The organism is Kitasatospora sp. NBC_00374 (genome assembly GCF_041434935.1).
Classification (GTDB): domain Bacteria; phylum Actinomycetota; class Actinomycetes; order Streptomycetales; family Streptomycetaceae; genus Kitasatospora.
In genome coordinates this window covers 1-57,671 of record NZ_CP107964.1, presented here as the reverse complement: position 1 = coordinate 57,671, position 57,671 = coordinate 1, and the positions used below count along the sequence as shown (strand labels likewise).

38 protein-coding genes and 4 pseudogenes are annotated in these 57,671 nt (G+C 71.6%); 18 read left to right on the top strand and 24 right to left on the bottom strand.

The annotated features are described in order from the left end of the window. Positions 1 to 494 precede the first annotated feature (494 nt). The gene (locus OG871_RS00210; protein ID WP_371493440.1) at positions 495 to 1,796 is read left to right on the top strand and encodes a hypothetical protein; all 1,302 of its coding nucleotides are present in this window, start codon (positions 495 to 497) and stop codon (positions 1,794 to 1,796) included. 792 nt (positions 1,797 to 2,588) lie between these two features. Here the strand turns inward: OG871_RS00210 and OG871_RS00205 are convergent. Next, positions 2,589 to 2,714 (bottom strand): hypothetical protein, encoded by a 126-nt coding sequence (locus OG871_RS00205; protein WP_371493439.1) that lies wholly within the window; start codon positions 2,712 to 2,714, stop codon positions 2,589 to 2,591. Positions 2,715 to 2,851: 137 nt separating this feature from the next. Here OG871_RS00205 and OG871_RS00200 point away from each other — a divergent pair, with 137 nt between their 5' ends. After that, positions 2,852 to 3,637 carry an MATE family efflux transporter gene (locus OG871_RS00200; protein ID WP_371493437.1) on the top strand — a complete coding sequence of 262 codons (786 nt, stop codon included), beginning with the start codon at positions 2,852 to 2,854 and terminating at the stop codon, positions 3,635 to 3,637. Positions 3,638 to 3,766: 129 nt separating this feature from the next. Then, a pseudogene (locus tag OG871_RS00195) lies at positions 3,767 to 4,035 on the top strand (type II toxin-antitoxin system RelE/ParE family toxin). A gap of 396 nt (positions 4,036 to 4,431) precedes the next feature. On the opposite strand, the gene OG871_RS00190 reads toward OG871_RS00195, so the two are convergent. From OG871_RS00190 to OG871_RS00175, 4 genes are all read right to left on the bottom strand, one after another. After that, on the bottom strand, positions 4,432 to 7,545 hold the full coding sequence (locus tag OG871_RS00190; protein ID WP_371493436.1) for a lantibiotic dehydratase: 3,114 nt from the start codon (positions 7,543 to 7,545) through the stop codon (positions 4,432 to 4,434). Continuing rightward, positions 7,542 to 8,954 carry a lanthionine synthetase C family protein gene (locus OG871_RS00185; protein WP_371493435.1) on the bottom strand — a complete coding sequence of 471 codons (1,413 nt, stop codon included), beginning with the start codon at positions 8,952 to 8,954 and terminating at the stop codon, positions 7,542 to 7,544. Before OG871_RS00185 ends, OG871_RS00190 begins: the two co-directional genes overlap by 4 nt. A gap of 76 nt (positions 8,955 to 9,030) precedes the next feature. After that, positions 9,031 to 9,792, bottom strand: a complete 762-nt coding sequence (locus OG871_RS00180) for a hypothetical protein (protein ID WP_371493434.1) — start codon at positions 9,790 to 9,792, stop codon at positions 9,031 to 9,033. Between the two features lie 1,032 nt (positions 9,793 to 10,824). Further along, positions 10,825 to 12,951 carry an NACHT domain-containing NTPase gene (locus OG871_RS00175; protein ID WP_371493433.1) on the bottom strand — a complete coding sequence of 709 codons (2,127 nt, stop codon included), beginning with the start codon at positions 12,949 to 12,951 and terminating at the stop codon, positions 10,825 to 10,827. A gap of 390 nt (positions 12,952 to 13,341) precedes the next feature. Here OG871_RS00175 and OG871_RS00170 point away from each other — a divergent pair, with 390 nt between their 5' ends. Continuing rightward, on the top strand, positions 13,342 to 14,703 hold the full coding sequence (locus OG871_RS00170) for a hypothetical protein (protein WP_371493431.1): 1,362 nt from the start codon (positions 13,342 to 13,344) through the stop codon (positions 14,701 to 14,703). Between the two features lie 181 nt (positions 14,704 to 14,884). Here the strand turns inward: OG871_RS00170 and OG871_RS00165 are convergent, their stop codons facing one another. After that, positions 14,885 to 15,040 (bottom strand): hypothetical protein, encoded by a 156-nt coding sequence (locus tag OG871_RS00165; protein WP_371493430.1) that lies wholly within the window; start codon positions 15,038 to 15,040, stop codon positions 14,885 to 14,887. After that, positions 15,037 to 15,291, bottom strand: a complete 255-nt coding sequence (locus OG871_RS00160) for a hypothetical protein (protein WP_371493429.1) — start codon at positions 15,289 to 15,291, stop codon at positions 15,037 to 15,039. The genes OG871_RS00165 and OG871_RS00160 overlap by 4 nt, the downstream gene beginning before the upstream one ends. 198 nt (positions 15,292 to 15,489) lie before the next feature. Here OG871_RS00160 and OG871_RS00155 point away from each other — a divergent pair, with 198 nt between their 5' ends. Together OG871_RS00155 and OG871_RS00150 are read left to right on the top strand one after the other, a co-directional pair. Continuing rightward, positions 15,490 to 15,852 (top strand): CU044_2847 family protein, encoded by a 363-nt coding sequence (locus OG871_RS00155; protein WP_371493427.1) that lies wholly within the window; start codon positions 15,490 to 15,492, stop codon positions 15,850 to 15,852. An 85-nt stretch (positions 15,853 to 15,937) separates the two neighbouring features. Continuing rightward, complete coding sequence (locus OG871_RS00150) at positions 15,938 to 19,981, top strand: trypsin-like peptidase domain-containing protein (protein ID WP_371493426.1); 4,044 nt, start codon at positions 15,938 to 15,940, stop codon at positions 19,979 to 19,981. A 145-nt stretch (positions 19,982 to 20,126) separates the two neighbouring features. Here OG871_RS00150 and OG871_RS00145 read toward each other — a convergent pair whose 3' ends face one another. Then, positions 20,127 to 20,870, bottom strand: coding sequence for a helicase associated domain-containing protein (locus tag OG871_RS00145; RefSeq protein WP_371493425.1), 744 nt, complete (start codon positions 20,868 to 20,870; stop codon positions 20,127 to 20,129). A 552-nt stretch (positions 20,871 to 21,422) separates the two neighbouring features. Between OG871_RS00145 and OG871_RS00140 the strand changes: the two genes are divergently transcribed. Next, positions 21,423 to 21,824 (top strand): hypothetical protein, encoded by a 402-nt coding sequence (locus OG871_RS00140; protein WP_371503526.1) that lies wholly within the window; start codon positions 21,423 to 21,425, stop codon positions 21,822 to 21,824. Between the two features lie 608 nt (positions 21,825 to 22,432). Here OG871_RS00140 and OG871_RS00135 read toward each other — a convergent pair. After that, a pseudogene (locus tag OG871_RS00135) lies at positions 22,433 to 22,774 on the bottom strand (competence protein CoiA family protein); the annotation flags it as partial. A 385-nt stretch (positions 22,775 to 23,159) separates the two neighbouring features. Further along, on the bottom strand, positions 23,160 to 23,375 hold the full coding sequence (locus OG871_RS00130) for a hypothetical protein (protein ID WP_371493424.1): 216 nt from the start codon (positions 23,373 to 23,375) through the stop codon (positions 23,160 to 23,162). 1,130 nt (positions 23,376 to 24,505) lie between these two features. Here OG871_RS00130 and OG871_RS00125 point away from each other — a divergent pair. Continuing rightward, positions 24,506 to 24,787 (top strand): MerR family transcriptional regulator, encoded by a 282-nt coding sequence (locus OG871_RS00125; RefSeq protein WP_371503183.1) that lies wholly within the window; start codon positions 24,506 to 24,508, stop codon positions 24,785 to 24,787. A 786-nt stretch (positions 24,788 to 25,573) separates the two neighbouring features. Here OG871_RS00125 and OG871_RS00120 read toward each other — a convergent pair. After that, positions 25,574 to 27,082: a carbohydrate binding domain-containing protein gene (locus tag OG871_RS00120; RefSeq protein WP_371493423.1), complete on the bottom strand. Its 1,509-nt coding sequence runs from the start codon at positions 27,080 to 27,082 to the stop codon at positions 25,574 to 25,576. Between the two features lie 960 nt (positions 27,083 to 28,042). On the opposite strand from OG871_RS00120, the gene OG871_RS00115 reads away from it, so the two are divergent. Further along, a complete protein-coding gene (locus tag OG871_RS00115; protein WP_371503182.1) occupies positions 28,043 to 29,368 on the top strand; it encodes an MFS transporter in 1,326 nt (441 codons plus the stop codon). Here the strand turns inward: OG871_RS00115 and OG871_RS00110 are convergent. From OG871_RS00110 to OG871_RS00090, 5 genes are all read right to left on the bottom strand, one after another. Continuing rightward, positions 29,281 to 30,663, bottom strand: a complete 1,383-nt coding sequence (locus tag OG871_RS00110; RefSeq protein WP_371493421.1) for a TfuA-like protein — start codon at positions 30,661 to 30,663, stop codon at positions 29,281 to 29,283. The genes OG871_RS00115 and OG871_RS00110 overlap by 88 nt on opposite strands. Continuing rightward, entirely contained in the window at positions 30,660 to 31,553 is an 894-nt protein-coding gene (locus OG871_RS00105; RefSeq protein ID WP_371493420.1) for a YcaO-like family protein, read from the bottom strand. Before OG871_RS00105 ends, OG871_RS00110 begins: the two co-directional genes overlap by 4 nt. A gap of 385 nt (positions 31,554 to 31,938) precedes the next feature. Continuing rightward, entirely contained in the window at positions 31,939 to 32,097 is a 159-nt protein-coding gene (locus OG871_RS00100; protein ID WP_371493419.1) for a hypothetical protein, read from the bottom strand. Between the two features lie 28 nt (positions 32,098 to 32,125). Then, a complete protein-coding gene (locus tag OG871_RS00095) occupies positions 32,126 to 32,743 on the bottom strand; it encodes a hypothetical protein (RefSeq protein ID WP_371493418.1) in 618 nt (205 codons plus the stop codon). Continuing rightward, complete coding sequence (locus OG871_RS00090) at positions 32,743 to 33,381, bottom strand: hypothetical protein (RefSeq protein WP_371493416.1); 639 nt, start codon at positions 33,379 to 33,381, stop codon at positions 32,743 to 32,745. The genes OG871_RS00095 and OG871_RS00090 overlap by 1 nt, the downstream gene beginning before the upstream one ends. A 159-nt stretch (positions 33,382 to 33,540) precedes the next feature. On the opposite strand from OG871_RS00090, the gene OG871_RS00085 reads away from it, so the two are divergent. Beyond that, on the top strand, positions 33,541 to 34,884 hold the full coding sequence (locus tag OG871_RS00085) for a tetratricopeptide repeat protein (RefSeq protein WP_371493415.1): 1,344 nt from the start codon (positions 33,541 to 33,543) through the stop codon (positions 34,882 to 34,884). Positions 34,885 to 35,441: 557 nt separating this feature from the next. After that, positions 35,442 to 35,684 (top strand): hypothetical protein, encoded by a 243-nt coding sequence (locus tag OG871_RS00080; protein WP_371493414.1) that lies wholly within the window; start codon positions 35,442 to 35,444, stop codon positions 35,682 to 35,684. Positions 35,685 to 36,294: 610 nt separating this feature from the next. On the opposite strand, the gene OG871_RS00075 is transcribed toward OG871_RS00080, so the two are convergent. Beyond that, positions 36,295 to 36,864, bottom strand: coding sequence for a hypothetical protein (locus OG871_RS00075; RefSeq protein WP_371493413.1), 570 nt, complete (start codon positions 36,862 to 36,864; stop codon positions 36,295 to 36,297). Positions 36,865 to 37,303: 439 nt separating this feature from the next. After that, a complete protein-coding gene (locus tag OG871_RS00070; RefSeq protein WP_371493411.1) occupies positions 37,304 to 39,529 on the bottom strand; it encodes a trypsin-like serine protease in 2,226 nt (741 codons plus the stop codon). A gap of 948 nt (positions 39,530 to 40,477) precedes the next feature. Here OG871_RS00070 and OG871_RS00065 point away from each other — a divergent pair. Continuing rightward, positions 40,478 to 40,755: pseudogene (locus OG871_RS00065) on the top strand (WhiB family transcriptional regulator); the annotation flags it as partial. Between the two features lie 749 nt (positions 40,756 to 41,504). Here OG871_RS00065 and OG871_RS00060 read toward each other — a convergent pair. Continuing rightward, positions 41,505 to 41,708 (bottom strand): hypothetical protein, encoded by a 204-nt coding sequence (locus tag OG871_RS00060; RefSeq protein ID WP_371493410.1) that lies wholly within the window; start codon positions 41,706 to 41,708, stop codon positions 41,505 to 41,507. A gap of 291 nt (positions 41,709 to 41,999) precedes the next feature. Between OG871_RS00060 and OG871_RS00055 the strand changes: the two genes are divergently transcribed. Then, the gene (locus OG871_RS00055) at positions 42,000 to 44,675 is read left to right on the top strand and encodes a tetratricopeptide repeat protein (RefSeq protein WP_371493408.1); all 2,676 of its coding nucleotides are present in this window, start codon (positions 42,000 to 42,002) and stop codon (positions 44,673 to 44,675) included. 1,006 nt (positions 44,676 to 45,681) lie between these two features. On the opposite strand, the gene OG871_RS00050 is transcribed toward OG871_RS00055, so the two are convergent. Then, entirely contained in the window at positions 45,682 to 46,392 is a 711-nt protein-coding gene (locus tag OG871_RS00050) for a hypothetical protein (RefSeq protein ID WP_371493407.1), read from the bottom strand. Between the two features lie 843 nt (positions 46,393 to 47,235). Between OG871_RS00050 and OG871_RS00045 the strand changes: the two genes are divergently transcribed. The 4 genes from OG871_RS00045 to OG871_RS00030 all read left to right on the top strand — a co-directional run bounded on the left by OG871_RS00045 (position 47,236) and on the right by OG871_RS00030 (position 50,449). Next, complete coding sequence (locus OG871_RS00045; RefSeq protein ID WP_371493406.1) at positions 47,236 to 49,185, top strand: hypothetical protein; 1,950 nt, start codon at positions 47,236 to 47,238, stop codon at positions 49,183 to 49,185. Beyond that, positions 49,185 to 49,775 carry a transcriptional regulator gene (locus tag OG871_RS00040; protein ID WP_371493405.1) on the top strand — a complete coding sequence of 197 codons (591 nt, stop codon included), beginning with the start codon at positions 49,185 to 49,187 and terminating at the stop codon, positions 49,773 to 49,775. Before OG871_RS00045 ends, OG871_RS00040 begins: the two co-directional genes overlap by 1 nt. A gap of 138 nt (positions 49,776 to 49,913) precedes the next feature. Then, the gene (locus OG871_RS00035) at positions 49,914 to 50,183 is read left to right on the top strand and encodes a type II toxin-antitoxin system Phd/YefM family antitoxin (RefSeq protein ID WP_371493404.1); all 270 of its coding nucleotides are present in this window, start codon (positions 49,914 to 49,916) and stop codon (positions 50,181 to 50,183) included. Further along, on the top strand, positions 50,180 to 50,449 hold the full coding sequence (locus OG871_RS00030) for a type II toxin-antitoxin system RelE/ParE family toxin (RefSeq protein ID WP_371493403.1): 270 nt from the start codon (positions 50,180 to 50,182) through the stop codon (positions 50,447 to 50,449). Before OG871_RS00035 ends, OG871_RS00030 begins: the two co-directional genes overlap by 4 nt. 132 nt (positions 50,450 to 50,581) lie before the next feature. On the opposite strand, the gene OG871_RS00025 is transcribed toward OG871_RS00030, so the two are convergent. From OG871_RS00025 to OG871_RS00015, 3 genes and pseudogenes are all read right to left on the bottom strand, one after another. Then, positions 50,582 to 50,923, bottom strand: a complete 342-nt coding sequence (locus OG871_RS00025) for a WD40 repeat domain-containing protein (RefSeq protein WP_371493402.1) — start codon at positions 50,921 to 50,923, stop codon at positions 50,582 to 50,584. Positions 50,924 to 51,209: 286 nt separating this feature from the next. Next, a pseudogene (locus tag OG871_RS00020) lies at positions 51,210 to 51,860 on the bottom strand (serine/threonine-protein kinase); the annotation flags it as partial. A 613-nt stretch (positions 51,861 to 52,473) separates the two neighbouring features. Further along, positions 52,474 to 55,260 carry a tetratricopeptide repeat protein gene (locus OG871_RS00015; protein ID WP_371493400.1) on the bottom strand — a complete coding sequence of 929 codons (2,787 nt, stop codon included), beginning with the start codon at positions 55,258 to 55,260 and terminating at the stop codon, positions 52,474 to 52,476. Between the two features lie 318 nt (positions 55,261 to 55,578). Between OG871_RS00015 and OG871_RS00010 the strand changes: the two genes are divergently transcribed. Beyond that, the gene (locus OG871_RS00010; protein WP_371493399.1) at positions 55,579 to 55,776 is read left to right on the top strand and encodes a hypothetical protein; all 198 of its coding nucleotides are present in this window, start codon (positions 55,579 to 55,581) and stop codon (positions 55,774 to 55,776) included. A gap of 590 nt (positions 55,777 to 56,366) precedes the next feature. On the opposite strand, the gene OG871_RS00005 is transcribed toward OG871_RS00010, so the two are convergent. Next, a complete protein-coding gene (locus tag OG871_RS00005) occupies positions 56,367 to 56,669 on the bottom strand; it encodes a hypothetical protein (RefSeq protein ID WP_371493397.1) in 303 nt (100 codons plus the stop codon). Between the last annotated feature and the right edge of the window lie 1,002 nt (positions 56,670 to 57,671).

The window sequence follows — 57,671 nt, the reverse complement described above, 5'->3', positions numbered from 1 at the left end:
GCCCAGATGGCCCGCTGCGCCTGCACCCAGCGCCCTGGCTGCTCACCTTCGAACACGGTGTCCACCGGCAGCGCGGGCCAGTCGACCAGCCCGTCGGACTCTGCCTGGCTATCGCTATCTCGTCCCGCTTTCGGCAGAAGCGGTGCGGACGTCGGCGGGGAGGTCCTGACCACTGTCCTGGTGGCGCGCCAGCACGTCCGGCCAGGGCCCCGACACGCTGAACGGGCATCACCTCGCGCAAGACAGCTGTCCAATATGGAGCACTTGGTACGTTTTGAGTCATGTTGAGGATGGTGGGTATGGCGGCGAGGCTCGCCGCCGGATTCGTCGGCATGGCCCGGGCGGGCGATGGTCGACGTGTCGGCGGCGGTCAGGGGCCGGGCGATGCGCCGGTGTGCCGCTCTGCGCCCCGAGACCCGGGTCCCGGCCGTCCGGTCACGGGCGGACACGTCCGCAACCGGGGGCGGTGCCGCCTGCCACGCGCGGTCTGCGCCATGGTCCTTGCCCTCACCTGCGCGCTGGCCTGGGTCGTGACCGGTCCGTCCGGCACCGCCCGGGCCGCGACCGCGTGTACGGCGAGCCTGTGCGTCCTCAACCCGAGCGCCGCGAACGCCCTGTACGCCCACCCCGGCAGCATGCACGTCACCGGCGGCATCCTGGTCAACTCGACGAACAGTCAGGCCGCGCTCGTCAGCGGCACCACGGTCACCGCGACCGGCGGCACCATCGGCGGCCCGGCCGCGCCGGCCGGCTTCGCCACGGCGAGCGGCGGCTCGTACAGCCCGGCCCCCACCAACCAGAGCGCCGTCACCGACCCGTACGCCGCCCTCGCTCAGTGCCCGGCCGCCTCGGCCTGCCCCACGACACCCGCCGCGCCGTACCCGAGTGTCAACCACATCTCCGGGAACCAGACGATCAGCCCCGGCGTGTACACCAGCATCGCGAACTTGGCCGGCACACTGACGCTCAATCCCGGCACCTATGTCGTCACCACCGGCATGACGATCTCCGGCGGGAAGCTGAACGGCACCGGCGTGACGATCTACCTCGCCTGCCCGACCTACCCGGTGGCCTGCCCGGTGGCCACCGTCGGCGCGTTCTTCCTCGACCAGACCGGGGGCAAGACCACCCTCAGCGCACCGACCACGGGGGCCTTCTCCGGTTTCTCGTTCATCGCCGACCGCAACAACACCGCGGCGGTCACGGTCTCGGGAAACGGCACGCAGATCACCGGCGGCGGCGCGATCTACACCGCCTCGGGGAAGCTGGCGGCCGCATCCGGAGGCAAGGCCAGCTTCACCCGCGCGGTCGTGGACACCGTCGAGACCAGCGGCAGCAACAGCACCCAGATCAGCGTCATCCCAACCACGGGCACGCCGTCGATCAGCCTGCCGTCCACCGCGGCCCTCGGCAGCGCGGCACCCGGCGGCACCGTCAGCGCGGCCGTCGGCTCGGTGACCGTCTCGGACGGGCGAGGACTGGCCACCAGCACGTGGACGGCGACGGTGTCCGCCACGAGTTTCACCACCGGCGGTGGCACCGCCGCCGAGACGATCACCACCTCGAACGTCTCCTACTGGTCCGGGCCGGCGACCAGCACGAACGGCACTGTGACGGCCTCGCCGGGTCAGAGCGACGCCTCGGCCAGACAGACGCTCGGCAGTTCGAGATCCGCCTTCGCCTCCACCGGCAACGGGAACAGCTCCACGAGCTGGAGCCCCACGGTGGTGATCACGATCCCCGCGGCCGCGGTGGCCGGCACCTACACGGGCACCGTGACCCACTCCGTCGCCTGATCCAGACAGCCGGGCCTGCACCGTGCTTGCACGGCCGGCGGCGCAGAGGCCGTCGGGGCGGCCCCGGAGGAACTCACCCCGCTCCACCGGCGCGTGGGGGCCGCCGTTTCGGCGGTGGGGAGATCTGCTTGGGCGTGGGTTCCGTCCCGATGCGTGTCTTCCTGGCACGGTTTGTCCATGTTTCCGCTCTGCACTCTGCCGCTCCCGGTCTTTGCCCTGGCGCTGTGTGGGAGGTGCGGGTACCGCCATCAGGGCGCCAGGGCGGAACCGGGCGGCACGGTGCGCTGCTCTGGTTCTCGAGCGATGCGGCGGGTGCCGACCGCTCGCCCTCCCGACGGGTCCGACGACGGGGTGGCGGTTGCGGTGCTCGGCCGGCGCCGCCCGCGGGCCGCATGCGCCGCCGCTGCCCCGGAGTTGATCGCGGCGCCGGGACGCGAGCGGGCCTCCCCAGCACGGTCCCGAGTGGAAGCGGGGAGGTCCGCGTGAGGGAGGGCGCGCCTCTCGTTCGGTTGCGGGAGCGGATGCGGCCGGCCAGCGGGCCCGGGCCGGGTCCCGGCGTGCTGCTGCGCAACGGGCGGATCCTGGCGGCCAGCTCGGTGGTGGCCGCCGCTCTCGGCGCCTGTACTGGCTCCTGGCGGCCAGGTGGTTCAGTACCGAAGCCGTCGGCCGCAGCTACGCCCTGCTGTCGGTGGCCACGCTGCTGGCCACGCTCGGCTCGCTCAACCTCGGCGACGTCCTGATCCGTTTCCTGCCCACCGCCGGGCCCCGCGGGGGACGCCTCGTCATCCGCTGCTACATCGTCGCCGCCGCCTCCAGCGCAGCGGTGGCCGCCGGCTTCGTCCTGCTGGCCTCCCACATCACACCCGGGCTGACCGAACTGCGCAGCCCGCTGCCGGCGCTGCTCTTCGTCCTCGCCACCGCGGCATATGCGATCTTCGTCCTGCAGGACGGTGCGCTGACCGGTCTGCGCAGCCCGGGCTGGGTCCTGGCCGAAAACCTGATCTTCTTTCGCCCTGGCCGTCTGCGCGGCCCTGGCCATCGCCGCCGGCATCCTGGTGGCCTGGGCGGTAGGCCTCGTACTCGCCGTCACCGTGGCGAACACGGCGCTGTTCGTCCGGGCCCTGCCCGCCGCCCGGCACACCACCCACCCCCACGGCGTACCGCGCCGGCACATGGCGGCCTACGCCGCAGCCGACTACATCGGCCAACTCGGCCAAGTCGCCGTCTCCAAATCCCTGCCCCTGCTCATCCTCGCCCACCTCGGAGCCGAACAGACCGCCTACTACTCCCTCGCCTACCTCATCACCGACACCCTCTACCAAGCCGCCTACAGCATGGGCCAGTCCCTCACCGTCGAAGGCGCCGCCGAACCCGACAAACTCGCCGAACACGCCCGCCACATGCTCCGCCACACCACCATCCTCATCGCCCCCGCCACCGCCGTCACCGTCGCCGCCGCACCCTGGATCCTCCAACTGTTCGGCACCGACTACGCCGAACACGGCACCACCGTCATGCGCCTCATGGCACTGTCCGCCCTGCCCAACATCCTCTTCGGCACCGCCGTCCACGTCGCCCGCGTCCGCCGCTCCCTGCTGCTCCTGGCCGGGCTGCAGCTCGCCTTCGCCGGCCTGCTCCTGGTCCTCGTCCTCGTGCTCATGCCCGGTACGGGCTCACCGGCGTCGGCGCGGCCTGGCTCGCCACCAGCTGCACCATCGCGCTCGGTCTGGCCGCCACCTTCCACCGCTGGCTGCCCACAAGTCCGCCGCGGCGCTGAGCCCGGCCAAGAGCCGACCGGGACCACCGTGCCGCAGGCGGGCACGCGGAGGAGAAGCAACTGACCGTGGCGGGCCGGGGCTGCCCCGTTCGGCGGGGCGGGCTCGGCCGGGCAGGGCGGAGGGGGTTCCGACTTCAACCAGGCACCGCCGCCGCCTTCAGGACGTGATGACCGAGACGCTGACCAGACCCGAGTGAGCGACCGCAAATACGCGACGCGGTTCACCGAGTCCGCCTGCGGCGAGCTTCGCAAGCTCCCCGAGCCACCGCCATCACCATCCTGCGCAAGCTCTCCGACCTCGAACGGGACCCCTACGGCTGCAGCACGACCGCCCTCGTCGGATCCCCCGAGACCCGCTGGCTGCGCGTGGGCGACTACCGGGTCATCTACACCGTCGACGGCGGCCAACTGCTCGTCCTGGTCGTCCACGTCGGCCACCGCTCCACCATCTACCGCGACTGACCCACGCGCCGACGCCCCCACCAGGCGCCCAGCACCGTATCGGTGCCCCGACCTTCGACAGGGCGTCGGGTGATACCGGCTGCGCCCCCAAGTACGGGGAGATCCGCCTGACCCACGCGGACAGGGCGACATACCGGCCAGCAGGTAGCGACTGCGACGGACATATCAGCCTGGCGCCGCGCGAGATCGCCGAGCACCTGAGTGCCTACCAGTTCGGCGAGGGCTTCGATCTCGGCGTGGGCCACGCGCCGTGCTTTCTCCAGCACCTTCACCGCTTCGTCTTCGGCACCGGCCCTGCGGTACGCCGCGGCCGACGCCTCACGCGCGGCCCGCACCTGGCGCAGGCTGCGCGACGCGGCACGCACCGGGAACTGACCCACGGCGACCGCCCGGCCGTCAAGTGACGGGTGCTTTGGCCAGGCCCTCGCGGGTGCGGCGCAGCAGTTCGAGGACCAGCCCTTCGCCGTCGCCCGCCGGGCCCAGGCCGAGCCGGTTGAGGTGCATGTGGACGTAGCTGCGGCACAGCGCGCCGTGGCTGCGCCGGAGCCTGCCGTCCTGGCGCAGTGCGGCGAGCAGGGCGGCCGCAGGGGCGAGGGCGGTGCGGCGCTGGGCCAGCAGCAGGCGCAGGACCTCGGTGTCGGGCCGGTCCGGACCGGCGAGGGCCAGGCGCAGGTCGTTGCCGCGGCGGCGGTACTCGTCGCCGCCCTCGCGTGTGGTCTCGGCGGCGCCGCGCAGGAACGCCAGCCGTTCCGGCTCGGACAGGCCCAGGGTGTCGAGCAGGTCGTCGACGCTGCTCACCGCCAACGCCGTGCGGTCGAGCGGGATTTCCTCCTCCTCGCCCGCCTGGAGCAGCCAGGCGACCGAGGTGCTGTCCGCGCCGAAGACCTCCTCGGCCGCCCGTACCCCGTCGTTGCCGCCGTAGCGTTCGACCTCCCGCTCGTAGGTGTCGAAGGCGAGCCTGGTGGCGGCCCCGGTCGCCAGCAGGTCTTCCGCCCAGCGGCAGGCCTGGTCCATCAGCGGGCCGAGCAGGGCGGACCGCTCGCCGTGGAAGCGGATCCGCAGGTGGCTGTCCGTGTCCGAGTAGCGGATGAAGAACCAGTTGTCGGCCAGTCCGGCGGCGGTGGCGAACTCGGCGAAGGTGCGCAGCGGTCCCGCGATCAGCTCGTCCTGCTGCCAGGGGCTGCCGTAGAGCTTGAGGTACAGCCAGTCACTTCCGGGCGGCCGGAACCGGGTGCCCGCCGCCACGGTGTCGGCGGCCGCGTGCGCGTGACCGGCCGGGTGCCCGTCGAGCCCTGCCGGGTCCACGGCCGCGGCCCGCGCGCGCACCAGCGGAACGACGAGCTCGCAGACGTGGCGGCCGTCCGGCCCGGGCAGCCAGGCGTCCTGCGGCTGCGGCAACGCCTCCTGGAGCTGCAGCGCCTGCGTGCCGCGCAGGGCCCGCAGTTCCTCGCGCGCCACCTCGACCTGGTCGGGGTCGGCGAGGTCGAGCAGCAGGCGGTTGTCGCCGACGCACAGGTAGACCAGATGCGGGACGGCCCACCGCTGCCGCCAGGCCGACAGCGCGGCCGCGAACTCCTCGCCCGCGCCGGTGGGCAGGTCGGCCGCGTCGAGCCGCCACTGCGCGAGGGCGAGCACGGTGCGGCCGTACTGGACCCGGGGCAGGAACGGGAAGCCGTTCGCCGGGCCCCAGGAGAACAGCGAGGGCTGGCAGCGCCCGTCGGCGGCGGCGTCCAGCAGGAAGCGGACCGGGGCGGGTGCGCCCATGCTGTTGAGCATGTGGCCCTGCACCCCGGTGATCCGGGCGTCGGCGGCGGGCCACTCGACGCTGAACCGGCCCTCGTGCAGGCCCACGACCAGCTCGCGCAGCGGGATGGCGTCCCGGTGCGGCACCCCGGGCCCGGTGCCGAGCACGATCTCGTGGGTCCGGACCGCCGGCCGGATCGCGACGTTGGCGGAGCGCGCCCGGTGCGGCAGGTAGACGACCTCGGCGAACAGCGTGTCGGGGCTGGCCTCCTGCTCGGCCCGGGCGATCTCGTCGAGGGCGGTACGGGCCTCCGGGCCGAGCAGGTCGGCGAACCGGCCGAGGTGACGGCCGGCGGCCGGGGCGCCGAGGTTGGGGCCGACGACCAGCCGGAACTCACCCGCGTCCAGGGCGGCGGGCGAAGCGGCGGTGAGGAACAGCGCGAGCTCCAGTGAGAGCGGGCAGGCGGCCGGATCGGGCCGGGACACGGTGAGTGCCTCGATCTGCTCGTCGGTCAGGTCGACGCTCTGGCGGTGCTCCCGGTTGGCGGCGAGGGCGAGGCCGAGCAGCAGCCGGTTGCGCTGCGGCGGCTGCGGGGTCGAGCGCTGGTGGGCCGACGAGTCGGTCGGGGGTCCGAGCCCCACGTCCGGGTCTAGCAGGTCCAACAGGGGAACCCGGCGCTCCGCCCCGTAACGGCTCAGGAACGCCCGCCGGTAGGACTCCAGGCGGGGCGGGCCGGCCGGGAGGGGACTCAGCCGGAGCAGCAGCTCGGCGGCGCGGGCCGCCTCCGCCGCCACCTCGGCGTGCAGGCCCCGGCCGGCCAGGGGAAGGGCCAGGTCGGTCTGGAGGACGGGGTCTCCGGGCGCCGCCGGGTGCAGCCCGTCGGCGCGTTCCAGCAGGTCAGCCCAGGGTCGGACCCGTGCGTCGAGCGGGAGGGCGTCCCACCGGGCGAGGTCCCGGGACAGGTGGTCGAGCCCGGCGGCCAGCTCCCGCGCACCGGGGACGGCGGCCAGCCGCTCGCGGACGTGGGTGGCGGGGTCGCCGTTGGTGAGGGGCGGTCGGAGATCGGTCTGGAGGAAGCCCTGGGCCCGCAGCCGTTCGACCAGCCTGGCCGCCTTGTCGGGGGTCGCGCCCGCCAGCCCGGCGAGCCCGGCCGCCAGGTCGTCCGCCGCGACCGGGTGTCGCGCCGTCTCCAGCACCTGCCGTACGGCCGGGGTCAGCCGGACCGAGACGGTGTCCGCCGCGCCGTCGGCTTCGGCGTCGCGGAGCAGGGCGTGCTCGCCGCGCAGGACGACCGCCGCGTTGGTGACCAGCCGCAGGCCGGCGCGGATCTCCGGCTCCTCCTCCAGACGGTGGATGAGCCCGAGCAGCCACGCCATGTCCGGCCGGGTGCGGGTGCGCGGCGGGTACGGCCCGAGCGCCAGATCAGTGTGGTCGCTCCAGCGGGCCAGGCCGACGCCGGCGAAGACACCGAAGGGCGTCGGCCGGGTGCACATGCGGATCAGGTAGCGCGTCAGTTTGCGGCGCACCCGCCGAGCTTCCGGGTCGTCGGGGCGGGTGCGGTGCAGGGCTGCGGCGAGGTCACGGCTGGCCACCTCGACGGCGAGGCGGACCTGCGGCGCGTCGGGCATCAGGGTGTCGCCGCCGGTGGCCGCGCCGGCGGTGGCGAGCGCGTCCACCGGGAGCAGCGGTGCCCGCACCACCGCCCAGCCCAGCGGCCGGTAGATCGGCTGCGCGCGGCGGCGGTGCTCAGGGTCGTTGACCGTCATGACAGCAGGAAGAACCGGTCCCAGGTGGGCTCGGTGTCGGTTGCGGCGGCCAGCAGGACCATGACGACGCCGGGGGCTCCGTCGAGCAGGCCGGGCGAGTCCACCCGGTTGCCGGCCGGTTCCACCGCGGCGTACCCGAGCGGACGGTCGGGATCGAAGTGATCGAGCAGCTGGTCGACCAACTGCTCGGCCCCGGCGGTGAACTGTGGCAGGCCGGTGTCGTGGGCGAAGCGCAGTACCACCTGGAGCAGTCCGGCGACGCCGTGGCAGAACGTGGGCGAGGCGAGCTGGCGGGCGGCGTCGGGCCGCTGCAGCACGCGGGTGACGGCCTCGACGGCGAAGTCGCGCAGCTGTCCGTCGTCCAGGGCCTCGCCGGCGTGCCAGAGTGCCCGCGCGATCCCGGGGCTGCCGTAGCACCAGGAGCTGCGCGCCGGGCCGGGGTCCGGCGGCGGGGGTCGTCCGGGCGCCGCTGGCAGCGGGATGGCCGACGGCCAGTTGACGCCCCACGCGTCGTCGAGGCGGTGCGCGGTCAGCCAGTCGGCCAGGTAGCGGACCGCCGCCGCCTGGCCGGGTGCCTCACGGCCGGCCCGCAGGGCGAGGGCGAGGATCGCCAGGGGCCCGGGAATCCCGTGCGCCAGCCCGCAGTTGAGGTTGCCGTACGGGTAGATGGGCCGCGTCGCGGGGTCACCGAGCTGGTCCTCCGGCGTGGCCCAGTGCGGCGTCGCGCCGTTCGGCGAGGCCAGGTGGACCAGCGCGCCGAGCAGGTCTGCGAGCGAGCCGTGCGGATCGCGCGGCAGCAGGCCGGCGGCCAGTCCGCTCGCCCCGGAGACCAGGTCGAAGTCGCTCACCGGCCGACCGTGGCGGCCCTCGGCGAGCCGCGCGGCCATGAGCTGTGCGCGGGGCACCAGTTCGTCGTCGAGGGCGCCGAGCGCACGGCGGTAGCGCGTGCCGTCGCGGCTGAGCGCGGCGACGGCGAACGCCGTGCCGCCGAGCCCGCTGTAGAGGCCGGAGCCGATCCGCGCGGCATTCTGCCCGATGCCTTCGAGCCCGGTGACGAGGAAGTGGTGGCCGGTCTCGTCCCACCCCTGTCCGGGCCGACACTGGTCGATGTACGCGCAGAGCAGCGCGATTCCGGCGTCTCCCCTGGCCACCCCGGGGGAGAGCCAGTCGATCGTCCGGGGGAGGCGGGTCTGACGGGCGGCACCGGCCAGCGCCTCGCAGATGCGGGCGCGATCCACGCAGCGCTCGGCGGCGGTATCGGCGGCGGCGAGCGCGGCCGCCCGCCGGTCGCCGTCGAGCACGCTGCGCCACGGGCGCGGCTCCGGGTCTCGCCCGTCGGCCGTCGGCGACCCGAAACTGCTTCTCGCGCCGAAAGTGCTTGTCGCGTCGGCGAGTTCGCGTCGCGTCATGTGGTCTCCCTCGGAGCAGCGGACCGGCTACGAACGGCAAGGCGGCCGGCGTGGTGACACGCCGGGCGGGCGACCGTCAGCCGCAGGCCACGCCGGTCAGAATTTCACAGCACACGGTGCACCTGGTTTCCCCGCAGGTGTTGCAGGTGAAGCAGGTCTCGCACGTGGGAGCGCACGTGGGAGCGCAGGTGAACTGGCAGGTGTCGTCACAGGTGCCGTTGCAGGACTGCGGACAGGTCTGGTCGCAGGTCCCGTCGCACGAGACGCAGGTGTCGTCGCACGAAGCGCAGGAGACGAACTCGATTGTCTGCTGGCCACAGGGGGCGCCGCACGTGCAGCCCTCCTGCGGAGCGAAGCGGCCGGCCGCACGACGCGCCAGGGCGGCTGGTGACCCCCGTGGTGTTAGCCCTCGGCCGCGCTGCGGGCCCCTCGGGCCCGCCCGGCTCACCCGGCGGACGTCGAGGTCGAAGTCGTCCGACGGGCGGACCGGGGCGCTGTGGGTGTAGCTGACATGGGCTCCCTCCTTCAGCGTGACCTCGGTTGCCTCCGTTCCGACGAAAGGAGGCCGGTCCGGCGGAATACCGGCGCTGTCTAGGACGTCGTCGGTGGCGAATTCGACGTAGTAGTCGAGGTTCTTCGTCAGGTACAGCCGCCGGTGTCCTTCGCGGTCGCTGTCGCCGAGGAAGCCTTTGAGGGTGAGTCCTCGGACGGGCGCGTGGGCCGGGTCCGGGCGGAATCTGTCGACCAGCGGATCCTGCGGACCGTGGATGTCCTTGGTCCGGTCCGGCTTGTCGCTTGGGCCGTTGTCGGATCCGCCGCTGTTCGTTGGGGTGGTCATCGTGGACCTCCCTCGATGGAAGAGGGGCCTTCTCATGCTTTCACCCGGGTCGCAACCTGACAACTCGACGGGTTTCCATGACACAGGGTGACCTCCGGCCGAGCGGTGGGCGGTTGCGGCGGGGTGGCCTCCGACCGTTGCGGCGGGCGAACCCCGTCCGGGGTTCGAATGCCATTCCTGTGGCAGCGCCCTGCACCCAGGGTCACGATGGAAGCCCGGCCACCGCCGGTCCCGGCCCGATCGGAGTGCGATGAGCGAGCAGCACAACGCCGTCCTGCTGACATTCCCCGACACCGCCGCTCGGGCGACAGCGAGCCCGGCTCGCCCGCCGGCACCTGGGCCGCGGCCCGCAGCTCCGAGAGCCACGTCCGATCGCGTATCCGCCGACCGAGGCCCGCGCCGCGCCAGCGCCGCCAACGAACCGCCGTGGCCCTTCTCGCCGTCGACGCGAGGTGCGGCCCCCAGGCCACGCTGGAGGACACCCCGCTGGTCGGGCACAAGTGCCTTCTGAGCTGGAGCAGTGGCTGCTCGACCGCGGCACACGGGAGGGCGGCGTGCTCTACACGCATGCGGCCGATCCGGGCTCGCAGAAGCTGGGGCTCGTGCTGCGCGCGCAGCGGCTCGGCGACGCCGTCCTGACCCGACCCTTGTTCATGCGGCACGACTGGGTGTCGAACCCGAGCACCGGGTCCCCCCAGCCTCCCCCTGCCTCCGGTGCTGATTCTGGTGGGCTGTGGAAGCGGGGATCGACGAGGCCGGCCCTGTGCTGGTGGCGCTCGCCCTCTTCCAGCACGCCGCCCCGCGGGAGCCTTGGCATCTGGTCCTCCCCGGACAGCAACCGGACCGGGCGCTCCGGGACGCGCTCATGGACCTACGCGACACGGGGAGGGTACGCCAGGACGGCCAAGCGCACGGCCGCAAGCTGTGGTGTCTCACCAGGAACGACCACCGTGATGGCGGAGCTCGTGCTGGACCACCCGTGGGTGCTGGTCGTACGTCTCCTGTGGTGCGCTGGTGTACCAGGGCGGGTGGTCAAGTCACCGCAGGCGCATGTCGCGACGTCCTGACTCTGCCGGCCAGGTGGTCCTGCAGCTCTCGATGTCGGAACTGATATGCCGTCCCGGACACCCGGACAAGGCCGGCACCGTATGCCCAGTCGAGGAAACGGCCGAGCTGCCATGGCAGGCGGCCTCGTGTGCACAGCAGCGTCGCCACGTACCGGCGCCACGCGCCGGCCCAGATCAGCAGGCCTGCGAGACACACGAATGCCAGGGTTACGACAAGAACGTCGATACCCCCGAATGCGTTCTGCAGCGAAAGGCCCCCGTCCGTCAACCCGGCCTGGGCCAGCTGCGCGAGCTCTGCCGCAAGCCCGGCGCCGAGCCCGACCGTGAGCCCTGCCCGGGCGTCGGCACGGACCAGGTCCCTCGGGCCATCAACTGCGCCGCGCGGCGCACTTGTCTCCAGATTGGTTCTGAGTCCGAACGCAAGCCCGCCGATGAGCCCCATCGGGAGAGCCACAGTGAGCACGTTCGCCAGCGCATCCATCAGCGGGTAGCCAGGCAGCGGGTAGTCCGCAGGGTAAGCCGCGAGAAGGGCCAATGCCAGCGAGCATACGAGCGCTACCGAGAGTGCGACCGCGAGAGGAACGGTGGTTGCACGACGCCCGGCACGAGTGCGCAGCCTCCGTAGATCGATGCCCTTCGGGGTGGGCCAGGTGATCCTGCTGGCCACGACGATCCAGGACCCTACGAGCAGCGCCAGGACGGTGCCTGCGACGATCTCCGTCGTCTCGAAGGTGGCGGCGCCGAGCCAGACCAGGAGCACGAGCCCGGTTGCCGCGCACATGACCGTGTCCAGAGTTCTGACTCGGCCAGCCGTGATCGGCCAGAGCCGATGCAGTACCAAGTCGGCGGCGGAGAGCCGTTGTCCGCCCACGGTGCGGCCGGTGCGGGCGTTGTCGTTCAGGTAGTCGGCCAGGACGGTCAGCCAGCGTTCGACGTCCCCGGGTTCGTAGGCGGTGTTCCCCGCGCGCACGTGCAGGTCAGTCGCGGCCGGTACGAATCGGTCGAGCAGGTACTGCCGAATGTCATGCGGCTCAGCCAGGTCGAGTAACCCGGCGGGGTCGCCGTCAGCCTCGTACACGATGATGGCCAGCGTCAGCACCCACGGGGTGGAGAGCGTCTGGGCCACCGCGCCGTTGGGATCACGGTCGAGGGTGTCCAGCACTGGGCCCCACAGCTGTGGATCCCACACTCGGGTTGCCAGGAAGGCATGAGCCTGCCGGGGAGTGACGGTTTCGACCTCCACGCGGGCCGAGTCCAGCAGCCGGGCCCTCCCGGCCAGCGCCTCGTACTGCGCCGTGCGGCAGGTCAACACCATCGGCGCCTTGCTGCGACCGGCCTGGTACGCGTTCAGGGCCGCCAGCGCCGCAGCTGCTCGCGAGGATCCGCGAGGGGCGCCGACGGCGTCCATCTCGTCCAGACCGTCCAGAACCGGCAGCACCCGCCGCTGCTCGACCAGCGCCCGAGCGGTTCCACGGCTGAGCCGGTAGATGTCGACCAGTTCGCCGGTCAGCCACTCCTCCAGCGTCACAGTGGTATCCCAACTGGCCAGGGCAAGGCGCACCGGCACCGGGTCATGGGGCCCGCGGCCCTCGAGCAGACCAAGCATCAGCTCGAGTGCCAGCACGGTCTTGCCTGCCCCGGGCGCACCGGTGATCACCAGGCGCCGGGGCCGCAGCTGCCGGTAGTAGTCGGTGATCTCACTCAGACTCCCAGCCGCTCCGGCGTGCTCGGCAACACGCGAAGGAGCACTGCGGAAGGAGAAGCCGACGTCGATCGGATGATCGTCCCCGCCGAGCAGCTGCAGGCGCTGCGCCAGCTCGCTGGCTTCCACGGCCCCGGCCAGGCTGGCAGCGGCTCCTTCTACATCGACTTCGCCCACGGGCTTGAGGAGCCGCACCGCCCCGGCCCCGATCGGCACCAGACCCAGCAGGAGGCCCAACACCCCGACTTGCTCGGACGTACTCAGCTCCGCAGTGCCCAGCTTCACCAGTGCCCAGACGCCCCCCGTCACACACACCACGGCCGCAACCACGCCTGCCGCTCGCCGGTACCGGTCCTTCCCTCTTGTGGAGCCCATGTCAAAGATGATCACCGCTGGGCCCGCGTCTTGCATACATGACGCTGCTACTCCCACCTGATCGGCGCACAGGTGTCGGGCTCGAATCCGGCAGCACCACTCGCCCGCCAGGTCGGTCCCAATCCGGGCGCCAGGCCGCGCGGGGGGTGCTGGGGGCTGGCGGTCGTTCTCTCGACTTCGGCGGTCGCCTGTGACCGCGCACCGGTCGGAGGCGCCCCGGCCGGATCCGGATCCGCCGGGTGCCGCCAGCCGCGGCGGCGGAGATCAACGCGCGGTCCCCGGTCACGGTCCGCCCGGCGTCCGGACAACGATCGGTCCTCGCACCGTCGCTCGACCATCACGACAGAAAGTCATATTTCTCATGCTGCATGGAAAATTCGCATTGGGCAGGGTAGGGTCGGACCCATGTCATTGAGTACGCTGCAGACGCTGCGCATCACTGTCGCGGCGCTGCGTCAGGTCACCGAGGAGACTCAGGCGCAGCTGGCCGCGGGTATCAGTCTGACCCAGGACAAGGTGTCGCGTCGTCAGTCCGGGGCGTCGGCGTGGACGCTGGACGATGTGGATGCCCTGGCGGCGCACTGGGGACTGGACGTGCTGGAGTTGTTGGCCGGGCCGACTCGCGCCACGGAGGCCTACACCGCCCGGCAGTCAGGCGTCGGCCCTGTGCCGGCGACGTTCGCCCCGGCTGCCCCGGAGCCGGAGCCGGTGCGTGCGGAGTGGCCCCCGAGCCCCGCCAAGGCCGCCCCTGCTGCTCCCAAGGTGGTCTCTGAGGCCTCGGCGGTGCCTGCCGCGGCTGAGGCCGGGGTGCCGGAGCCGTTGTTCACGCCGTCGACGTACTGGCAGCAGCTGGCCTGCGGCGACGTCATCACCAGCGGGTTCCCGCCGATGTCGACCGTCGGGCGGTGTCGTGAGCACGGTGTGCAGGAGATCGTCGGCTACGACCAGCAGACCCCCGCCACCCAGCTCACCGGCGCCGGCACCGCCACCTTGAGCGAGGCCGTGCCGGTCCCGGACTTCGACCGCGGCCCGGGCGGCGAGATCGCGATGTTCGCGCCCGCCCCGTGCGTGCGCTGCGGTCGCCCGGTGCGCCACCGTGTGGCCGGCGTCGCCACCCACGTCGGCGGCTTCTGCGAACTCACCACCACCCCCGTACAGGCACCCACAACCCAGACTTCGGCCGCCCCCGTCGAGGAAGCCCAGCAGGCCCCCCAGACCCCGCACGCGGCATCGCCGCCCGAGCCCACTCCCGCCCCGACCGCCGAACCCGAGCAGCAGCCGGCCCCGGCCCCGCCGGACTCCGCTCCGGCGCCATCGGCCCCTGCTGCGCCCCGCGCCCGGTCGGGCGGCGAGAGCTCCGAGTCGGTGTCGCTGGCGGAGCTCCTGGACCTGATCCGCCGCCCCGTCGAGCGGGAACTCGCCCGCCACGGCGGCGACGTGGACGCCGCAACCGCCGCCCTGATCAAGAAGGCGATCCCGGACGCGATGGCGCTCCTCGCCGCTTCCCGGGTCGGCGCGCGGTATGAGCACACCGACCACCCGCCGCTGCCGGACATCCTGAGGAAGGCGTCCAAGGCGTCGCCCGATCAGGTGTGGGAAGCGCGCCCGAAGTGGAAGAACACCGCTCTCATCAAGAGCACCGAATCGGAGCTGACGGTGGCGGCGCTCGACATGAACGGCGCCTACCTGTCCGCACTGAAGTCGCACCTGCCGATCGGCCAGCTCAAGCACCACACTGTGAGTTCTGGGTTCTGGACCGAGGTCTGAGCGGGCTTTGACCAGGACATTTCGTGAGTCGAGTGGGAAACGTCTGGCTGGTCCGTTGAGGGTGTGAGCTGCTCGTCCTGGTCGGGCTCCCATCTACGAGGGAAGCTCGACCGTCACTGACCAGCCAACCCCGTCAGTGCACCGGATTCGCGTGGGTGTCCCGAGAATCCCGCTGCAACGGTCAGGCCCATTCGACGCCGTGTTCGGCGAGCTGTGCGAGCTGGCCCGGGGTCAGCTTCGCCCGGCGGGCCTTCTGGTTGTTCAGCCAGGTGCCCAGCGCGAAGTGCGATACGACCACCTGCTCCTCACCTCCGGGGCCGGCCTCGACGGCCTTCACCGGCTCCCTGTGCGGCGCCTGACGTTGGCGTGCCGCTCCCGCTCCACGAACTGCGCCAGCGCCGCCAGGCCCTGCTGGAGCCTGTCGGTGCGGGACACCTTCGGCTTCGCCTCGGCGGCGGCCTTGCGGCCACCAGCTCGGCGTCGGCCTCGATGCCTCGCCGTCAGCAGGTCCCGCTGGTCAGCCTCCAGGCCGGGCCACCCGGCCCGCTGCGCCCACGCCCAGCGGCCGAGCTGCTCACCCTCGAACACGGTGTCCAGCGGCAGGGTGGTCCAGTCGACCTGGCCGTCGGACTTCAGCCACCTCTGCCGGGTGGTGGCGTAGGCGCACTTGCAGTCGGCCGGCCCGATGTCCCGGGTCCGTTGGGGAGTTCGCCGTTTTCCGGGGTGTCCGCGCTTGTACGGTGTGGGTGCGGTCGTCGTGGGGGCGGCGGCAGGGGGAGGGACGACGTGGGGCAGCAGTTGGCGCGGGTGCCGTTGGACGGCGGGGGCTCGATCCTTGTCGAGGCCGCGGACGGTGCGGCCGGGCCGGTGAAGGCGGGCCGGGTCGGGGACGCGATCCGTGATCTGCCGGTGGGGCTGAGCGCGGCCCTGGAGCCGGTCACCGACCTGGCGCGCACTGTGCTGAGGCGGTTGCGTGACGCGGGGCCGGCGGAGGTGGAGGTCGAGTTCGGGGTCGATCTCTCCACGGAGGCCGGGGTGGTGATCACCAAGACTGCGGCCAACTGCCATCTGACGGTGACGATGGTGTGGCGCAAGGACGACACCGACACCGGGCCCGCCCTTACGACGGGCGACCCGGCGTCGGGCTGATCCTGTGAACGCCGGGCACGAGGCCCCCGCAGCTGATGCTCTGACTGCCGCTGTCGCCCAGGTCCGCGATGGGGACGGGGCGGTGGTGGGGACCGGCTTTCTGGTCGCCGAGGACCTGCTGATCAGCTGCGCGCACGTTCTGGTGGACGGCGGCTACGGTCCCGGTGACGCGGTGTCGCTGGTCTTCCCGCGCGCGCCCGGTGCCCCGTCGGTGAGGGGCCGGGTGCTGGAGGACGGGTGGCGCGACCCGCAGGAGCAGGACATCGCCCTCGTGCGACTGGAACACGTGCCGGCGGGTACGGCCCCGCTGCCGCTGGGGTCTGCGGCGGGCTGCCGCGGGCACCGGGTGCGCTCGCTCGGCTTTCCCACGCAGGCACCGCCGGGCGGTCACTTCGGGTCCGCCACGGCCGGCGGGCTGCTGCTGGCCGCCGACGACGCCGGTGATCTGCTGCAGCTGACCGGTGCCAACGATCTGACCACCGGGTTCAGCGGCGGGCCGATCCTCGACGAGACGACCGGTCTGGTGGTCGGCATGCTCACCGCCATCACCGCGCCCGACAGTCACGACCGCGGCCAGGGCATCGCCTACGCCACCCCGACCGCGGTGCTGCGCGAAGCGTGGCCCGCACTGGCCGTGCGCGACGTGTCGCCGTACCGGGCGCTGGAGCCGTTCACCGCCGAGCACGCCCGCTGGTTCCGGGGCCGCGAGGAGGCGGTGCGCCAGGTTCTGGCGGGCCTGGCGGGCGGGCGGCGGGTGGTGCTGCTGCTCGGACCCTCCGGGTCGGGCAAGTCCTCCCTGGTCCAGGCGGGGGTGCTGCCGGCGCTGGCGGCCGGACGGCTGCCGGGCAGTGACCGCTGGCGCCAGGTGCTCGCGCGGCCGGGCCCGGACCTGCCGGCCGCCCTCGAACAGGCCGGCCTCCCGGGGGCCGCCACAGCGGGGATCGGGGCGGCCGTCACCGGACTGCTGGCCGCCGATGCGACCCACGACCGCGTGGTGCTGGTCGTCGACCAGTTCGAGGAACTCCTCGCGCCCACCGCCGGACCACAGGCCCTTCAGACCCTCGCCGGGATCACCGAGGCGATCGGGTCCGACGCCACGCTCAGCGTGGTCCTCGTGATGCGCGACGACTTCTACTCCCGGCTGTCCGCGCTGGCCCCCGAACTGCTGCAAGCCGCACTGCAGACGCGGGGCGTGCTCAACGTGCCCGCCACGCTCACCAGCAGCGAACTGGACGCGATCGTCACCGGGCCCGCCCACGACCTGGAGGTGAGCTTCGAGCCGGGACTGGCACAGCGGATCATCGCCGACGTCCTGGCCCTGAACCCCCGCACGGCCGCGGACTTCGCGGCGCCGGTCACCGCGCTGCCCCTGCTCGAAGTCGCCCTCACCCGCCTGTGGGAACGCCGCCTCGACCACGACGGCCGCCTCACCCACGAGGCCTACCGCCGCATCGGCGCCGTCACCGGCGCCCTGGCCGACTGGTACAACGCCGCCCTCCGCGAACTCGACCAGCGACAGCGGGACGTCGCACAGAGGATCCTGACGGCCCTGGTCCGCCCCGCCAACGAGGCCCTGCACATCCCGGCGGTACGCCAGCAGCTCCCGCTCGACGAGCTACGCGACCTGGCCGCCGCCGACGGCACACCCCAGGCGCTACAGGCCGTCGAGGAGGTCCTGGCCGTACTCTCCCGCCACCGCATCGTCACCACCGACCGGGTACGCGAGCCCGAGCCGGCGGGCGACGCGGAGGGAACCCCGGTGGCCGAGCTGATCCACGACGCGCTCATCCGCGACTGGGACACCCTGCGCCGCTGGGTCGAGCAGGACGCCCGGTTCCACGACTGGCTCCACCGCGCCCGCATCCAGCACGCCCGCTGGCAGGAACACCGCGACCCTCAGGACCTACCCGCCGGAACCGTCCTCGCGGAGGGCACCGACTGGTCGGCACTCCGCCGCCTGCCGGCTGAACTCGAAGCCTTCCTCGATGCCGGACGCCGCCGCCAGCAGGCCGCCATCCGGCGCAGCAGGCGCCTCAACACCGTCCTGGCCACCCTCCTCGCCCTCGCCTTGATCGCCTCGGGGGTGGCTTTCTGGCAGCGGCAGACAGCGGTCACCGCCCAGCACGCCGCCCAGTCCCGGCAGCTCGCCGCCCAGTCCGACTCCCTGATCAGCACCAACCCCGATCTCGCCGCCCTCCTCGCGGTCGCCGCCTACCGCGTCAGCCCGACCGGGGAAGCCGCCACCAGCCTCAACGCCGCCGCGAACCTTCCCCTGCGCCACCGCCTCACCGGCCACGCCGGCTCCATGGACTCGGTGGCGTTCAGTCCCGACGGCCGCACCCTTGCCACCGTCGGCAGGGACAGCATGGTGCGGTTGTGGGAGGTGGCGACGGGCAAGGAACTCATGACTTTCTCCGGCCACACCGACTGGATGGCCTCGGTGGCGTTCAGTCCCGACGGGCGCACCCTCGCCACCGCCGGCAGGGACAGCACAGCGCGGTTGTGGGAGGTGGCGACGGGCAAGGAACTTATGACTTTCTCCGGCCACACCGACTCCGTGTACTCGGTGGCGTTCAGCCCCGACGGGCGCACCCTCGCCACCGCCGCCAGGGACAGCACGGTGCGGCTGTGGGAGGTGGCGACGGGCAAGACCATCACCACCTTCACCGGCCACACCGACTCCGTGTACTCGGTGGCGTTCAGCCCCGACGGGCGCACCCTCGCCACCGCCGGCAGGGACAGCACGGTGCGGCTGTGGGAGGTGGCGACGGGCAAGACCATCACCACCCTCACCGGCCATACCGGCGCAGTGGCCTCGGTGGCGTTCAGTCCCGACGGTCGCACCCTTGCCACCGCCGCCGGGGACAGCATGGTGCGGTTGTGGGAGGTGGCGACGGGCAAGGAACTTATGACTTTCTCCGGCCACACCGACTCCGTGTACTCGGTGGCGTTCAGCCCCGACGGCCATACCCTCGCCACCGCCGCCGAGGACAGGACGGTGCGGCTGTGGGAGGTGGCGACGGGCAAGGACGTCACTATCCTCACCGGCCACACCTACTCCGTGCTCTCGGTGGCGTTCAGCCCCGACGGGCACACCCTTGCCACTGCTGGCAACGAGGGGACGGTGCGGTTGTGGGAGGTGGCGACGGGCAAGACCATCACCACCCTCACCGGCCACACCGACTCCGTGGACTCGGTGGCGTTCAGTCCCGACGGTCGCACCCTCGCCACCGCCGCCAGGGACAGCACGGTGCGGCTGTGGGAGGTGGCGACGGGCAAGGTCGTCACCACCCTCACCGGCCACACCCTCTCCATGGACTCGGTGGCGTTCAGTCCCGACGGTCGCACCCTCGCCACCGCCGACGGCGACTACACCACACTCTGGGAGGTGGCGACCGGCAAGGCCGTCACCACCCTCACCGGCCACACCGATTCCGTGGACTCGGTGGCGTTCAGTCCCGACGGCCGCATCCTCGCCACCGCCGACGGCGACGACGCCACGTTGTGGGAGGTGGCGACGGGCAAGGTCGTCACCACCCTCACCGGCCACACCAGCGCAGTGTCCTCGGTGGCGTTCAGTCCCGACGGTCGCACCCTCGCCACCGCCGACGGCGACTACACCACACTCTGGGAGGTGGCGACCGGCAAGGCCGTCACCACCCTCACCGGCCACACCTACTCCATGGACTCGGTGGCGTTCAGTCCCGACGGCCGCATCCTCGCCACCGCCGACGGCGACGACGCCACGTTGTGGGAGGTGGCGACGGGCAAGGAACTCACCACCCTCACCGGCCACACCGATTCCGTGGACTCGGTGGCGTTCAGTCCCGACGGCCGCACCCTCGCCACCGCCAGCAGGGACAGCACGGCGCGGTTGTGGGAGGTGGCGACGGGCAAGGCCATCACCACCCTCACCGGCCATACCGGCTGGGTGTCTTCGGTGGCGTTCAGCCCCGACGGCCGCACCCTCGTCACAGCTAGCAGGGACCACACCGCCCGGCTGTGGACCTACGCCGCGCCGGAGGCCGCGATCAGCACAATCTGCGAGGCCGTCGCCCGTGACCTCACCCCTGACGAAAAGGCGCTATACCTGCCCGGACAGTCCGTCGGACCTATCTGCCCCGCATGACCCCACCAGCACGCCGACATCCGTCCTGGCCCGGCCCTGGCGGTGGAGGAGCGCCGGGCCGGGCCGCGAACAGTGCCCCCGGCCGCACGGGCGCCAAACAGATTCACCAGCCGGCCACCCGCCCGGCCCTTCCGGGACGGCCCGCTCACGCCCACTCCACGCCGTGTTCGGCGAGCTGCGCGAGCTGGCCCGGGGTCAGCTTCGCCCGGCGGGCCTTCTGGTTGTTGAGCCACGTACCCAAGGCGAAGTGCGACACCACGACCTGCTCCTCACCGCCGGGGCCGGCCTCCACGCTCTCCAGCGGCTCCTTGTGCGGGCGCCGGACGTTGGCGTGCCGCTCCCGCTCGACGAAGGCCGCCAGCGCCGCCAGGCCCTGGGCGAACCGGTCCGTGCGGGACACCGTCGGCTTCGCTTCGGCAGCGGCCTTCGCGGCCACCAGCTCCTGGTCCTCCTCGATGCCTCTCGCGGCGAGCAGGTCCCGCTGGTCCCCCTCCAGACCGGGCCAGCCGGCCCTCGGTGCCTGCACCCAGCGGCCGAGCTGCTCACCCTCGTACACGGTGTCCGCCGGCAGGGTGGTCCAGTCGACCAGGCCGTCGGACTCCAGCCACCACAGCCGGGCGGTCGCATAGGTGCGCTGCCAGGTGATCGGCCAGGCCGGGCACCACCACGGGTCGATCACCTCCAGCGCCCGCCGCCGCTCGGGCGACAGCGCCCCCTGCTCGCCCGCCGGCACCTGGGCCGACGCCCGCAGCTCCGACAGCCACGTCCCGATCGCGTACCCGCCGACCGGCGCCCGCGCCGGCGCCGCTAACGACCCACCATGCCCCTTCGCCCATACCCGCGCCCAGGCCAACCCGTCCTCCCCGGGCGGGTCGGCGCGCGCGGCCATCAGGCCCGGGACTATCAGGATTCCCTTCCTGATACTCCCGCGTCATCCTCACCCCGTCCCACTGGCCCGGGTCCGCAGCGCGGATCGAGGTCACGACAAGCTCCTGGATCGGCCTGGGCCAGGGCTGGGGACAGCTGCGCGAACGCCGGATCGTCGCCACCTCCACCGGGCGCAGCGGCCTGGGCATCGGCCGCCGCGTCGAGGTGCTGCTCCCGGACGAGCGTGGCCGCTGAGTGCGTTCGGGCGGTGTCTCGGTTCCTGTGCGGGATCGGATGCACTCCGGGTGGGATCTGGCGGCTTTCTGACCGGTCGGCGGCTACCGTGGGCCGGCCGCGCGCCTGCGGCCGCCGCGGGGGAGTGTGTCGTACGGTCGGGGTCGGAGGACGGTGTCCACTCCCGTCGCCGATCCCGGCCCGGCCGTCCACCCCCCCCGGCGGCCGGGCCTCAGCGCGCAGCCCCTGCCGGCGAGCCACCTGCCCAGCTGTGCCGCGGCGCGTCGCCTCTCGCTGGCTGTGGCTCGCGCCGGCCGGGGCGGGGGCGTACACCGGAGACATGGACCACTCCGACGCCGCCGAGGGGGTCGGCTCCGGCGACGCGCCGGAGCTGTGCGACGGCTGCGGCCGGATGGTGCCCGCCCGGCAGCTGGTGGTCTCGCGGGCGCCGGACTCCTCGGCGGTGTCGATGGACGCCCGCCTCGACGGCCAGCGACTGCTGCGCGCGTGCTGCGAGCCGCACCTGATCGAGCTCGCCGTCGGCTACCTGCGCCGCCCGTTCGTGCCGGAGGAGCTGTGGTCCGGGCAGATCACCCGGGCGGTGCGCCTGCTCGACCCGCTGGAGGGGGAGCAGATGTACGAGCAGGTCGTCGCGATCACCGGCCTCGACGAGGAGCAGGTGATGCGGGCGGTCGCTTGGCAGGAGGGCCACGGAAGTCCTTTCGGATCGGCCCCGGACTGATCAGGCCGGAGCGTGCGACGCCGTCCCCGGGGACGCCCGTGACACGAGGCCCCCCAACCGACTCCAGCCACCACGCCCTGGCCGCGACGTACGCGCGCTGCCAGGTGACCGGCCAGGCCGGGTTCCACCAGGGATCGATCTCCTCCAGCCGCCAGCGCTTGTCCGGCGCCAGCTGCGCCGTCCTCGACCTCCTGCAGGGAGGCCGTCGGCCGCATGGACACGACCCAGGCACCGACCCCCAGCGCCTCGCGGTCCGCCTGGTCGTGCTCGGCGGCCGTCGCCGCGTAGGCGGGGGCGCTCCAGTGCCCCTGCCACGGCCGCCCGTCCGCGCGCAGCCGGTACCGTCCGGCCGCGGGCGCCCGGTACGGCGCGACGCGGCCCGCAAGGACCCAGGACACGAAGTCACCCAGCGGCGCCGTGACGCTCTCCCAGTCGCCGTGCCCCCGCGAGCACGCACACCACCGCCTGCACGCCTGCACCGAGAACCGGGCGAGACCCGCGGCGACCTCCCAACCGTCCGGCCCGCCGTCAGGCGCGGTGCCGGGCGCGGTGACCCGGATCGAGGGCACCGATCCCAGCCACCGCCGGGGCCGGGTGGCCACCCAGCACACCGCTACACCGTCACGCGCGAAGCGTTCGGTGCGCGCCCGTATCTCGTCCTCGGTGATCGCCGACAGCTGCGCCTCCCATGCGATGCGGCGGGCGCCGTCGGGGGAGGAGGCCATCACGTCCGCCCGCCAGGTGCCGTGCGGTGCGCGGACTTCCAGCTCGGCGAACCAGCCGGCTTCCCGGATCGCGGTGGCGAGCTGCAGCTTGAGCAGGTGGTGTTCCATCGACTCCCCGGCGAGCGCGCAGCGCGGCGCCCCGGGGTCGTGGGCGAAGAACCGCATCCGGGTGGGGGAGAGCTTGGCGTGCATGCCGTGCCCGCACTCCGGGCAGGCCAGCGGCACGCGTGGCCGCGCCCGGTGCACCAACGCCCAGGCCCAGCCGCACCCGAGATCGTCCCGGCTGGCATCCAGCCGGCCCCGCTCCGCGTGCACCGCGGTGAACGCCACACCCTCCCCCTCCCCGTACAACCTGAACGGCCGACGCGCCCCCGGCCCTCCCGAGCCCGCCCCCAGTCCCTTCCCCTGCCTGCACCCGGTCCACCCCACCAGGTACGGCGCCACACACCCCGCGCCCGGAAACCGTCACACCAGTGGCGGCGTTCATCCGGGGCGACCCATGAGGATGTCGCCGTCGAGGGCTTCGGCGGAGCGCTGCTTACCTGGGACGCCGCCGTCCGCGCCACCTGACACCCGGTACGCCGTGGCGGCGGGGTTGTGCCCGTGCCGGCTACCGGGGGCCCGGCCGTCGGCTGCGGCGGGGGTCGAGCGCGTCGCGCAGGGCGCGTAGCTCGGTGATGGTGGCCTGTTCGGCGAAGCGGGCCAGTAGCCGGCGAAGGCCCCGCTGGTCCCGGTCGCGGACGGCTTCGGTGATGGCGGCCAGCAGCGACGCCTGGGTGTGCGGCGCAGCTGCGCGCACCGCGGGCTCGGCCTGTGGCCCTTCCACCGGTCGCCTCTCCTTCGTGGTGCCGCTCATCGTTGCGGGCCGCGGGGTGCTTGGTCCGCGCCGTTGCGGGGCGAAGACTACCTTCCCCTGGCGAACCGAAAAATCTGTGCTGGCCAGAGTAGACATTGCCCGGGGCTGTGGTTAGTGTTTCTCTCGCAGACGCAGTCAAGCGGTACCCGCCAGACACGAACTGGCGGGACGCAGTACCGAATTTCGCAGGTCGGCACGGTTGTGGGGTCCCGAAGCCAGGTTGGTGCAGTAAGGCGACAGGACCGACGGCCGGGCCGGGCGGCCCGCAGGTATCAGGGGCCTGCCACGAAGCGGTACCGCAGTTCAGCAGGACGCAGGACACGCCGGGCTGGTGGGCGTGAAGCAGTGACGCGAACAACGGCACGGCAGCGGAGTTCCGGAGCCAGAGCAGGTGCAGGACGGCGACGGGACTGGCGGCCGGGCCGGGTGGCCCGCAGGTATCAGGGGCCACCGGCGAGCGGTACCGCGGCAAGTGCAGATGCAGTACCAGTAGGTGAAGTCGAGTTGAGCGGTACCGGCAGTCGCGGTACGCGGTATCTCAGCAAAGGCGCCAGGGCTGCGGGCGCGCGTGCTGGGAGTTCGGCAGTGGGGTTCCAAGCCAAGCAGGTGAGCAGGACGGGCGACGGGGCTGACTGCCGGACCGGACGGCCCGTCAGGGCCGCCACAGCAGTACCAGGTGGTTGAAGTTCAGCAGTACCGAGAAGTACCCGTGTGAGCAGTACCGAGCAGTTCGCACATCCCGATCAGTACAGAGGATGAAACGGAGGGACAGAGCGCCATCAGGATCGCCCGGCCCGTGAGGTAGGTAATCGCCCGGGCGGACACCGCAGACCCCCTTTTGAGTACGAGGACGGTGGTTTCCGGTCACGCATACGCGATCCCCGCACACCCCCACCCCCGGGGCAGTGCGGAACACGAAACCCGGCCCAGGCCGGTAGATGGTGTTGTTCCCCTTCGGGGCCCCGGAGCCACTACGGCGCCGGGGCCCCTCGACGCGTTCCCCAGGAACCAAGAGAGGTGCAGTGACTACGACGACCGACAGGCCCCACACCCCCGACACCCCCGACTCCTTCGACGACGACGACTACCCCGCCTACACCATGGGCCGCGCCGCCGAGATGACCGGCACCACCCCCGGCTTCCTACGCGCCCTCGGCGAACACGGCCTCATCACCCCACTACGCTCGGAGGGCGGACACCGCCGCTACTCCCGCTACCAGCTGCGCATCGCGATGCGCGCTCGCGACCTCGTCGACCAGGGCACCCCGATCGACGCCGCCTGCCGCATCGTCATCCTCGAAGACCAACTCGAGGAAGCCCTGCGCATCAACGAGCAGCTCCGCGGCTCCCAGCACGGCCAGAAGCCCGCAGCCGACACCTGACCCGCTTACCCGCCCGGCCGACGAGACCGGTCCGCGGTGAGCGACAGGCGCTCACCGCAGGCCGCCCCGGGGCGCCGACGACAAGAGCCGCCCGCCGCCGATCGCGGGTCGGCCGCCCTCCACCGCCGCGGAGGCCCGGTAACCGGCCGGACTGGCGGGGAGCAGTTCGGGGCCGCCCGGAACGATGGCTCGTTGCCCCAGTGGAGTTGACGCCTGGGGGCGTTCATCTGCTGCCGGTCTGACCAGGTCATGACGCGTGCCCCGCGGCGTGGGACGGGCCCGGCCTTCTTCTTGCCGTTGACCGGACAGTGCCCACGCTCGCACGGCGGGCAATACCCGCCCGATGGTCGCTCCGCGACCGCCCGCGCCGCGCGAGTGCCTGAGGCGTGGACACGTGGTGGGCGACCTCGACCAGGACACCGGTCCGCTGCTGGACGCCGCCGTGGAGAGGGCCCCGATCGGACGAGGCGGGCATTGCACCAGCCTGTCCGTGGAGACGAAGCGGACGGCGGACCGCCACGCCCGTCACGGTGTACGCGACGCAGACAGCGACGACGAACTTCTCGTGGCGGGCGTCGTCGTCGGCCACGTCACCATGGCGGACACCGAAAGCGGTGAAGATGGCAGGTACCGGTGGATGGAGACCCCGGACGCCGACACCGCCGTTCTGCCGGCATGTCCAGCAGGTCCCCGGGGGTCGCGCTGGCCGACCCGTGCCTCGGACAGTCAGGTCCGACTGTCCGAGGCTGGTGAAGGGGCACGCCGCGGGTAGCGGTAGGGCAGTGATCAGCCGGTGTACTGCTCGAAGACCTTGGTGAACTCGTACGGCTGTGAGTCGATCCCGCTGCAGCTGGCGGAGGCGCCGCCGCCCGTGCAGCCCTGCTGGTCACGGCCGACGGACCAGAAGGCCAGTCGCCCGACGTGGTGCTGCCGGGCGAAGGCCAGGACGGTGCGGGCGTCGGCGACCGTGAACACCTCGTTGGGGTCGTCGTTCTGGCCGATCATCGGAGTGATGCCGATGAGTGACCAAAGCTCCGCGTCGGACTTGCCGGGGAGCAGCTGTGCGAGCTGGTCGTGCAGCTTCTGGGCGGCCTGGGCCGCGCGGTCGCCCATGGCGCCGCCGTTGTTCTCGTAGTAGTCCATGGTCATGATGTTCACCAGGTCGACGCGGACGCCAGCGTTGATCGCGGACTTGACGATGTAGAGGTTGTCGGCGTTGAGCCCCGACTCCGGCAGCACCCCGAGGGTGAGGGAGACCGTGAGGGTCTTTCCCGCGTTGGCTGCGTTCTGCTGCAGGATCTTGATGGCCTGGGATCGGCGGTCGGCCATCGAGTGGTCGGTGAGGTTGTCCTGCTGGTCGCCCTTCTCGATGTCGAAGTCGATTGCTGTGAGTCCGTAGGCGTCGATGACCGATTGGTAGGCGGCGGCGAGACTGTCTGCGGTCCCGCACTGTCGCGCCAGGTCGTTCGCGTTCCAGCCGCCGGTGGAGACCAGGGCGTCGCCACCCGCGTTGCGCAGGCCGGTGATGTTGGAGCTGGCGTCGCCGCCCGCCATCGTGGCCTGGCAGCCGCCGTTGGAGTTGAGGAATGCCAGGGTGAAGTACTTCTGCCCGGACGCGCCGGCGATCTGGCTGAGATCCTTGCCGAAGCTGGCATCGAGATACGGGGCGAACTTGAAGCCGCTGCTCGGGCTGCCTGTGGGCGTGGGCGTGGGGGTCGGGGTCGGGGTGGGGGAGGCGGAAGTCGGGGTCGGGGTGGGAGTCCCGTTGCCTGCGGGGCCGCTGAGAGTGATGTCGTCGGCGTGGTACGCGCCCGTGCCGTACCAGCCGTGGGTGTAGAGCGTGATGCTGTTGGTATTGGCTCCGGTGGTGAAGCTCGTGGTGAGTTGGCTCCAGCCGGATGAGCTGTTCCACGTGCTCGGGTCATTGCTGCCGGTTCCGCTCGCCCCGAGGTAGGCGTTCTGGCCCTGGACCCAGCCGCTGAGAGTGTAGGCGGTGCCGGGCTGCACGTTGACGGTCTGGCTGCATTGTGCGGTGTCACTGGCCGTCGGGGTGGCCTCGAGTGCGTAGGACCCGGCGTGGGCCGGGCTGGTGACGACTGCGCCGGTGCCGGCCGAGCATGACCAGTGGGACAGGTCTCCGGTCTCGAAGCCGCCATTGGCCGTCAGATTGGTGTCTGCCGCGTTGGCCCCGGTCCCGAGCGCGACCAGGGTGCCTGCGCCCAGAGCGACTGTGGCGGCGCTGACCAGGGCAATCGTCTTGCGGGAGGCACGTCGGCGGTGCTGTGAGGATGACATCGGAGTCCGTTTCCTGGGTGCGGGGGAGTGAGCGTCCGCGAAGTGCGGACGACTCCTGATGGTCCGTGAGATACGGTCTAGAAATGTGAGTTGATCTGCCGCCGCAACTCTCGGTTGGACGCACGCAGAGGCTGGGCTGCGGCGGCGTGCAGCACACGGGAGTCCCGCGTGGGGTCGGGTCTCCCGTGTGCTGTCGACAACAAGGTGGACTGGGCCAAGTGCCAGGTCAAGGAGGTCGTCCGCGCCTTGAGCCTGCCTTAAGGAGATCGCCCTCGCGGCGTTGAGCCCGCCTTAAGACTGCCGGTCCGGCAGCCCGTGGGAAGCCTGCGGCGGCGTCCGCCCGGCGCATGTTCTCAGGGGATGGTTTCACCGCCCGGGACCGCGGCGACATCCGCAAGCCCGTCCACTGACGCCCTTCCCGAACCACCGCGCCCCAACCGGCGCCCGGACCTGACCCGCTCCCGGGCCGAGCTCGGCTTCGACCCCCAGGTCACCCTGGCCGCCGACGGCCTGCGTCGCGTCCTCGCCCGCCAGACCGCCCTCCTCGCCCCGGCCCGCACACGCGTCGGGAAACCGGGCCGTACCGCCGGGTACGACGCGCTGACATCACGCAACGCCGCCTCGGTGCGCGCGGGCCGACGCGGCCTGGAGGTCGCCGTCCAGGTGCGGCCTGCGCGGAGCTGTACTCACTCTTCGGGCGTAACCCGCTCGCCGCCGCGGCCGGCCCCGCGGGTGCGTGTGCCGGCGACGCGGCCGCGTAGGGTCGGGGGCCGGATCCGACCGAGTCCGTGGCAGTCCTCAACGGCTGTTCGTGGTGGGGAAGTTATCGCTTCGAGGCGCGTCCTGGTGCGTCTGCGACAGACGATCTTCGGGTTGCTCTAGAGTCGGTGCGAGCTTCCCGGTGGCGCCCAGCGCTGCCGGGACTTCGTGTTCTCTGGGCGGAGTTGGATCTTGCGAAACGTGCGGCTGCTGGACCGGGAAGCGCCAGGATCTGTCCCACGGATCGGCTGGGGGGCCCGCGTCCGGGAGGCGGGGGCGCCGCTGGCGATCCGCCCCTACCGGCTGCACGTCACTGCCCGCCTGCTGTCCTGGACCGGATCGGCGGTTTCCCCGATCGGCCTGGCGTTCGCGGTGCTGCACATCGGTGGGAGCGCCAGCGCGCTCGGCCTGGTGCTCGCGGCCAGTGTGGCGCCGCAGATCCTGCTGCTGCTGGTGGGCGGTGTCGTGGCGGATCGGCTCTCCCGGGCCCGGGTCATGGTGTGGTCCAACATCGTCTGCGCCGTCGCGGAGGGGCTGGCGGTGGTGCTGCTGTGGGCCGGGGCCGCCCGGGTGTGGCACCTGGTGGCGATGTCGGCGGCCTGCGGGGCGGCGTCGGCGTTCTTCACCCCGGCGGCCGGTGGCATCGTGGTGGAGGTCGTGCCCGCCGAGATGCGGCACGCGGCGAACGCGCTGCTCAAGATCGGGCAGAACACGGTGAAGGTGGCCGGTCCCGCGCTGGGCGGGGTGCTGGTCGCGGCGTTTGGGCCGAGCTGGGTGATCGGGTGGGACGCGCTCACCTTTGCCGCCTCCGCGGTGCTCTTCGCGCGGATCGACCTGAGCGCCGGGCCGGTGAAGCTGAAGGCGCGGTTCACCGCCGACTTGCGCGAGGGCTGGGACGACTTCCGTTCGCGGCGCTGGCTGTGGGTGATGGTCTGCCAGTCCGCCCTGGTCGTGCCGGTTTGGCTGGCTGGCTATCAGCTGCTCGGCCCGGTCTACGGGGCCCGGTTCCTGGGCGGTGCGGCGCTGTGGGGTGCGGTGGTGTCCGGGTTCACGGCCGGGCTGGTGGCCGGCGCCGCCGTCGCGCTGCTGTGGAAGCCGCGCTGGGTCGGGCGGGTGGTGTGCCTGGGCATCGGGTCGATGGCGCTGCCGCTGGGCGCGATGGCCGCGGCCGCCCCGCTGCCGGTTCTCATCGTCGCGACCGCGGCGGCCGGCACGGGGCTGGCGATCAGCATGACCGTGTGGGCCTCCCTAGTGCAGGAGCGCATCCCCGCCGATCGCCTCAGCCGCACCATGTCGTACTCGACGCTCGGTCAGATCCTGCCGGTCCCCCTCGGCTACCTCCTTGCGGGACCGGCCTCCCACGCCTTCGGGGTCCACTCCACCCTCGCCGCAGGCGCCCTGGTGATCGCGGCGGCCGCCGTCGTGCCACTGGCGCTCCGTCAGGTGCGCTGGCTCTCCCTGACCACCGACGAAGAGGCGACGGCGACCGGCGGCGAGCTCGTCTCCGCGGCCCGGGCCCCGAGGTAGAAGGCGCGGGCGACCTCGACGGCGCCCGCGAAGTCCCGAAACGCCCGGTCGCGGGCCGCCGCGTCCAGCACCGCCCGGTCGGCGTCCGCCGCCAGGTGCCAGCGGGCCGCCAGGTGGCGAGCGATCCGGTCCGGGTCCAGGTGGGCGGTGCTGCGGCGGGCATCGGCGGCTTCGACGGCCGCGTTCAGCGCGAACGCGGCGGCGACCGCCTCGGTGGTCGCCAAGCCCGCCTCGAGCAGTTCCCCGGCCTCGGCGCGGGTGGACGGCCACGCCGACCAGGCGCCGTCCAGCCGGGCCGAACGGACCATCATCCTCAGCAGTGACTCGGCGGGGACCAGGTCCCGGATCTCCTCGGGAGTGAGCCAGAACGCCAGCTGCCGTCCCGACATCCCCGCGGTGTCCACTCCCTCGGCGGCGGCGACCCGCAACGCGGCGCTCTCCAGATCCGGCGTCGCCCTGGTCGGCGGACGTCGGGCGACGGCGGCCAGGACCCGCGCCCGCCACCGGGCCGCGAACCGGGGGTCGTAGAGCTGCTGGTGCTGGAGCACGGCGAGGAACGGCACCGCGGCGGCGTCGGGGCGGAAAGTCGCGGCCCAGTACCGTACGAAGCTGGTCCGCCACGGCTCCTGCGCCCACGGCCCGGCGCCGGTCACCGGCGCCAGGCCGGCCGCGACCAGGGCGAGCGCGAGCTCGGCGTCCTCGCGCTTGAGGTCGTACGGGTGGGTGCGGCGCCAGGCGTCGACGGTCTCGAACGCCTCGGTGGCGCCGGCCGCGCGGGCACCGCGGCCGAGCGCCGCCCAGGAGCGGCGGGTGTAGGGCAGGGCCCGGGCGAGGTATTCGAGGTTGCGCGCGTCGTCCGTGCTGATCAGAGCGGCCGCCGAGCAGCGGGTGAACGCGGTCCGCAGGTTCACCAGCGCCTCGGCCAGCGGCCGGCCGTCGGGGGTGTGCAGGACGGCCACCTCGTCGTCGGCGTCCAGGACCCCGGTCCGCAGCTGGTCGAAGATCTGGCCGACGCCGGTCATGCCGTAGGGGGCGAGCTCGGCGGCGCGAAGGGCGCCCATGCTCGCGGCGCCGACCACGCGCACGCCCTCGGCCAGCAGCAGCAGGATCTCCTTGTGCCGCACCGGGGCGCTCTGGTGCCACAGTCCGTCGATGACCACCACGGTGTCGCCGGGGGCGGTGTCGAGCCGCAGCAGGTCGCCGTGCCGGACCGGTGGATGGCACACCGCGCCCGGGACGAGCTCGCGGACGCGGGCAGTCGGCAGGGTGGGGCCGGCGAAGACGTGGACTCTCACGCGGCGACCTCCTGGGTGGGTCGGGGGATGGTGTGGCGGGCGTCGTAGCGCAGGTGCGGCGCCAGGACCTTGACCACCGCGAACTCCTCGCAGGCGTGTGGTCCCCAGGTCAGGTCGACGACCAGGGGGTGGGTGCCGGTGGTGTGGGCGACGAGCGCGGCCAGGTGCCCGGCCTCCCCGTCATCGGTGGCGAAGCCGGCGACGTACCGGCGGGCGATGGTCGCCCAGTCCGCCCCGGCGGCCGGGGCGGGGGCGGGGCCGCGGTGAACGGTGTCGCGGTAGGCAGCCGGGTGGATGTCCTCGCGGCTGCCGGTGATCTGGGTAAGCCTGGACTGCGCGGCCTCGGTGATCGCCCGGGAGAGGGCGACGTGCGGGTCCAAGTGGGCGCCGGAGCCGGAGACCAGCAGCGCGGGCTGGTCCTCGCGCCACAGGTAGCAGGCCATGACGGGGACGCCGAACCGGTTCGGCAGGTGCCACAGCTCCAGCCAGGCCCGGGCCGCCCGTACCCGGGCGATCAGGTCCGCGCAGTGCGGGTCCTCGACGGTTACCGGGTCGATGAGCTGCGGCAGCCACGGCTGGCCGGGCGTGGTGAGGTCGCTGATCGTGTCCCGTTCGATCACCTCGCACAGGCCGTGCACGACGGCCTCGGCGCGGGTGTTGCCGGAGGCCAGGCCGTTGGTCGAGGCGCTGGGCAGGTGCAGGCGCCACTGGTCGTGGACCTCCCTGCCCAGACGTATGCACGCGGCCGGGACCGGCACGGGGGTGTCGTCCACGGCCGATCGGGCGGTGATCCAGTCCAGGACGGTGCGGGAGGTCAGCAGCGAGCCGGCGTGCGACTCCAGCGCGGTCACCGGGTAGGGCAGCCCCATCTCCCGGGCCGGCGCGCGCACCGACGGCGCGGGAACGGCGCGTTCGCCGTGCCATCTCGATCGCCTCCATCGCCCCGGACACCCGGGCCGCGTCCAGCGTCGCGCCCTTGCCCTGGGCGACGGACAGGGTCCGGGCCAGGGGCCGCACGGCCATGGTCACCGGGATGCCGAGGTCGTCCAGGCCGGTCACGTCCGCGACGCGGGTGATCCCGTACGTCGCCAGCAGCGGCCGGATGGCGGCCCAGGTCTCGGCGGGGTGACGGGTGCGGTGGGTGCCGTCGAAGAACGCCTTGCGCATGCTGCCTTTCCTCCTCGGGGTGGCGAAGCCCGGCCGCCGGACACCCAGGTCATGGGCGGTGCCCGGCGGCCGGGCGGTCAGCTACTCAACTACCGGCTGCCGGCCGCCTCAGACGGTGGGCAGGTCGTAGGTGTGGGTGTCGGGGAAGGCGGAGTCGGGCACAGCCGGGTCGCCGCCGGAGTTCTGCGGCATGTTGCCCTCGGCGTGGAGCTCGGCCACGAAGTCCGCCGGGTCGACGACGACCCCGGGCGTGGTGATGTCGGGCACTGTGTTCCTCCTTGAGCTGGACGGACTGCTACACCGAGAGGTCGGTGAAGCAGATGGTGATCAGCACCTCGCGCGACGCGGTGTCGAGCGGGGTACGCCAGTGGGGGATCCGACGTCCGTCGAATCCGGTCAGGACCCGGTGGCGGATCGGGAACTTCTCGCCTTCCGGGTAAGGGGTGTCGGCGAGACGGCCGGCGACCTGCTCGGTGGTCAGATACCGCAGGTTCGGCAGCCAGCCCATCGCGCCCAGCCCCGGGGTGAGGCCGCAGCTGAAGGTGATCTCGCACTTCCCGTCGTCCCGGTGGACGTGCATGTAGTCGCCGGGCGCGTAGTACTTCAGGCCGAAGCGGATCGCCGTCATCCGACGGTGGCCGGTCGCCTCCCCGGCCACCTCCGCCAGCGCCTTCGACATGGCCAGCGCGCTGAGCGCGGCCCCGCCGGTGTGGACCCTGCAGCGCTGCGGGGAGGTGATCGATCCGTCGCGCATCGACAGCAGCCCGGGGCGCTGGTTGTGCCGCACCACCGCGTACGGCTCGCACCGCTTCGCCTCGGCCGCGATCTCCTCCCACAGCCCCGCGTCCACCAGGTCGTCCGGCACCGGGGCCTGGCCTTCCGCCAGCCAGGTCTGACGCAGCGTCGTCGCCATCACAGGTCCATGAACGACATGGTGACCAGCAGACCAACCGGCAGCGTGAGCCGGGGGCGCCAGTGCGGGACGTGGTAGCCGGCGAACGCCCGCACGCTGCCGTCGCCGTACGGGTGCGCGAGCGTCGTGAAGCCCTCGCCTTCGGGGAAGATGCCGTGCTTGGCCACGACCTCCCCCAGGTGGTCGGGGTGGGCGTTGCGCAGGCGCGGCGCCCAGCCCATCGCCGGCAGGTCCTCGGTGAGCGCGATCCCCACCGTGACCGTGGACTTCACCGAGTCGGTGTGGATGCCCTGGAAGTCGCCCTTCCGGTAGAGGACCACCGCGCCGCCGCGCGGCACCAGGCGCGCGATGCCGGTCGCCTCGCGCAGCCGGGCCAGCAGCACCTTGTCGTAGGCCAACGCTTCCAGCACCGGCCCGGGCGGGACGAAGCCGCAGTGGACCGGCGAGGCGAACGAGCCGTCGCGGTGCGAGCTGGTGTGGTCGTGCACGTGCGCGGTGACCAGGTCGAGCCGCCCGCGTGCCTCCGCGGCCAGGGCCTGGAAGCGGTCCGGCGCCAGCACGCCGGGCAGCAGGGCCGTCCCCGTCTCCTCCCAGGCCGCGCGAGCCGGGAGCCGTTCCGCGAGCGCTTCGGTGTCCATCGTCCCCTCCGGATCTCTCGTCTCGACAGCCGCCCAGGGCCTGGTGATTCCCGATCGCCCCGGGCGGCTGACGATGAGTCAACAACCCGTCACAACCCGCATCTACGGCTCGCGCAGGGGCTACGGTTGAAATCCTTGAATTCCGGGGGAAGGCGACGCATGTCCGACCACACCCGCAACACAGCCCTCCAGAACCTCATCCGTGAGACGGGCTGGAACAACGGCCAGTTCGCCCGCGCGGTCAACGCGGTGGGCACCGAGATGCGCCTGGGGCTCAAGTACGACGACACCGCGGTCTGCCACTGGCTGACCGGCACCACCCCGCGGGCCAGAGTCCGGCCGGCGATCCTCGAAGCCCTCAGCCGCAAGCTCGACCAGACCGTCACGAGCGCCGCCGCCGGCTTCGGACCGGGCGCCGAGGTGCCCGACCGGCCGGACACCGCGACCGCCCTCATCGAGCTCTGGAGAGCAGACATGGACCCCTCCCGCAGGACGGTGCTCGGCGCCGTCGGCCTCTACTCCGTCGCCCTGGCCGTCCCCGGCTGGCCAGACGTCATAGGCCGTGCCCAGCACGCCCGCCAGGCCCGCACCCGCATCGGGGCAAACGAGGTCGACACCGTCACCGCGATGGCCGAGCGCCTCTCCCAGATGGACGACGAGTTCGGCGGTCGCCTTGCTCGCCCGCTCGCGGCCGCGTTCCTGGGCAGCACCGTCGCCCGCTACCTGCAGTGCGACGCCTCCGAGGCCACGAGGAAGGCGATGTGCTCGGCCGCCGCCGACCTGGCCTACCTGACCGGCTGGATGGCCGTCGACGAGGGGCAGCACGGTCTCGCACAGCAGTACTACACCCAGGCCCTGAACCTCGCCGGCGCCGCCGAGGACCACCTGACGTACTGCACGGTCCTGCGCGGCATGAGCGTCCAGGCGATCGGGCTCGGCCACGGCCGCAAGGCCCGGCAGTACGCCGATGCGGCAGCGGAGGCAGCCCCGGCGGCCGGCCCGAGGATGCGGGCCTTCCTCGTCGGCCAGCAGGCCCACGCCTCAGCCGCCGTCGGCGAGCGCCACACCGCCCTTCGCCAACTCGCCGAAGCCGAAGCAGCGCTCGACAAGGCGACGTCCGGATCGGCGTACGTCGCCGGCTACCACCCCGCCGCCCTGCACTACCACGCCAGCCACGTCCTGTTCGAGCTGCGCGACCTCGGCGGCTCCATCACCGCCATGCAGGAGTCCAACCGCCACCGCCCGCCCACCGAGCGCCGCGCGCGAGCCCGCTCCACCGCCCTCCTCGCGGAACGCCAGTTCGCCTTCGGCCACCTCGAAGCCGCCTGCGCGACCTGGGGCACCTTCCTGGACGACTACCAGCACGTCAGCTCCGCGCGCTGCGACGACCACTTCGCCACCCTGCGACACTGCGTGGCCCAGCACCCCGGCAACAGGATCGCCCGGACGCTGGGCGAGCGGGCCCGCACGCTGGCACCCGTCGCTTACCGCCGCCCCAGCTGAGCGCCATCCGGCGCCATCTGGACCACCCGGTAGCCGAGGCGGGTGAAGGCCCGCCCCACCGGGCGCCCCAGGCGGGCATCCTGAGGCGATGCAACGTCGAGGACCCCGCCGCAGCCGTCGAGTTCGCACCGCCCGGCTCGCCGTCACCCGTGCACGAGCCGGTGGACGGCGTCCAAGCTTCCGGCCTACCGAAGAGACTCCGCGGTCACCCGGACCCGGCGCATCTCCATCGGCGGTACCGTGATGGTGACCACCACCCACGATCCGCGCTGCGAGATCTGGGGCACGGGCCGATGACGGCCAGGCGGCGCACGAGCCCTGCGGGGGTCCGGGCAGTGCGCCGCCCCCGCACCAGCCCGGGCCGCAGACCCGTCCCATCACGGCAACGGCCTGATACGACCGACGGCGCCGCGGTGCTGCTCACCGTCCCGGCGTCCCGGCGTCCGGCGGCCGGGCCGCGGCGTATCCGGGGGTGCGAGCCCTCACGACCGGTCACTTGCTGCTCGTGGGTCTGTTGGGCACCTGCGGGCCGTGCCTGGCCGCGCTGCCCGGGGGATGTGTTCGCCCGCGCGTACGATCACCGGGTCGCCAAGAAGCAGAAGACGTTCGAGCTCCCCACCGGTCTGAAGGACGCGCAGCGCGTGCTCGCCGCCGCCCGTGCGGAGCGTGCCGCGTTCCTTGCCACCCTGCCGGTCTGGAGGGGAGACCTGGAGGTCACCGCCGTCGGGGTGGGAGAGGAACTGCGCACGGAGTTGGGCCGGCTGGAGGAAGCCGAGCGCCGGGCCGCTCACGTGGTGTGAGCCGACCCGTACTGGGCGACGGTCCCGGCCGAAGACCGGGTCGCGGCCCGTACTCAGCTCGGCCACATCGACCACGAGGCCGCCCCGGCCGCCGTGTAGACCTGCACTGCCCGGCTGCGGTGCCTGCCCAGCCGCCCGGTCCGCGGCGTGAAGACCGTTCCCGGACCACCCTGTTCCCGTGTCACCGCCTGCGGACGCCGTCCCAGGGCCCAGGCCGTGCCCTTACAACGCACCGCTCGTTGATCCGGCCGGGCGCGGCACGGAACCGCTCGCGCACCGGACCGCAACGACCCCCCCCACGAACCGGGCCGATACGCGGCGGGCCGACCTCGGGGCGGCCGGACGTACACACCGGCCGCCCCGGCGCCGACTCGTGTCCATCCTCTCGCCCAACGCTGACGAGACGAGGTGACCGTGCCGGCGCGGCCGCGGACCTCGCGGACGCCGGAGACCTCCGCGGGGAAGGACGCGAGCGCATCCGGGCCGAGGTCGCCGCCTTGGGTGACGGCCCTCCGGCCGGGCAGCCAGACTGCCCGCGCCGCCTGGACGAACCGACGAGGTTGCCCTTGCCCTGCTTGGACCCGGAGCTGGCGTTGGCGGCCTGGTCTTTTCAGTCACGGGTGACTTGGACCAGCTGGGACACTCGGCGGTAGCCTTTCGGCATTTCTTGGCTAAGGACCGAGTGGTCCGTCCTCTTGGCCCGTGCGTCGTTGAACTGCCGCCACGCGGCGTCGTCCATCTTGACGAGACTGTACGTACGGACGGAACCGACGTCGGCGCTGGACAAGTCGATGGGCAGCTCCTGCGGCTCCGTGCTGCCCGTCAGCTCGCCCTGCCCGTAGTAGTTCGTGTGTGGGGCGGGCGATCCCATCCCATCGCGGGTGATCAGCCACGCGAGGTGATCACCGCTGGCCAGGGTGCACCTCACGTGTGCTGTCAGCGTTGTGACTGTGTGGACGCTGAGCGGCCCCGGCGGCTGAATGTCGACGCCGAGGTCAGATTCGCCACACGGCGGGAACGCGGAGTTCGACGCTGGCGGCGGTGACGGGTTCTTGGACGAGTTGTTGTGGTTGATGACGGCTGCCACGATGACGCCGATGGCGGTGATCACCGCGACCACGATCGCCACCCACCACCCGGGCGCCAGGCCGCTTCCGCCGGATGTTGCTGATGTTGCCATGTGTGTCCCCCTTCCTGTCCTGGGCTTCCCGTGCCGCAGCCGCTGCACTCGTGCCCGGCTGATCCACCATCACCAGCGACCGGAAATACGACGATCGGCGGGGCGCACGCTTCGCGTAGCGACGACGAACCGCTCCGCACGCACTCCTGCACCGCGCCACCACCCAGGTTCGCCAGCACCATGCAGCGTCCGGCGGCTACCACGGGATCGCCGGGCTGCGCCTCTCGCAGCGCGAGGCCAAGGACGCCGTCGCGCTCGCCGAAGGCCCGCGGCTTCAACCAGGTGACCCGCCTGCGGCTGCGCCTGGTCGCCTCGAATCGGGTGAACGACCACGGAATGGCCCTGGCGCCTCACAGTGGCCGGAACGCAGGGCGGTGGCAGAGGTTGGTGGGCGATCAGCAGGTACGCCGTGACGGCCGGGCCCGGGGGAGCGCTGTGGTCATGTTCCGCGGCACTGGTAGGTCGGGCTGGATCCGCGGAACACGGCGTCGCCGAAGGCGAAGATGCCGCCGTCGCAGGCGCTGAGGAGGTATCCGCTGCCGGTGGGTGTCGCGGACATGGAGGTGACGTGCCCGTTGAGGGGTTTGCCGGCCATGGAGCCGTAGAAGCCGGCGTTGCCGAAGGCGAACACGCCGCCGTCCTCGGCGGTCATCCAGTAGCCGTGGCCGTCGGGAGTGGAGTCGATGTCCACGACCGGTGCGTTGAGGGGTTTGCCGCCCATGGAGCCGTAGAAGCCGGCGTCGCCGAAGGCGAACACGCCGCCGTCGCGGGCGGCGAGGAGGTATCCGGCGTTGACGGGGGTGGCGACGATCGCGCTGACCGGTGCGTTGAGGGGTTTGCCGCCCATGGAGCCGTAGAAGCCGGCGTCGCCGAACGCGAACACGCCGCCGTCGCTTCCTGCCAGCCAGTACCCCTGGCCGGTGCGGCTGGGTGCCATGCCGACGATGTTGCCCACCCGGATGTTGAGGCCGGGCAGTGAGCCGTAGAAGCCGGCGTCGCCGAACGCGAAGACGCCGCCGTCGCGGCCGACCAGCCAGTACCCGTGGTTGGTGGGGGTGCGGGCCAGGCCGATGATGTTGTTCACCTTGATGCCGAGGCCGGGCAGTGAACCGAACACCTGGGCGTCGCCGCGGGCGGTCACCGCTCCGTAGGTGTCGACCTGCCAGTATCCGCCGCCGGTGGAGGTCTGCACGATGTCGGCCGCGGTGGGCAGCATCGCGACCGTGAACGACGTCGTGCGGCTCGTGGTGGCGCCGACGGGGTCCTTGGCGGTCACGGTCCACTGGTAGCCGGTTCCGGGGTCGAGCCTGTGCGCGGGCACAGTCCAGGAGCCGGCCACCCAGCCGGAGGAGACGTCGACGGACGGGCCGGTCACCCGGTAGGAGAACTGCAGTGCCTCGCCGTCGTCGTCGTGGGCCGTCGCGGACAGCGTCGGGGTGTTGGAGCCCGTGACGGATCCCTGCTGCGGTGCCACCGCAGTGATGACGGGGCTGCGGTTGGGCAGACTCAGCGTCCGGGCGGTGCTGGCGGTCGCGCCCTGGTTGTCGGTGACCACCAGGGTCACCGACTGCGTCGTCCCTGCGCCCAGGGACAGCGTGGGCCGTGCGCCTGCCGCGATCTGGGTGCCGCCCTTGAACCACTGCCAGCCGGTCACCTGGCCGTCCGGGTCCGAGGAGGCGCTGCCGTCGAGGGTGACACGGTTGCCCGCGCCCGCCAGCCGGGTCCAGGTGAAGGACGCCAGCGGCGCCCGGTTCTGCGGCGGGGCCGGCGGCAGACCGACGGTCGGCAGGTTCAGTCCCGTGGTCTGCTGGATGAAGGCGAGGGCGCGGCTGCCCCCGTCGACGCGGTTGCTGATGCCGAAGTACTCCGCGGGTTCGGTGTCGGTCTTCGCGCCGCACGGGTCGATGCCGATCGTCGCGCTGGTCACCCCCGCGATCCCGAGCGTTCCGCCGCCTACGTCGGCCAGCACCGGGCCGCCGCTGTCGCCCTGCGCGGAGCGGCCCTGGCCGATGTCGAAGGTGAACAGACCCGTCGACGGGACCCAGGCGTCAGCTCCGCTCCCGGCGTCGACCCCGCACCGGGAGAGCACGGACTTGTAGGAGGCCCAGGTGTGTAGGCCCTCGACCGAGACGTTCAAGGTGCTCGACGGCTTGTCGCTGGTCCCGGCCGTCCGCCCGTATCCGTACCGGCGGACCGTCGACATCCGGTCCAGGGAGCCACCGGCCAGGATCGGCAAAGGCTGGATGTGGTCCACCCGGGTCTTCAGCCGGAGCAGGGCCACATCCTGGACCCCCGGGCTCCACTGATACCCGTCCATCCGGATGATCGCCTGCACCTCGTCGGTGAAGGCCGCCCGGCCCCCGGCCGCGGAGAACTTCACGTGCATGCCCTGGGGAGCGTACGGGTCCCCTTGAATCTCGTTCTTGTTGGTGCAGTGCTGCGCGGTCAGGACCCACTCGGGCGCGATCAGTGCGCCTGTACAGGTGGTGGGATAGTGATTGGCCAACAGCGGGTCGCTTTCCACCCGCGGCACCGCGGCCTTCACCGCCGCTTCCGGGGCGGCGCGGCCGCCGATGATCGCTGAGGCCTGGCTCCCCCCGGCCACCAACCCGTACACCGCCACCACCCCGGCCAGAAGGCACCGGGCACCCAGGTACTTTCGCACGTCCACCCCCACCGTGAAGAGTGCTGCCCGCCCCCGTCCCGACCGCCTGTGCGTCCGGCACCGAGCAATCTCGACAACTGCGTCATATCCGCGAGGACTGCGAGTAACCGGTACTTGGCCAGACTGTCCGGAATTACGCCATTTCGACATGTAACCGACAAGATGGGTCAACCACTCGGGCCGGTGGCCGATCCGTCCCGGGGGCGGGCACGTGCACCAAGGAATGGAGGTGCGGCCACCCCGGAGGACGTGCTCGTCAACTCCCGGAATGCCGGGAATCCTCAGTTCCGAACCTGTGGCTGGTGGGCTCGTTGTGGTCCGAGTGCCGGGAATCCTCGGATGCGGACTCCGAAGTCAGCCACCTCCGGTGTCAGGTGGCGGGCGGGTGAGTGCGCGCGGTGCGGCGGTGTCAGGACCTTCAACCGGCCGGTTGTTGGCCTCCCGCAGTGACGCGGAACGAGGGGTCGGCCCCTGGGTGGCGGCCGACGGTCACCTGCGCTCGTGCTCCTGACGTCCTGGGGGTGTGATCCTACTGGCGTTGCACACCGGAGCGAACTCGGTCCCCGCGCCGATCTCGAGGGAGCGGGGGCGACCCACCCGTTGCCGCGGGTGGTCCGGACGAGATACCAGCATGGCGGGCCGGCACATTCGACGTACGCCACGCTCTGATCGGGAAGTGCGGCCAGCGCAGGGCTGGAACTGTCGGCCCGGGGGAGCAACTCGGCCCGCGGTCGGGTCGAACGTGTCCCGGGGACCGTCGGGCCCGGCGACCGCATGGTCTTGGCCAGATAGCACGACAGCGACAGCCTGACGGCCCGTCAGTGCCGATGTCACTCAAAGGGTGACAACGGCCTGTCGCCGTGCGCCGGCGGGCCGTACTGTCGCGTTCCGGGCAGTGCGTAGGGTGGAGAGCGAGGCCGGGACAGGGGAGAGGGCGGCGACAAGGCGATGCTGGAGACCGATTGGACCCGCCGGGGGGCGTGCCGGAGTGCGGACCCGGACGAGCTGTCACGGATGGCGCCGGCCAGAACCGCGCCAAGGCCGTATGCGCCGGCTGCCCCGTGCGTACCGAATGCCTCGCCCAGGCCCTAGATTCCCGTATCGAGCACGGTATCTGGGGCGGTATGACGGAACGGGAACGCCGGGCCCTGCTCAAGCGCAGGCCCACTGTGGGGTCCTGGCGAAATCTGCTGGAGGCGGCCCGCGCCGAACACGAGCGGCGAACCGAGCCCGCCCGGCCGGACGGGATTCCCGCAGCGGACGTCGCCGACTTCGAGCGGGCCATGCACGAGATCCTGACCTCCTGGCAGCTTCCCGGGACCAGTCGCGTTACCTACGATCAGAAGACCGCTGAGATCTCCGTGGACGGCAGCGCCCGCGGTAGCCGTGGCAGGGGCATGCGCTCGGTCATCCACGCAGCATTCACAATGGCCCTCGCGCGATACACAGCAGAACGCGACCTACCCCACCCCGGCTTTGTCGTCCTCGACTCCCCGCTTCTCGCCTACCGCGAGCCCGATGAGGACTTCGTGATGCCCCGCAACGTCGCAGGCCACTTCTTCCAGTCGCTCCACAGTGACTTCGGCGTGCAGGTCATCGTGGCGGAGAACGTCAAGCTCCCTGAGGGCCTCGGGGAGCACGCAACGCTGCACCCATTCAGCGTCTCCGGGACGGAGCGAGTGGGGTTCTACCCTGTACCGACTTCAGCAGGCTGATCGGGCAGGGGACGGCCAACGTCCTGTCCTGGCTGGTCCTGGTGCTCCGGGCCTGGCTGCGCCGGGCCGGTTGCTCCCGCTACTGGGTCTGCCGGGCGGCCGTGCCGATCCGGTCCTCGGTGCCCGGTCGGCCCGGGCCCGGCCGTTCCTGGTGTCGTCCGTCCAGGCGTGTGCGCTCTGGGCCTGCCCGGCCGAATACCGTCAGGAGTTCCACTGGTGCTCGAGTAGCGGTGGTTTCGCGACTGTGAAGTGACGGTAGGTCAGATCACGGGGAAGGTCGAGACCGGAAGGCTCGGGGTGAGCAGGGTGGGGCGTTCGTGGCGTTGGTTCGTTGCTGCCGGGGTGGTTGTGGCGGCGTTCGCGGTACCGGCGGTGGCGTGCGGGTTGTGGGTGCTGCCTTCGCTGATCGAGGAGGCGGGTACGCGGTGGGCGGTCGCGTCGGCGCTGGGTGCTGCTCTGGCCACCCTTGCCGTTCTTTGGGGCCAGAGCTTCACCGCCGCTCCTTCGACGCCGACGCCGGCGACGGTTGTCGCATCCGGTACTCGCTCTGTGGCGGTCAAGGGCCCGGTGAAGGGGAACATCACCACTGGCGACCAGGGGACTGCGGCGCCCTCGACGGCCGGGCGGACACCCGCCGATCCGGGCGCACTGACGGTACCGGGAGCGGTGACGGCCCCGGGGGAGCGGGCTGTTGCCCTGAGTGACGGCTTCGAGGGCGACATCACCACCGGCAACCAGGGGGGTGGATCACTCTCATGACCGAGCAGCAGGCACCGGGCACCGGGCCGGGATCGGGCGATGCCATCGCCTCGGGCGTCCGGGCGATCGCGATCAACACCCTGGGGGCGCCGTTCACCGGCATCGCCAGCACCGGCGACAACACGACCATCATCTACGTGCCGCAGGAGGAGCTGCGCCCGGCTGCGAAGGTCGATGCCCCGCCAAAGTTGGTGAGCCTGCAGGTTCGGCATGCCTCGTTTGTCGGCCGCGCTCGCGAACTTGCCTTGCTCGACGCGGCCCTCGATGGTGGGGGCACCGTGGTTGTGCAGGCGCTGCACGGCCTGGGCGGTGTCGGCAAGACCGCGCTGGCCGCGCATTGGGCCGCCACCCGCACCGGCGTCGACAACCCGGTCTGGTGGATCACCGCCGACAGTCCGGCCAGTATCGACACAGGCCTGGCGGAACTTGCCGCTACGCTGCAGCCGGCGCTCGCGCAACTCCCGGCCGAGCAGCTCGCCGAACGGGCCAAGCAATGGCTGGCCACCCACAGCGGCTGGCTCCTGGTCCTCGACAACGTCGACAATCCTGATCACCTGGCCCCGCTGCTCGCCCGTGCCACCACGGGCCGGATTCTGATCACCAGTCGCCGGTCGACCGGCTGGCACGACACGGCCGTTCCCGTCCCCCTCGACGTCCTCGCTTCAGAGGAAGCCTTGGAGCTCCTCACCCGCATCCTCACCCGGGGCGGGACCGGAACCGCCGACCTCGACGGTGCGGCCGAGCTCTGTCACGAACTCGGCGGCCTGCCACTGGCCATCGAACAGGCGGGCGCTTACATCGCCGAAACCGGCATCACTGCCCGCACCTACCTGAGCCTGCTCGCCGACGATCCGGCTGACATGTACCAGGAGACGGCCGCGGGCCGGGACAGCGAGCGCGCTGTCGCCCGCGTCTGGAGTATCACGCTCGACCGTCTCACTGACGTGCCGCTCGCCGGGCATCTCCTGCGTGTCCTGGCCTGGTGGGCACCCGACGGTATCCCCCGTAATCTTCTCTCCCCTCTCGGCTCTGCCCCCGCTGTCCTTCGGGCGATCGGCCATCTATCCGCCTACAGCATGATCACCATCGTGGGCGACGGGACCCTCAGCGTCCACCGACTCCTCCAGGCCCTGACCCGCACGCCTGACCCTCATGACCCGCACCGGCAGGACACGGCCATCAACGCCGCGCTCCTCGACGCCACCCGCCTCCTGGACGAGGCCCGCCCGGGTAGCCCGGAGGACCCGGGGGCCTGGGCCAGGTGGCGCGTTCTGCTGCCACACGTCGATGCCCTGAGCCACCACGCGCCGCCGTCCTCCGACACAGCCGCCACCGCCGCGCTCCTCAGTGACGCCGGGCTTTTCCTCCATGTCCAGGGGCAGGTCAGCCGTGCCACCGTCCATCTCGAACGCTCACTCGCCGGCCGGCTGAGGGCACTGGGTGAGGATGACTCCGCCACGTTGGCCTCCCGCAACTACCTCGGGCGGGCCTACGTCTCGGCGGGGGCTTTCGGCCGCGCGATCCCCCTGATCGAGCAGACCCTCGCGGACTCGTTACGGGTACTGGGCGATGACCACCCCGACACCCTCAGCTCTCGTAGCAACCTTGCCTACACCTACGAGGCGGCGGGCGGCATCGGTCGCGCGATCCCCTTGTACGAGCGGACCCTCGCCGACCGGGTGCGAGTTCTGGGGGAGAAGCATCACGACACCCTCCTGTCCCGGCACAACCTCGCCAGCGCTTACCAGGCGGCGGGTGACCTCCGCCGTGCGATCCCCTTGTACGAGCAGACCCTCTCCGACATGCTGCGGGTCCTGGGCGTACGCCATCCGCTCACGCTCGCTTTCCTCAACAACCTCGCCGTCGCCTACACATCGGCGGGCGACTTCGGCCGTGCGATCCCCCTGTACGAGCAGACTCTCGCCGCCCGTACGCGGGTACTGGGCGCCGACCACCCGGCCACGCTCGCCACCCGCAACAACCTGGCCCATACCTACGGGCAGGCGGGCGACCTCGGCCGCGCGATCCCGCTGCTTGAGCAGACCCTCGATGACACCGTGCGGGTACTGGGTGATGATCATCCCGACACTCTCGGCTCCCGCAACAACCTCGCCCACGCCTACGAGGCGGCAGGTGACTTCGGCCGCGCGATCCCGCTGCTTGAGCAGACCCTCGACGACATGGTGCGGGTACTGGGTGATGATCATCCCGACACTCTCGGAGCCCGCAACAACCTCGCTTACACCTACGACAGCGCGGGTGACCTGGACCGGGCTGTCCCCCTGTATGAGCGAACCCTCGACGGTATGGTTCAGGTCCTGGGCGAGAACCATCCCAACACCTTCACCGCCCGCAACAACCTCGCCTACGTCTACGCGCAGGCGGGTGACCTCAGCCGCGCAATCCTCCTGCTTGAGCAGACCCTCGCTGACCGGATACGTGTACAGGGGGAGGACCACCCTGAGACCCTCCTGGCCCGGCACAACCTCACCTACGTCTACCAGTCAGTGGGCGATCTGAACCATGCGATCCCCCTGCTCGAGCAGACCCTCGCCAACCGGATACACGTACTTGGGGAGAACCATCCCGACACCCACAAGGCCCGCAACAACCTCGCGCACGCCTACAGGTCGGCGGCTGAAGCTGAAGGCGTCCGACAGACGGAGGAGTAAGCCCCGCGTGCCCCAGCTGGTCCGGCCGTGGTGGTGCGGGTGCCCGTTCGCTCCGGTCATCACCCTGCCGCGCCTGGCCCTGTCTCAAGAGACGAAAGCTGATCCGGCGGACTGGGTCGCACCGACCGGTGGTCAGGTCCCGGAGACCGGCTGCCGCCCCGCCGGGCTGCTGCTGCCCGCGCCGGGGCCTTCCCGGTCCGAGGACTGGTGCTCGCCGGTGCCTGCTGTCCGGCCGTCGGCCTGCTGGGTCTGGGCCGGGGTGGTTGCGTGACCGGCTGCCGGTGACGGAATCCCGTTTCGGTCCGGGCTGGCCGTCCTGGTTGCTCGTGCTGGCCGTTGCCCGGATTCCCGTTGCCCCGGACGGTCTGGCTGTTCGCTCGGGTGGGACGCTGCGCTGTGCCTCTTCTTCGCTCCTGCCTGGTGGCGGCCGCGTGCGGTGGGAGGGAGCTGCGGGGTGGTGGGTGGCGGGGTCGGGTGCCGCCCTGGGCGTGCCGGATGGCCTGGGTGAGCTGCTCGCCGTCCATCGACTCCACCCGCTCCCGCACCTCGGCGGCCAGCTCCGGGCCGATGCCGTCCTGCAGCTCCCGGGCGGTCCCAAATTCTGTGCATGCTGCGGTTCTCCCGCGCCATCCGACCGTCGGGGCAGCCGGCTCTGGCTGCCCCGACGGTCGGAGATTCAGCTGTGCATCCGGATCCACAGCGCCCCGTACGAGACGATGGCACCTCCGAGGGCGGTGGCTGTGCCCCTGACGAGGTAGCGCCCGGCTTCTTGGCGGGTTGGAGCTGCGGGCGGGCCCTGTCCGCCGGGGCGTCCGCTGCTCCTGGTCATCCGGCTCCACTGCGGCATCGACTGGGCCGAGCGGACACACGACGTCGCCCTGGTCGACGACACCGGCCGGTTGCACCGCATGCTCGGCCAGCTCTACCACTGCCTCAAGAACCGCCGCCTGTTCGACGAGCAGACGGCGTTCCCGGCCCCGGTCGTGGCCGCCGCTGCCTGACGGGTTCAAGCGTCCGGCACGGCGGAGTCGAGGCAGGCCTCCAACGCGGCTCGCCGGCCGGGCGGCAGGTGGTCGCCGAGCGGGGTCTGTCGCGGGCTGTGCTCGCCGTCGCAGATCCAGCTCCGCTCGTCCGCGTCGAACGACCACGGCTGAGCGCCCCACATCGGGTGTCCTGCGAGCAGGCGCCGGGCCAGCGGCTCGCACCCATCCGGGGCACCCCGGGCGATCAGTGCCTCGACGACCACGTCCACGGCCCCCGCAGGTGCCCCGGCGTCGCCCAGCGCCGGAATGAGCAGCAGCAGACGGGCATGGGGATCGGTCACACCGACCGCCCCGTCAGGGGCGTGGAGGATCGCGGCGAGCTCCGGCCAGCATAGGCCGGGACCGATGCGGTCCTGATCCGTGCTGGCCAGGACCGCATCGGTGCTGCCCGGGCTGACCAGGAAATAGTCCGTGCTCGTGTACTCCTCGCCGCTGTTGTAGTGCACGACGATCGCGAACCCGCCCTCCAGCGGGACCGTGAACGTAGGCCAGGCCGACTTGTCGTGCAGGTGCTCCAGCATGGCGCCGGCATCGGCGGCGTCCACGCCGAAGGCCTCCGGCCGCACGCCCTCGCACAGGTCGACCAGGTGCGCGGCCCAGAAACCGGGCTCGCCCAGCAACGGGAGGCCGTCCACAACGGGAGCCGAGGAGTACCAGTGCCGCGCCATCGCCATGCCGCGATTCTGGCGCACGAAGATCCGGTCCGTTCGACCGCCCCATGAACTACCTGGACATCAACTTGACGGCTTGGCACCGTGAGGTGTCTGCAGTGGGGAGTTTTGCGGTCCGGCCGGTGAGCTTCCTGAACAGGGGCGGTGAGTGTGGCTCCCGGGCCCGGTGAGTTTGCCCGGCCAGACGGGCAAAAACCGGTGAGTTTCGCCAAGATGCCCAGGTCAGAGGCCGGTTAGAACGGGGCCTGGGTCGTTCTCACCGGCCCCGGGTCTGCTCCGTTCGGGTGGCGGCGTGGTTCGGCCCCCGGAAGGGGTGGGCAGAGCCTTCGCCTCGCAGCCGGGGAACTGTGCTGGTCGCGCGTACATGGACTCGGAGGTCTCGAGGACGAACTGCTCCAGACTGCCGGGGTGTCCCGCTCCCTGGTTGCTGGTGGTGTGATGGGTGCGGTTCGGGTGATGGTCCGGACGGCAGGGGGCTTTCACCCTGCCGGGCTGTTGGTTGGTGAGCGTGCCGCGGTGCCGGCCGCTCCGCCCGGCGAGCAGCGCTGCCGCCACCGCAGCGGACCACACTCGTTGAACCGGCCGTGAGCACCCCGCCGTCCGCCCGGCGGGAAGCACAGGCCCTGCTGGACTCGGGCGGTGACCCGGACGCTGGCAGGAGGCCGGCGCTGCGGAAGTGCGCCGGCGGGCCGCTGTCCTGCGACGGCTGCGGACCCGTCTGGAGGGCCCGCAGCCAGAACCGCGTCCGCTCCGTGCCCGCCGCCCGGGCGGGCAGGCATCACAATGAGAAGTCGTATTTCTCATGCCTCATGTAAAATTCGCATCATTGTGGGGTAGGGTGGGCCTATGTCATTGAGTACGCTGCAGACGCTGCGCATCACCGTCGCGGCGCTGCGTCAGGTCACTGAGGAGACCCAGGCGCAGCTGGCCGCGGGTATCAGTCTGACCCAGGACAAGGTGTCGCGTCGTCAGTCCGGGGCGTCGGCGTGGACGCTGGACGATGTGGATGCCCTGGCGGCGCACTGGGGTTTGGACGTGCTGGAGTTGCTGGCGGGGCCGACTCGCGCCACGGAGGCCTACATTGCCCGGCAGTCCGGTGCCGGCCCTGTGTCGGCGACGTTCGCCCCGGCCGCCGCGGAGTCGGAGCCGGTGCGTGCGGAGCGGCCCCCGCGCCCTGCGACCGCTGCCCCTGTGGCCCCCAAGGCTGCCGCTGCTGCTCCCAAGGCTGCTCCCGAGGTGGTTCCCGAGGCCGCGGTTGATGCCGGGGTGCCGGAGCCGTTGTTCGTGCCGGCGACGTACTGGCAGCAGCTCGCCTGCGGCGATGTCATCACCAGCAGGTTCCCGCCGATGTCCACCGTCGGGCGCTGCCGCGAGCATGGTGTGCAGGAGATCGTCGGCTACGACCAGCAGACCCCCGCCACCCAGCTCACCCCCGCCGGCACCACCACCTTGAGCGAGGCCGTCCCGGTCCCGGACTTCGACCGCGGCCCCACCGGCGAGATCGCCCAGTTCGCTCCCGCCCCGTGCGTGCGCTGCGGTCGCCCGGTCCGCCACCGCGTGGCCGGCGTCGCCACCCACGTCGGCGGATTCTGCGAACTCCCCACCACCCCCGTCCCGACCCAGCCGCCCGCACAGGACCCCACACCCAAGACATCGGTCGCCCCCGCCGAGGACGCCCAGCAGGCCCCACAGCCCCCGCACGCGGCATCGCCGCCCGAGCCCACTCCCGCCCCGGCCGCCGAACCCGAGCAGCAGCCGGCCCCTGCCCCGTCGGTCTCCGCTCCGGCGCCATCGGCCCCTGCTGCGCCCCGGGCCCGGTCGGGCGGCGAGAGCTCCGAGTCGGTGTCGCTGGCGGAGCTGCTGGACCTGATCCGCCGCCCGGTGGAGCGGGAACTCGCCCGGCACGGCGGCGACGTGGACGCCGCGACCGCCGCGCTGATCAAGAAGGCGATCCCGGATGCGATGGCGCTGCTGGCAGCGTCCCGGGTCGGCGCGCGGTATGAGCACACCGATCATCCGCCGCTGCCGGACATTTTGAGGAAGGCGTCGAAGGCGTCGGCGGATCAGGTGTGGGAGGCGCGTCCGAAGTGGAAGAACACCGCGCTCATCAAGAGCGCCGAATCTGAGCTGACGGTGGCGGCGCTGGACATGAACGGCGCCTATCTGTCCGCGCTGAAGTCGCATCTGCCGATCGGGCAGCTGAAGCACCACACGTCGGGGGAGTGGGACCCGAAGCAGGCCGGCCTCTACCTCGTCACCCCGCCCGCCTGGAACCACCCCGACCTGCCGAATCCCATCGGCAACCGGGACGAGCCCGGCCCGCTGTGGCTCACCAGCTCCACGATGCGGATGCTGCAGCGTCTGGCCGGCCCCAAGCTCGCCCTGTGCGAGGCTCCGGTCATCCACGAGGCCTGGACCGCCTACTCCACGGAGAACATCCTGGAGAACTTCCGCCGCGCCCTCGCCTTCGCCCGCGACACCGCGATCGCCGAGAACGACACCGTCACGCTGGAGTACGTGAAGGCGATGTACTCGAAGTTCGTGTCCACGATCGGCCTGTCCACCGCCAACCACAAGATGAAGCGCCCCGACTGGATGCACATCATCCGGGCGCAGGCGTTCGCCAATCTCTGGTGGAAGGGCATGAAGGCCCGCGATGCCGGACTCACCCTGGTGCAGATGACGGGCACCGACGAACTGCACCTGACCGGTGACTGGCGGACCGTCTTTCCGGAGGGCCGGAAGGTCACCGAAGTGAAGCTGAAGGACACCTACACCATCGGGGGCGGGAAGTAATGGCTGGACGCTGGGCCGACTTCGGGAAGTACGGCGCGAACGGAATCCCCGGCTGGCTCGCCATCGCGAGGGGCCTGGACGAACTGGTCACCGGCATCGCCTCACCCGTCACCAGCAGGCGCGGCCTGAACGCCCGCCTGCGCTACCTCACCCGCAGCCGGGCCGGCTACGAGGCGATGGCCCGCGCCGGCATCACCGCCGCCCCGCGCACCATCAGGGCCTGGATCGCCGGCAAGCAGAAGCCGAACGCCGCCAACCGGGACATGCTGGACGCCGCGTACTGGGTCCTGCGGCGGCACAACATCGTCACCGACCTCAAGCGTCGCCTCAACAACAACGGCGCCGGCACCCGGGTGGAGATCTACCCCGTCGACCAGAGCGGCGTCGCCGCCAAGCGCCGCCGCGACATCCGGCACCGCGCCATCAACGTCCGCGGCGCCTGGGACGACATGGTCGACGCCTGGCACAAGGGCCCCACCGACCCCGCGGCCGTCCAGATGCTCGACATCATCTGGGACGAGGTCATCACCGACCTCGGCTCCGACTACGACGCCTACACCTACGTCACCCACATCGGATTCGCCGCCTGAGCATGGCGCCCAGGCGCCGCACCGGCCGGTGCGGCGCCCGACGGGCGGCGGCTCAGCCTGAGGAAGGGCGCCGACGACGACCGGGCGAACTCGGTCACCCGCCTTGTGTACACACGGGACACTCCATACGCTTGATACATGAGCGAGCAACCGATCGAGCCCCCGACCGTGTCCGTCCGGGAAGCCAGAGAACGCTTCGCCGACGTCGTCGACCGCGCCGAACGCGACGAGCCCACCGTCATCACCCGCCGCGGCCGGGAAGTCGCGGCAGTGGTGCCGATAGAGCTCCTGCGCGAGTACCGACAGTGGGAGGAACGCGAGCTCCTGCGCCTGGTGGCCGAGCGGCGCGGCGAGCCGACCTTCTCACTGGAGGACGTGATGGCCGAGACGCTGGCCAGGCCCGAGTGAGCGAGCGCAAGTACGCGACGCGGTTCACCGAATCCGCCCGCGGCGAGCTCCGCAAACTCCCCCGCGCCACCGCCATCACCATCCTGCGCAAGCTCTCCGACCTCGAGCAGGACCCGTACGGCTACAGCACGACCGCCCTCGTCGGCTCACCCGAGACCCGCCGGCTGCGCGTGGGCGACTACCGGGTCATCTACACCGTCGACGGCGGCCAGCTGCTCGTCCTGGTCGTCCACGTCGGCCACCGCTCCACCGTCTACCGCGACTGACCACGCACGCCACGCACGCCACGCACGCGACGCGACGCGCCGACGCCCGCACCAGGTGACCAGCACGGTACCGGCGGCCTGAGGTAAGCCACCCGGGCCACCCGGGCCAACCGATCGAACCGCCTGAGAGCACTACTTCCTGGCTACGAACGCCGCTTCGGACACCGGCCCCTCGTAGGGTTTCCACACGTCGATGGCCCCTGGGTAGCCTCCGCCGCTGGCCAGGGTCCTGCCGTCAGGGCTGAATGCCACCGAGAGCGCGCTTACGTCCTCACTGTCGAGGGTGCCCGTGACCGTGCGGCTGGCGATGTCCCACAGACGGACGGCGCCGATGTCGGCGCTGGCGAGGGTCTTGCCGTCGGGACTGAACGCCACCGACTTCACGTCCTTGGTGTGGCCGGTGAGGGTAAACAGCAGGTTCGGTGGATCGTCGCTGAGGAAGCCGGCCCTCACCGCGAGCACGCCGGACGCCATTGTTACGACTGCGCTGAGGGTACCGAGGACGAGCCGGCGGCGGCTCAGCTTCGGCGGGCCGGATGCTTGGCCGGAGGCTGGCGTCCGTGCTGGCGGGGGTGACGGCACCGGCTCGGTGGTGGCTCCTGGGTGTGGCGGCGGAGGTGGTGGGGCCGGCTGGGTGGCGGGTGCTGTCGGAGTGGGGGGGCGTGTGGCTGTCGAGGGGCATCAGCCCTTCACCAAGCAGAAGTTCGAGCAGTTCGCCGGTGGTGGGGCGGTCCTGCGGGTGCTTGCTGAGACAGGCCGTGAGGGCGGGGCGAAGGCCTGCGGGGACGCGTGTGAGGTCGGGCTGGTCGTGGACTATGCGGTAGAGGAGTGTGTGGACGGTGCCCTCGCCGAAGGGGCCGCGACCGGTGGTGGCGTAGATGAGCACCGCGCCGAGGGAGAAGACGTCGCTGGGTTCGGCGACGGCGGTGCCGGTGACTTGTTCGGGCGACATGAATCCCGGGGTACCCAAGACGCTGCCGGCAGCGGTGAGAGTAGTACCTCCGACGGCCTTGGCGATGCCGAAGTCGATGATGCGCGGGCCATCGCCGGTGATCAAGATGTTGGAGGGCTTCAGATCGCGGTGAACCACACCCGCCTGGTGGACGGAGGCGAGGGCCTCCGCCAGACCGGCGCCGAGCTCCCTGACGTCCGGTTCGCCGAGTGGGCCGGAGCGCTGGATCACGGTGGTGAGGTTGGGAGCGTCGAGGTAGGCACTGGCCACCCAGGGCCGCACGGCGTCGGGGTCGGCATCGACGACGGGGGCGGTCCAGAAGCCGCCGATCCGCCGAGCCGCCTCGACCTCCTGCCGGAAGCGCTGCCGGAACTGCGCGTCCGCGGCGATATCCGCACGCACCACCTTGATCGCGAACCGGCGTCCGCCAGGCGAACGGCCAAGGAACACCTCACCCATCCCGCCCGCACCCAGGAAACCCTCCAGCCGGTAGGCGCCGATCGAAATCGGATCGCCGAGCCTGAGCTGCTCCACCACTACTTCCCCAAAGGCATCTTGATCACCCGTCAGCCCAAGAGCAGGCCATCCGATCCTCGGCCGCTGGTCCAGTGTGCCCCTGACCGACGGGCCCTGAGCACGAAATAGAACCGTCGCTGCCGCAGCGGCCGCCGATACTCCGGTCGCGGGGGCAGGCCCCGGGACGCCGACCTGGACGGCATCGACCGCCCGCAGATTCAGCGAGGCGAGGCCTACGGCCAGCCCATCTTCCAGGAACCGTGTGAGCGCAGGTACGCGCCGAGGAAGGCCGCGAGGAAGCCCCCGTCGACGCCGTAGAGTGCCCTCCCTGTGACAGCCGACGTCGCATGTCCGGCCGCGACCCGATCATCGTCACCAAACCCACCCCCGACAGCTACGTCGGGCCCGGAAGGAGAGGCCGGACAACCCGTACTGGGAGATCCGCCTGATCCACGCCGAAAGGTACCTAAACCGGTAGGAGACTCAGCAAGGTGCCAAAATGCCGCCTCAGCCGTGTTCCGGGAGGCGAGGCGGCACGGCGCCCTTCCCAGGTCGGCTACTCGTTCGCCTTCTCCAGTACCTTCATCGCTTCGTCTTCGGCGCCAGCCCTGCGGTACGCCGCAGCCGACACCTCACGCGCAGCCCGCACCTCGACCGCCGGACGCCCGGCGGCGAGCAGGGAGTCCGCGAGCTCATCCAGTGCCTCCCCCAGGCGGCGCTGGTCGTCCAGGCCCTCGAACAGGGCAACAGCACGCTCCCCGGCCTCCACCGCGCGCACGGCTTCACCCGCCTTTCGCAGCGTGGTGCCAAGGTTGTTCCACGCCATGGCTTCGCCGTGGTGGTCGCCAAGGGCCTGATGCTGGGTGAGTGCGGTGCGGTGGGCCTGCTCCGCTTCCTCGAAGCGTTCCAGCTCCTGCAGCACGAAGCCGAGGTTGGTCCAGACGATTGCTGCGCTGTGGTGGTCGCCGAGGTCCTGGAATTGGGTGAGTGCGGTGCGGTGGGCCTTCTCGGCCTCCTCGAAGCGTCCCAGCTTCCGCAGCGCGCCGCCGAGGTTGTCCCGGACGATTGCTGCGCTGTGGTGGTCGCCGAGGTCCTGGAATTGGGTGAGTGCGGTGCGGTGGGCCTTCTCGGCCTCCTCGTAACGCCGCAGCTTCCGCAGCGCGCCGCCGAGGTTGTCTCGGGCGATTGCTGCGCTGTGGTGGCTGCCGAGGTCCTGGTACTGGGTGAGTGCGGTGCGGTGGGCCTTCTCGGCCTCCTCGAAGCGCCGCAGTTCTCCCAGCACGAGGCCGAGGTTGTCTCGGGCGATGGCTTCGTGGTGGTGGTCGCCGAGGTCCTGGTACTGGGTGAGTGCGGTGCGGTGGGCCTTCTCGGCCTCCTCGTAACGCCGCAGCGCCTGCAGCGCGCTACCGAGATTGTTCCAGGCGGTGGCTGTGCCGTGGTGGTCGCCGAGGTCCTGGTACTGGGTGAGTGCGGTGCGGTGGGCGTTCTCGGCCTCCTCGAAGCGCCGCAGGTCCGCCAGCGCGGCGCCGAGGTTGTTCCAAGCGTCGGCCTCCCCGCCCAGGTCACGGCTATCGCGTGATGCCCTGAGGGCGATCTCGGCGACTTCCACGTGGTTTTCGAGCCGTCGGCGCAGACCAAGGTAAGTGCCGATACAGGAGGGAAGGTCCTGGGCGATGTCGTGGTGGCCGGCGACGTAGGCGGTGCGGACGGCGGCGACGAGGTTGGCGTGTTCTGCGTCCAGCCAGGCCACCGCGTCCGCGCGGCCTGAGAAACGCCGTGCTGGGGAATCGTTCGCAGTCCTCGGGTCCACATGTGTGGCCGCGTCTTGTGCGGCGAGGGTGTAGTGGTCCAGGAGCCGACGTAGGGCGATAGCGGTGTGGGCGGGGTGCCGACTGGCCTGCTCGCCGGCGTAGGCGCGGACGAGGTCGTGCATGCGCCAGCGGCCGGTGTCGGGGTCCTGGCGGATCAGGCTGGCCTTGGACAGGGCGATCAGCCGGGCGCGGACATCCTTGAGCTTGGTGACGCCGGTGAACGCGGCGGCGGTCTCGGTGGACAGGTCGGGGCCGGGGTTGACGGCCAGGAGACGGAACAGCTCGGCGAGAGTGGGAGCCAAGCGCCCGTACGAGCGCTCGAGGACAGTCCGCACAGCTCGCTCCCCGTCGTCCAGGAGATCGAGCCGCTCGCCGAGGTCCTCCAAGTACTCGGCGAGCCGACCCGGCTTGAGGCTCCGCTCGGCGACGAGCTGGGCGGTGGCGATCTGCAGGGCGAGCGGCAGATACCCGCAGAGCTCGGCGACCCTGGCCGCCCCGACGGGATCAGCACCGATCCTCCCGTCCTTGGACAGAGTGATGTGCAGCGCCGTGTCCATCAGCTCGACGGCCCGCTCGGGGGCGAGGACATCGAGGTCGACCAGGCGCGCGCCCAGGACGGCGGCGAAATCGTCGCGGGAAGTCACCAGCAGCCGGTGCGGACCGCCCGCCGGCAATAGGTGCTCGACCTGCCCGGCACTGGAGGCGTTGTCGGCGAGGACGAGGACCCGCTCCCCGGCCCGGGTACGCGCCGCCAGCTGCGCACGGTAGAGGGCGGCCCGCTGGTCGGTGTCGGGCGGGATCTGCTCGGGGTCGGTGCCGAGGCCGCGCAGGGCGGTGTCAAGGGCCTGGCCCGCATCGAGGCTGGTCTCGTCGTAGCCGTGCAGGTCGAGGAAGAGCACACCGGTGAACAGACCCCGCTTGACTGCCTGATAGCCGGCGGCCAGACCGAGCGTGGTCTTCCCCATGCCGCCCATCCCGAGCACCGATGCCACCACCACGGCCCCCGCAGGCGACGCGCCGGCACCGGACGAGGGGTCCAGCAGGGCGAGCAGGTCTTCCATGTCTTCGTCCCGGCCTGTGAACCCGGCAGGAACCGCACGCGGCGGTGCGATCGGCGGCAGCACCGGCCCAGCAGGCTCCGGCACCTGGCCCGCCGAGGCAGGACCACTCGAAAGCCCAGCCGTAGCCCTTTCGCTGGTGTCGTCGAATTTATCGACCTTCTTGACAAGAACGCCGTGCAACTTTCGCCAATGGCGAATATCCCCCAGTGGCTCTTCCAGGGGAAAACCTTCGCCTTCTGAATGAGCCTTACAAGCACTGAAGAAGGCAGCCACCTTGTCCCAGGAAGGGACCCTGAAGGTGCCGTTCTTGCCCTCCAGAAGCTCGCTGATGACGCTGGTGTTCAGGACCCCACCGGCCGTCTTGACCAGCTGCGGGCCAGTGGGGTTGCCAGCATCGATCCGCAGCCCCTTCAGCTGGCGCGCAAAGTCACGCAGGGCCTGCTGCGCCTGTGTGCTGTGTCCTGGCGGCATAGAGGCCCCCTGCCTTGTCGCTCTGCTGCGCCGGCAGCCGCATGGGAGCGAGCTCCACGTGCCGAGCCGGGTGGCTTCCCCTTGTTCACGGACCGGCGACCGGCAGTCGTCCACAGTCGTCCGCAGTCGTCCGCGGTGGTCCGTGATCGTCCGCTGGACCGGCTTCTCACCCTAGTGCTCACCTGCGTGGATGGGGGCGGTTTCCGGGATGGTCCGCGTGCGTCCGCAGATCGACTCCTGGGCTTGGTGTCCCGGGATCGTGGTGGTCATGCCGGCCGGCTGACCCGTACTCACCACGACCCGCAAGGGGAGGACCTGATGTCCCGCAAGCAGCAGCGCACCCGAGGCGAGAAGACCCCCCTCACCGCGGTGGTCCCCGAGCAGCCGGCCGCGCCCCACCAGGCCCCGGACGCCGGCGAGCACCTCACCGGGCAGATTGCCCGGGGCGCCGCCTCCGGCGCCGTCCGCTCGGTCACCGACTGGATCATCCAGCGGGTCAGCGAGCACTTCAGCTGACCCCCGCTCGGGGGCCTGGCACCCACCACCGGCAGCCGGGCCCCACAGACGAGCTGCTGCCCCACTCAGCCGAACGGAACACCGACTCCCCTGTTCGCGCGAGCGACGGTGAACGGGCAACCAGGGTCGTGGAGGTGGTGATCAGCCCCGTGATCAAAATAGGGGGCACGGCGCGCACGGCTGCCCCTGTGGCTGCAGGCCGGCGCACACCTGTCACCGGTCTGTTGTCGAAGCGGCCCGACGCACCGGGCTATTCGAGGGACAGGTGTGGCGGGCCGGCTGTTCGGATGTCTGGGGTCGCGCCTGGCAGTGGTTGAGGCCCCCTTGATGGATATGGGTTTTGTGCATATGGGGTTTGTATCGTGTTTTCGCATGGCCGTTCTGAACGTGCGAATCCGCGGTTTGTTGTCACCGGAGTGGGGAGCAGGGCTACTGGACCTGGAGGGTAGCTGGGAGTATTTAGGGTCGTTTTCGGTGCCGATTTCCTGTGACGTTTTGGTGATGGTTTCCGGTGACGGTCGCATGCAGATTCGCAGTTCGTGGTCTGCTGTCCTGATCTGGAGGGCGGAGGGCTGCCGAGTGCCGGGATGTCAGGGTGTGGATCCGGCGAGTGTCGAGATCCGGTCGGCCCGCAGGCTGTACGAGCTTTGGGCGTCGCCGGCCTCGGAGAGCTTCGGGCCGCCGGTGACGGCGTCCGTGTTCTGTACGCAGTTCGTGGCGGCGGTCTGCACCTTGTCGAGTGTCTTCTCCCAGCGGCGGAGGGCGATCTCGTCGGGTAGGGGGCGGTACGCCTTTGCCGATTTGACGTGGTCGAGGACCAGTTGGCAGCGCTGCGCGCTGCCGGCCGACACGCCGGAGAACTGGATCAGCGTGCGGATGTCCTCGCCGATCACCCGGGTGTGCTCCTTGCCGCCCTTGGCGGATCAGCTCGCCATGGTGTCCGGGTCATCGGAACAGCTGGTCAGCCCGACGGACAGCAGGGCTGCGGCGGCTAGGGCGAGTGCACCGCGCAGGGCCGGACGAGGGCGGGTCTCCGGACGCATGTGGGCACTTCCTTCATTTCGTGGTGGACCGGACCGGAAAGCTGACAGCTTGTCAGTTGCGCGCGGCGGCTGTACAGGCTCGGAGTGCCCGTCCCCGTCCCGGCAGTTCACCCGTCACGCCTGTGCGGTCGGGCATCCGAATTCCAGTCGCCCTGGAACGTTCCGCGTGCTCGCTGGCGGCGCCGAGGCCGGCGGTTCAGTACGGCGGGGCGGTGTTGTCCCGTGGGGGCGAGGCTCGGCCGGGCTGCCGGGCTGCCGGGCTGCCGGGCGGTGTGGGTATGGGTTTTTCGCATGGCGTTTCCTGGGGTTTGCAGATTTCGCATGGGGCCGCCCCGCTGTCCTGGTATGCTGCTTTTGCATTAGCGTTCGGAGGGCATGTTTCGGTGTCACTGCGGAGCAGGGAGACCGAAAAACGGAGGTGATTCTCCGGGGTAAGTGACTGCTACCGAAGAAACGCGTCGCATCGTCAATGGGTGGGCATGGGCTTTGCGGCGGGATTCCCTGACGGGTGCATTCTGATACGGTTTTGGGTCGGATTCCCAGCGTCTTTACGGCCTAAAATGGCCCAGATGGGTCTAGACCATCTAAGGGAAGATCATCGATGTTATGACGGATCGTCAGATCTGACAGAGCGCCCTGGTTCTCAATCGGAGAAAGCCGGCCCCTTGCTCTCTTGGCGATAGATCAGGGAGGAGCGGCCCGTGAAACCGCGCGAAGTACACCGTTGACCAGCAGAAACAACGTACAGTCAGCAACCTTACCGCCCTCACAGTCGGCCACCGCCCCGGAGGGGCGAGCCGCCACGCCTCCGGCGCGGAGCGCGGGCGTCAGGCCGCCGCGTAGCGGCGGCGC

Coding starts and splice junctions, on each gene's coding strand:
- OG871_RS00170 (WP_371493431.1), top strand. CDS start 13,342: ATGTCATTGAGTACGCTGCAGACGCTGCGCATCACTGTCGCGGCGCTG.
- OG871_RS00145 (WP_371493425.1), bottom strand. CDS start 20,870: ATGGCCGCGCGCGCCGACCCGCCCGGGGAGGACGGGTTGGCCTGGGCG.
- OG871_RS00125 (WP_371503183.1), top strand. CDS start 24,506: ATGGGCCGCGCCGCCGAGATGACCGGCACCACCCCCGGCTTCCTACGC.
- OG871_RS00140 (WP_371503526.1), top strand. CDS start 21,423: ATGGACCACTCCGACGCCGCCGAGGGGGTCGGCTCCGGCGACGCGCCG.
- OG871_RS00040 (WP_371493405.1), top strand. CDS start 49,185: ATGGCTGGACGCTGGGCCGACTTCGGGAAGTACGGCGCGAACGGAATC.
- OG871_RS00090 (WP_371493416.1), bottom strand. CDS start 33,381: ATGGACACCGAAGCGCTCGCGGAACGGCTCCCGGCTCGCGCGGCCTGG.
- OG871_RS00035 (WP_371493404.1), top strand. CDS start 49,914: ATGAGCGAGCAACCGATCGAGCCCCCGACCGTGTCCGTCCGGGAAGCC.
- OG871_RS00120 (WP_371493423.1), bottom strand. CDS start 27,082: ATGTCATCCTCACAGCACCGCCGACGTGCCTCCCGCAAGACGATTGCC.
- OG871_RS00085 (WP_371493415.1), top strand. CDS start 33,541: ATGTCCGACCACACCCGCAACACAGCCCTCCAGAACCTCATCCGTGAG.
- OG871_RS00055 (WP_371493408.1), top strand. CDS start 42,000: ATGACCGAGCAGCAGGCACCGGGCACCGGGCCGGGATCGGGCGATGCC.
- OG871_RS00180 (WP_371493434.1), bottom strand. CDS start 9,792: ATGACCACCCCAACGAACAGCGGCGGATCCGACAACGGCCCAAGCGAC.
- OG871_RS00190 (WP_371493436.1), bottom strand. CDS start 7,545: ATGACGGTCAACGACCCTGAGCACCGCCGCCGCGCGCAGCCGATCTAC.
- OG871_RS00045 (WP_371493406.1), top strand. CDS start 47,236: ATGTCATTGAGTACGCTGCAGACGCTGCGCATCACCGTCGCGGCGCTG.
- OG871_RS00025 (WP_371493402.1), bottom strand. CDS start 50,923: ATGGCGTCCGGCGTGCTCGCGGTGAGGGCCGGCTTCCTCAGCGACGAT.
- OG871_RS00210 (WP_371493440.1), top strand. CDS start 495: ATGGTCCTTGCCCTCACCTGCGCGCTGGCCTGGGTCGTGACCGGTCCG.
- OG871_RS00010 (WP_371493399.1), top strand. CDS start 55,579: ATGTCCCGCAAGCAGCAGCGCACCCGAGGCGAGAAGACCCCCCTCACC.
- OG871_RS00015 (WP_371493400.1), bottom strand. CDS start 55,260: ATGCCGCCAGGACACAGCACACAGGCGCAGCAGGCCCTGCGTGACTTT.
- OG871_RS00050 (WP_371493407.1), bottom strand. CDS start 46,392: ATGGCGATGGCGCGGCACTGGTACTCCTCGGCTCCCGTTGTGGACGGC.
- OG871_RS00185 (WP_371493435.1), bottom strand. CDS start 8,954: ATGACGCGACGCGAACTCGCCGACGCGACAAGCACTTTCGGCGCGAGA.
- OG871_RS00075 (WP_371493413.1), bottom strand. CDS start 36,864: ATGGCAACATCAGCAACATCCGGCGGAAGCGGCCTGGCGCCCGGGTGG.
- OG871_RS00095 (WP_371493418.1), bottom strand. CDS start 32,743: ATGGCGACGACGCTGCGTCAGACCTGGCTGGCGGAAGGCCAGGCCCCG.